The 42,857-nt window shown below is 58.6% G+C and carries 33 protein-coding genes; 17 read left to right on the forward strand and 16 right to left on the reverse strand.

What is annotated here, in order from left to right:
* Positions 1 to 369, reverse strand: a 369-nt coding sequence (gene elyC / locus ADK28_RS20495) for an envelope biogenesis factor ElyC (RefSeq protein WP_048796536.1), incomplete at its 3' end; no start/stop codon positions are given.
* 152 nt (positions 370 to 521) lie between these two features.
* Between elyC and cmoM the strand changes: the two genes are divergently transcribed.
* The 7 genes from cmoM to ADK28_RS20530 all read left to right on the forward strand — a co-directional run bounded on the left by cmoM (position 522) and on the right by ADK28_RS20530 (position 11,250).
* Positions 522 to 1,307 carry a tRNA uridine 5-oxyacetic acid(34) methyltransferase CmoM gene (cmoM, locus tag ADK28_RS20500; RefSeq protein WP_015377334.1) on the forward strand — a complete coding sequence of 262 codons (786 nt, stop codon included), beginning with the start codon at positions 522 to 524 and terminating at the stop codon, positions 1,305 to 1,307.
* Positions 1,304 to 2,626: a chromosome partition protein MukF gene (mukF, locus tag ADK28_RS20505; RefSeq protein ID WP_048796526.1), complete on the forward strand. Its 1,323-nt coding sequence runs from the start codon at positions 1,304 to 1,306 to the stop codon at positions 2,624 to 2,626. Before cmoM ends, mukF begins: the two co-directional genes overlap by 4 nt.
* A complete protein-coding gene (gene mukE / locus ADK28_RS20510; RefSeq protein WP_004928226.1) occupies positions 2,607 to 3,335 on the forward strand; it encodes a chromosome partition protein MukE in 729 nt (242 codons plus the stop codon). Before mukF ends, mukE begins: the two co-directional genes overlap by 20 nt.
* Positions 3,332 to 7,780, forward strand: coding sequence for a chromosome partition protein MukB (gene mukB / locus ADK28_RS20515; protein WP_016928310.1), 4,449 nt, complete (start codon positions 3,332 to 3,334; stop codon positions 7,778 to 7,780). Before mukE ends, mukB begins: the two co-directional genes overlap by 4 nt.
* Before the next feature lie 220 nt (positions 7,781 to 8,000).
* Positions 8,001 to 9,809, forward strand: a complete 1,809-nt coding sequence (gene ldtD, locus ADK28_RS20520; RefSeq protein WP_075202117.1) for a L,D-transpeptidase — start codon at positions 8,001 to 8,003, stop codon at positions 9,807 to 9,809.
* A 180-nt stretch (positions 9,810 to 9,989) separates the two neighbouring features.
* Positions 9,990 to 10,538, forward strand: a complete 549-nt coding sequence (locus ADK28_RS20525) for a YcbK family protein (protein WP_004928217.1) — start codon at positions 9,990 to 9,992, stop codon at positions 10,536 to 10,538.
* A gap of 64 nt (positions 10,539 to 10,602) precedes the next feature.
* The gene (locus ADK28_RS20530; protein ID WP_048796528.1) at positions 10,603 to 11,250 is read left to right on the forward strand and encodes an MBL fold metallo-hydrolase; all 648 of its coding nucleotides are present in this window, start codon (positions 10,603 to 10,605) and stop codon (positions 11,248 to 11,250) included.
* 77 nt (positions 11,251 to 11,327) lie between these two features.
* Here ADK28_RS20530 and ADK28_RS20535 read toward each other — a convergent pair whose 3' ends face one another.
* From ADK28_RS20535 to ADK28_RS20555, 5 genes are all read right to left on the reverse strand, one after another.
* Positions 11,328 to 12,518 (reverse strand): amino acid aminotransferase, encoded by a 1,191-nt coding sequence (locus ADK28_RS20535; protein ID WP_048796529.1) that lies wholly within the window; start codon positions 12,516 to 12,518, stop codon positions 11,328 to 11,330.
* Between the two features lie 245 nt (positions 12,519 to 12,763).
* Entirely contained in the window at positions 12,764 to 13,891 is a 1,128-nt protein-coding gene (gene ompC / locus ADK28_RS20540; protein ID WP_015377340.1) for a porin OmpC, read from the reverse strand.
* Between the two features lie 301 nt (positions 13,892 to 14,192).
* Positions 14,193 to 15,593, reverse strand: coding sequence for an asparagine--tRNA ligase (gene asnS, locus ADK28_RS20545; RefSeq protein WP_004928205.1), 1,401 nt, complete (start codon positions 15,591 to 15,593; stop codon positions 14,193 to 14,195).
* A gap of 215 nt (positions 15,594 to 15,808) precedes the next feature.
* Complete coding sequence (pncB, locus tag ADK28_RS20550) at positions 15,809 to 17,014, reverse strand: nicotinate phosphoribosyltransferase (protein WP_048796530.1); 1,206 nt, start codon at positions 17,012 to 17,014, stop codon at positions 15,809 to 15,811.
* A 255-nt stretch (positions 17,015 to 17,269) separates the two neighbouring features.
* The gene (locus ADK28_RS20555; protein WP_033640805.1) at positions 17,270 to 18,970 is read right to left on the reverse strand and encodes a GGDEF domain-containing protein; all 1,701 of its coding nucleotides are present in this window, start codon (positions 18,968 to 18,970) and stop codon (positions 17,270 to 17,272) included.
* 337 nt (positions 18,971 to 19,307) lie between these two features.
* Between ADK28_RS20555 and pepN the strand changes: the two genes are divergently transcribed.
* Positions 19,308 to 21,926, forward strand: a complete 2,619-nt coding sequence (pepN, locus tag ADK28_RS20560) for an aminopeptidase N (RefSeq protein ID WP_048796531.1) — start codon at positions 19,308 to 19,310, stop codon at positions 21,924 to 21,926.
* Positions 21,927 to 21,983: 57 nt separating this feature from the next.
* Here the strand turns inward: pepN and ssuB are convergent, their stop codons facing one another.
* From ssuB to ssuE, 5 genes are read right to left on the reverse strand one after another with little or no spacing between them, the layout of a single operon-like run.
* Complete coding sequence (gene ssuB / locus ADK28_RS20565; RefSeq protein WP_016928303.1) at positions 21,984 to 22,757, reverse strand: aliphatic sulfonates ABC transporter ATP-binding protein; 774 nt, start codon at positions 22,755 to 22,757, stop codon at positions 21,984 to 21,986.
* On the reverse strand, positions 22,754 to 23,548 hold the full coding sequence (ssuC, locus tag ADK28_RS20570; protein ID WP_033640803.1) for an aliphatic sulfonate ABC transporter permease SsuC: 795 nt from the start codon (positions 23,546 to 23,548) through the stop codon (positions 22,754 to 22,756). Before ssuC ends, ssuB begins: the two co-directional genes overlap by 4 nt.
* Before the next feature lie 11 nt (positions 23,549 to 23,559).
* The gene (gene ssuD, locus ADK28_RS20575) at positions 23,560 to 24,708 is read right to left on the reverse strand and encodes an FMNH2-dependent alkanesulfonate monooxygenase (protein WP_048796532.1); all 1,149 of its coding nucleotides are present in this window, start codon (positions 24,706 to 24,708) and stop codon (positions 23,560 to 23,562) included.
* A 19-nt stretch (positions 24,709 to 24,727) separates the two neighbouring features.
* Positions 24,728 to 25,693: a sulfonate ABC transporter substrate-binding protein gene (locus ADK28_RS20580; RefSeq protein WP_048796533.1), complete on the reverse strand. Its 966-nt coding sequence runs from the start codon at positions 25,691 to 25,693 to the stop codon at positions 24,728 to 24,730.
* A gap of 24 nt (positions 25,694 to 25,717) precedes the next feature.
* Complete coding sequence (gene ssuE, locus ADK28_RS20585) at positions 25,718 to 26,296, reverse strand: NADPH-dependent FMN reductase (protein ID WP_033640802.1); 579 nt, start codon at positions 26,294 to 26,296, stop codon at positions 25,718 to 25,720.
* A gap of 258 nt (positions 26,297 to 26,554) precedes the next feature.
* Between ssuE and pyrD the strand changes: the two genes are divergently transcribed.
* Both pyrD and ADK28_RS20595 read left to right on the forward strand, forming a co-directional pair.
* Positions 26,555 to 27,565 carry a quinone-dependent dihydroorotate dehydrogenase gene (pyrD, locus tag ADK28_RS20590; protein ID WP_019454516.1) on the forward strand — a complete coding sequence of 337 codons (1,011 nt, stop codon included), beginning with the start codon at positions 26,555 to 26,557 and terminating at the stop codon, positions 27,563 to 27,565.
* A gap of 176 nt (positions 27,566 to 27,741) precedes the next feature.
* Positions 27,742 to 28,290, forward strand: a complete 549-nt coding sequence (locus tag ADK28_RS20595) for a cell division protein ZapC (RefSeq protein WP_004928171.1) — start codon at positions 27,742 to 27,744, stop codon at positions 28,288 to 28,290.
* 6 nt (positions 28,291 to 28,296) lie between these two features.
* Here ADK28_RS20595 and ADK28_RS20600 read toward each other — a convergent pair whose 3' ends face one another.
* Complete coding sequence (locus tag ADK28_RS20600; RefSeq protein WP_048796534.1) at positions 28,297 to 29,400, reverse strand: YcbX family protein; 1,104 nt, start codon at positions 29,398 to 29,400, stop codon at positions 28,297 to 28,299.
* Positions 29,401 to 29,503: 103 nt separating this feature from the next.
* Between ADK28_RS20600 and rlmKL the strand changes: the two genes are divergently transcribed.
* From rlmKL to rmf, 6 genes are all read left to right on the forward strand, one after another.
* On the forward strand, positions 29,504 to 31,630 hold the full coding sequence (gene rlmKL / locus ADK28_RS20605; RefSeq protein ID WP_089185319.1) for a bifunctional 23S rRNA (guanine(2069)-N(7))-methyltransferase RlmK/23S rRNA (guanine(2445)-N(2))-methyltransferase RlmL: 2,127 nt from the start codon (positions 29,504 to 29,506) through the stop codon (positions 31,628 to 31,630).
* Positions 31,631 to 31,635: 5 nt separating this feature from the next.
* Positions 31,636 to 33,540, forward strand: a complete 1,905-nt coding sequence (locus ADK28_RS20610; protein ID WP_015377351.1) for an ABC transporter ATP-binding protein — start codon at positions 31,636 to 31,638, stop codon at positions 33,538 to 33,540.
* 76 nt (positions 33,541 to 33,616) lie between these two features.
* The gene (gene pqiA, locus ADK28_RS20615) at positions 33,617 to 34,930 is read left to right on the forward strand and encodes a membrane integrity-associated transporter subunit PqiA (RefSeq protein ID WP_373978911.1); all 1,314 of its coding nucleotides are present in this window, start codon (positions 33,617 to 33,619) and stop codon (positions 34,928 to 34,930) included.
* Positions 34,917 to 36,563, forward strand: coding sequence for an intermembrane transport protein PqiB (gene pqiB / locus ADK28_RS20620; protein WP_016928295.1), 1,647 nt, complete (start codon positions 34,917 to 34,919; stop codon positions 36,561 to 36,563). Before pqiA ends, pqiB begins: the two co-directional genes overlap by 14 nt.
* The gene (pqiC, locus tag ADK28_RS20625) at positions 36,560 to 37,120 is read left to right on the forward strand and encodes a membrane integrity-associated transporter subunit PqiC (RefSeq protein WP_016928294.1); all 561 of its coding nucleotides are present in this window, start codon (positions 36,560 to 36,562) and stop codon (positions 37,118 to 37,120) included. Before pqiB ends, pqiC begins: the two co-directional genes overlap by 4 nt.
* 270 nt (positions 37,121 to 37,390) lie before the next feature.
* Entirely contained in the window at positions 37,391 to 37,561 is a 171-nt protein-coding gene (gene rmf, locus ADK28_RS30440; protein WP_004928150.1) for a ribosome modulation factor, read from the forward strand.
* Between the two features lie 63 nt (positions 37,562 to 37,624).
* Here rmf and fabF read toward each other — a convergent pair whose 3' ends face one another.
* The 4 genes from fabF to ADK28_RS20645 all read right to left on the reverse strand — a co-directional run bounded on the left by fabF (position 37,625) and on the right by ADK28_RS20645 (position 42,078).
* A complete protein-coding gene (gene fabF, locus ADK28_RS20630) occupies positions 37,625 to 38,902 on the reverse strand; it encodes a beta-ketoacyl-ACP synthase II (protein ID WP_048796535.1) in 1,278 nt (425 codons plus the stop codon).
* Positions 38,899 to 39,426, reverse strand: a complete 528-nt coding sequence (locus tag ADK28_RS20635) for a winged helix-turn-helix transcriptional regulator (RefSeq protein WP_028127999.1) — start codon at positions 39,424 to 39,426, stop codon at positions 38,899 to 38,901. Before ADK28_RS20635 ends, fabF begins: the two co-directional genes overlap by 4 nt.
* A 316-nt stretch (positions 39,427 to 39,742) precedes the next feature.
* Positions 39,743 to 40,261, reverse strand: a complete 519-nt coding sequence (gene fabA, locus ADK28_RS20640) for a bifunctional 3-hydroxydecanoyl-ACP dehydratase/trans-2-decenoyl-ACP isomerase (protein ID WP_004928144.1) — start codon at positions 40,259 to 40,261, stop codon at positions 39,743 to 39,745.
* A gap of 68 nt (positions 40,262 to 40,329) precedes the next feature.
* Entirely contained in the window at positions 40,330 to 42,078 is a 1,749-nt protein-coding gene (locus tag ADK28_RS20645) for an AAA family ATPase (protein ID WP_033640797.1), read from the reverse strand.
* A 210-nt stretch (positions 42,079 to 42,288) separates the two neighbouring features.
* Between ADK28_RS20645 and matP the strand changes: the two genes are divergently transcribed.
* On the forward strand, positions 42,289 to 42,747 hold the full coding sequence (gene matP / locus ADK28_RS20650; RefSeq protein WP_033640796.1) for a macrodomain Ter protein MatP: 459 nt from the start codon (positions 42,289 to 42,291) through the stop codon (positions 42,745 to 42,747).
* Positions 42,748 to 42,857: the final 110 nt, after the last annotated feature.

Below are 42,857 nucleotides of genomic sequence, written 5' to 3' on the forward strand. Positions count from 1 at the left end.
CCTGGCGCCAGGATGTGCAAGGTAGAGCCGCACGCCTTCCGTGACGCGCGGCAGACTGTTGCCGAGCAGGTTTGAACTGGGCGCCCAATCGGGATTGTAGGTATAGCCCCCGCCCAACACGACGATGTAGCTGACCGGATCGTTACCGCGATAAGTCTGGTATTCGGCTTCGATCGGCCGCAGCAGCCGGTCGGCCACCGGTTGCAGGCTGAAAAGCAGTAAAAACAGCCAGCTCAGCGTGAAAATCGTCTTACCGCTTTTTTGCCAGCGGGTGAACCACAGCAGCAGCAGCGCCAGCCCCATCAGCAGCATCAACAGCGGCAGTGGCATCAGCAGGGCGCCAAAGAACTTTTTCAGGTTGAACAGCATCGAAAATCAGATCCTTTTGGGTGAAAAATCGGCATCCAGGTATAAACAGGCCGCAAGAAGATACATTCTAAGCCAGTCTGTGCCAAAATAGCAGGTTTGAATGGGCGTGCGCTTTGCCGCCGACAAGACTGAGATCAGCGGAGCCGTTGTCCATGCAGGATCGCAATTTTGACGATATTGCTGAAAAATTTGCGCGTAATATTTACGGCACCACGAAAGGAAAAATCCGCCAGGCGGTGGTTTGGCAGGATCTGACCGGGCTGCTGGCGCAGTTGCCGCAGCGGCCGCTGCGCATTCTTGACGCCGGGGGCGGTGAAGGCCATATGGCCTGCCAACTGGCAGAATTAGGACATCAGGTGTTGTTGTGCGATCTTTCTGGTGAGATGATCCAGCGCGCCGCGCAGCTGGCGGAGCAGAAAGGTGTGAGCCAGAACATGCAATTCGTACAAAGTTCTGCGCAGGATATCGCTCAACATTTGGAACAGCCGGTTGATCTGATATTGTTTCATGCAGTGCTTGAATGGATCGCCGAGCCCGAAGCGGCGCTGCAGGCGTTGTATGACTGCCTGACGCCGGGCGGCGCGCTGTCGCTGATGTTCTTCAACGCCAACGGCCTCTTGATGCGCAACGTGGTGTTGGGTAATTTCCAACTGGTGGATCCCGAGGTCAGACGGCGCCGCAAGCGTTCGCTGTCGCCGCAATATCCGCACGATCCGCTATTGGTCTACGGTTGGTTGGAACAGCTGGGCATGCGCATCGGCGGCAAAACCGGCGTGCGGGTGTTCCACGACTATCTGCAGAGCAGACAGCTGCAAACACAAAAATTTGAAGAGTTACTGGCGCTTGAACAGCACTATTGCCGGCAGGAGCCGTACGTGAGTTTGGGGCGCTATATTCACGTCATGGCGCATAAACCAAACCTGAAGGACGAACTATGAGTGAATTTTCCCAGACAGTACCCGAACTGGTCGCCTGGGCACGGAAAAATGATTTCTCTATTTCGCTCCCTACGGAGCGTCTCGCATTTCTGCTCGCCATCGCCACCCTGAACGGCGAACGACTGGATGGCGAGATGAGCGAAGGTGAGCTGGTTGATGCATTTCGCCATGTCAGCAAGGGTTTTGAACAGACGCATGAAACGGTGGCGATGCGCGCCAACAATGGGATTAACGACATGGTGCGCCAGCGCCTGTTGAACCGTTTTACCAGCGAGCTGGCGGACGGCAACGCGATTTACCGCCTGACGCCGCTGGGTATCGGCATTACCGATTACTATATTCGCCAACGCGAATTCTCCACGCTGCGTTTGTCGATGCAGCTGTCGATCGTGGCGCAGGAACTCAAACGCGCCGCCGATGCCGCCGACGAGGGCGGCGACGATTTCCATTGGCACCGCAACGTGTTCGCGCCGTTGAAATATTCGGTGGCGGAAATCTTCGACAGCATCGACATGACCCAACGCGTGATGGATGAGCAGCAGCAGAGCGTGAAGAACGACATCGCGGCGCTGCTGAGCAAGGATTGGCGGGCGGCGATCTCCAGCTGCGAGATGCTGTTGTCGGAAACCTCGGGCACCCTGCGCGAGCTGCAGGATACGCTGGATGCGGCGGGCGATAAGCTGCAGGCCAACCTGCTGCGCATCCAGGACGCAACCCTCGGCAACGTGGAGCTGGGTTTCGTCGACAAGCTGGTGTTCGATCTGCAAAGCAAGCTGGATCGCATCATCAGCTGGGGCCAGCAGGCGATCGACCTGTGGATCGGCTACGATCGCCACGTGCATAAATTTATCCGTACCGCTATCGATATGGACAAAAACCGCGTGTTCGCCCAGCGCCTGCGTCAGTCGGTGCAAACCTATTTCGACCACCCGTGGGCGTTGACCCATGCCAATGCCGATCGTCTGCTGGACATGCGCGACGAAGAACTGGCGCTGCGCAGCGAGGAAGTGACCGGGGAACTGCCGCCGGATCTGGAATTCGAAGAGTTCAGCGAGATTCGCGAACAGCTGGCGGCGATGATCGAAGAGGCGCTGAAGGTGTACCAGGAACAGCAGATGCCGCTCAACCTTGCGGCGGTGATGCGCGATTACCTGGCGCAATATCCGCGTGCGCGTCATTTCGACGTGGCACGTTTAGTGGTCGACCAGGCTGTGCGCCTCGGTGTGGCTGAAGCAGATTTCTCAGGGTTGCCGGCGGAATGGCAGGCAATCAATGATTACGGAGCCAAGGTCCAGGCCCATGTCATCGACAAATATTGAACAAGTAATGCCAGTCAAGCTGGCCAAGGCGCTGTCCAACTCGCTGTTTCCGGCGTTGGACAGCCAACTGCGCGCGGGTCGTCACATCGGTATCGATGAGCTGGACAACCACGCCTTTTTAATGGATTTCCAGGATGAGCTGGAAGAATTTTACAACCGTTACAGCGTCGAGCTGATTCGGGCGCCGGAAGGCTTCTTCTATTTGCGCCCGCGCTCCACCACGCTGATCCCGCGTTCGGTGCTGTCCGAGCTGGATATGATGGTGGGTAAGATCTTGTGCTACCTGTATCTCAGCCCCGAGCGCCTGGCGCACGAAGGCATTTTCAGTCATCAGGAGCTGTACGACGAGCTGCTGAGCCTGGCCGATGAGAACAAGCTGCTGAAGTTCGTCAACCAGCGCTCCACCGGTTCGGATCTCGATCGGCAGAAGCTGCACGAAAAGGTGCGCACTTCCCTGAACCGCCTGCGCCGCCTCGGCATGGTCTATTTCATGGGCAATGACAGCAGCAAGTTCCGCATTACCGAGGCGGTGTTCCGCTTCGGCGCCGACGTGCGCAGCGGCGACGATCCGCGTGAAGCGCAGCTGCGCATGATTCGCGACGGCGAGGCGATGCCGGTTGAAACCAGCCTGTCGCTGAACGATGAGAATGACGCTGAGGATCAGCAGGTTGATAACGCTCCTGACGGTGCAGAGGATGAACAGGAATGATTGAACGCGGTAAATTTCGCTCGTTGACGCTGGTTAACTGGAACGGCTTCTTCGCCCGCACCTTTGATCTGGATGAGCTGGTGACCACGCTGTCCGGCGGTAACGGGGCGGGGAAATCCACCACCATGGCGGCCTTCGTCACCGCACTGATCCCCGATCTGACGCTGCTGCACTTCCGTAACACCACCGAAGCGGGCGCCACCAGCGGCTCACGCGACAAAGGCCTGCACGGCAAGCTGCGCGCCGGCGTGTGTTACTCCACCCTTGACGTCGTCAACTCACGCCACCAGCGCGTGGTGGTTGGCGTGCGTCTGCAGCAGGTGGCGGGGCGCGATCGCAAGGTCGATATCAAACCGTTCACCATTCAGGGGTTGCCGACCGCGGTACAGCCGACTGAATTGCTGACCCAGACCGTGGGTGAGCGCCAGGCGCGCGTGCTGTCGCTGCAAGAGTTGAAAGAGCGCGTGGAAGAGATGGAGGGCGTGCAGTTCAAGCAGTTCAACTCCATCACCGATTACCACTCGCTGATGTTCGATCTGGGCGTGATCCCGAAACGCCTGCGTTCGTCCGCCGATCGCAGCAAGTTCTACCGTCTGATTGAGGCGTCGCTGTACGGCGGTATCTCCAGCGCCATCACCCGCTCGCTGCGCGATTACCTGCTGCCGGAAAACAGCGGCGTGCGCAAGGCGTTCCAGGACATGGAAGCGGCGCTGCGCGAAAACCGCATGACGCTGGAAGCGATCCGCGTCACCCAGTCGGATCGCGACCTGTTCAAGCATCTGATCTCCGAGGCCACCTCCTATGTGGCGGCGGACTATATGCGTCATGCCAACGAACGCCGAATCCATCTGGACGGCGCGCTGGCGCTGCGCAGCGATCTGTTGGGCAGCCGCAAGCAGCTGGCCGCCGAACAGTATCGCCATGTGGAAATGGCGCGCGAGCTGAGCGAACAGAGCGGCGCTGAATCCGATCTGGAAACCGATTACCAGGCCGCCAGCGACCACTTGAATCTGGTGCAGACGGCCATGCGTCAGCAGGAGAAGATCGAACGCTATGAAGCCGATCTGGAAGAGCTGACCTACCGTCTGGAAGAGCAGAACGAAGTGGTGGCCGAGGCGAGCGAGCAACAGGCCGAAAACGAAGCGCGCGCCGAAGCGGCCGAGCTGGAAGTGGATGAGCTGAAGAGCCAGTTGGCCGACTACCAGCAGGCGCTCGATGTGCAGCAGACCCGCGCCATTCAGTACCAGCAGGCGCTGCAGGCACTGGAGCGCGCGCGCGCGCTGTGCCAACTGCCGGACCTGACTGCCGATAATGCCGAACAGTGGTTGGATACCTTCCAGGCCCGCGAGCAGGAGGCGACCGAAGCGCTGCTGATGCTGGAACAGAAGCTGAGCGTGGCCGACGCCGCGCACGGCCAGTTCGAACAGGCCTATCAACTGGTGGGTAAAATCGCCGGTCAGGTCAGCCGCAGCGAAGCCTGGCAGTGCGCGCGCGAATTGCTGCGCGACTGGCCTTCGCAGCAGCACTTAGCCGAGCGCGTTCAGCCGCTGCGCCTGCGCCTGAGCGAACTGGAGCAGCGCTTGCGCTCGCAGCAGGACGCCGAGCGCCTGCTGCAAGAGTTTTGCAAACGCCATGGCCAAGAGTACCAGCCGGACGATCTCGACATGCTGCAGCAGGAGCTGGAAGAGCGCCTGGAAGCGCTGTCGCAGAACGTCAGCGAAGCCGGCGAACGCCGCATGGAGATGCGCCAGGAGCTGGAACAGATCCAGCAGCGCATCCGTGAGCTGACGGCGCGCGCCCCGGTGTGGCTGGCGGCGCAGGATGCCCTGAGCCAGCTTAGCGATCAGAGCGGGGAGCCGCTGGAAAACAGCCAGCAGGTGACCGAATACATGCAGCAACTGCTGGAGCGCGAGCGTGAAACTACCGTCGAGCGCGACGAAGTGGCGGCCCGCAAGCGCGAAGTGGAAGCGCAGATCGAGCGCCTCAGCCAGCCGGGCGGCGCGGAAGATCAACGCCTGGTCACCTTGGCCGAACGTTTCGGCGGCGTGCTGCTGTCGGAAATTTACGATGACGTCACCATTGATGACGCACCTTACTTCTCGGCGCTGTATGGCCCTTCGCGCCACGCCATCGTGGTGCCGGATCTGTCGCTGGTGCGCGAGATGCTGGAAGGGCTGGAAGATTGCCCGGAAGATCTTTACCTGATCGAAGGGGATCCGCAGTCGTTCGATGACAGCGTATTTGCCGTCGAAGAACAGGACAAAGCGGTGGTGGTGAAGATCGCCGATCGCCAGTGGCGTTATTCCCGCTACCCGGAAGTGCCGTTGTTCGGCCGTGCGGCGCGCGAAAACCGGCTGGAGGTGCTGCATGCCGAGCGTGAAACGCTGGCGGAGCGTTACGCCACGCTGTCGTTCGACGTGCAGAAAACTCAGCGCTCGCACCAGGCTTTCAGCCGCTTTATCGGCACCCATCTGGCGGTGGCGTTCGACGCCGATCCGGAAGCGGAGATCCGCGGCCTGAACGCCCGTCGTGGCGAGATCGAGCGTGCGCTGAACAATCACGAAGCGCAGAATCAGCAGCAGCGTCAGCAGTACGACCAGGCCAAAGAGGGCATTTCCGCGCTCAACCGCCTGATGCCGCTGGTGTCGTTGCTGAACGATGAAACGCTGCAGGATCGCGTCGACGAGATCCGCGAAGAGCTGGAAGAAGCGCAGGACGCCGCGCGCCACATTCAACAGCACGGGGTGTCACTGACCAAACTGGAGCCGCTGCTGTCGGTGCTGCAGAGCGATCCGCAGCAGCATGAACAGCTGCAGCAGGACTATGCGCAGGCGCAAAGCGTGCAGCGTCAGGCTAAACAGCAGGCGTTCGCGTTGACAGAAGTGGTGCAGCGTCGCGCGCACTTCAGCTATACCGACTCCGCCGGCATGCAGAATGCCAACAACGATCTCAACGACAAGCTGCGTCAGCGTCTGGAGCAGGCGGAAGCCGAACGCGCCCGCGCCCGTGAGCAGCTGCGTCAGTATCAAACCCAGTTCACCCAATACAGCCAGGTGCTGGCCTCGCTGAAAAGCTCGTATGACGCCAAGCGCGACATGTTGAAAGAGCTGAGCCAGGAGCTGGTGGATATCGGCGTGCAGGCCGACGCCAACGCTGAAGCGCGCGCGCGCGCGCGTCGCGACGAGCTGCATGCGGCGCTGAGCAACAACCGCGCTCGCCGCAATCAGTTGGAGAAACAGCTGACCTTCTGCGAAGCCGAAATGGACGGCCTGCAGAAGAAACTGCGGAAGCTGGAACGCGACTATCATCAGCTGCGCGAGCAGGTGGTGACCGCCAAGGCGGGGTGGTGCGCGGTGATGCGCCTGGTGAAAGACAACGGCGTGGAACGCCGCCTGCACCGCCGCGAGCTGGCGTATATGGATGGCGACGAGCTGCGCTCGATGTCGGATAAGGCGCTCGGCGCGCTGCGTCTGGCGGTGGCGGATAACGAACACCTGCGCGACGTGCTGCGCCTGTCGGAAGATCCGAAGCGGCCGGAGCGTAAGATTCAGTTCTATATCGCGGTGTACCAACACCTGCGCGAGCGTATCCGTCAGGACATCATCCGCACCGACGATCCGGTCGAGGCCATCGAGCAGATGGAAATCGAGCTGGGCCGTCTGACCGAAGAGCTGACCGCGCGCGAGCAGAAGCTGGCGATCAGTTCGAAAAGCGTGGCCAACATCATTCGCAAAACCATTCAGCGCGAACAGAACCGCATTCGCATGCTGAACCAGGGTCTGCAGGCCGTTGCCTTCGGCCAGGTGAAGAGCGTCCGTCTGAACGTCAATGTGCGCGAAGCGCATGCCACTCTGTTGGATGTGCTCTCCGAGCAGCAGGAACAGCATCAGGATCTGTTCAACAGCAACCGCCTGACCTTCTCCGAAGCGCTGGCCAAGCTGTATCAGCGCCTGAATCCGCAGATCGACATGGGGCAGCGCACGCCGCAGACCATCGGCGAGGAGTTGCTGGACTACCGCAACTACCTGGAAATGGAAGTTGAGGTGTACCGTGGTTCCGACGGCTGGCTGCGTGCGGAAAGCGGCGCGTTGTCTACCGGTGAAGCCATCGGTACCGGGATGTCAATCCTGGTGATGGTGGTGCAGAGCTGGGAAGAAGAATCCCGCCGCCTGCGCGGTAAAGATATCTCGCCGTGTCGCCTGCTGTTCCTCGATGAAGCGGCGCGTCTGGATGCCAAGTCGATCGCCACGCTGTTCGAACTGTGCGATCGTCTGGAGATGCAGCTGATCATCGCGGCGCCGGAAAACATCAGTCCGGAGAAGGGCACCACCTATAAACTGGTGCGTAAGGTGTTCCAGAACCACGAGCATGTGCACGTGGTGGGGCTGCGCGGTTTCGCCGGCGAGCCGCCGGCGCTGGGCACTGCGCCGGTTGAAACGCCATAACGCAGAAAAACGCCCTAAAAATCCGAAAATAGCCGCCGCAGGGTGGCTATTTTTTTGTGCGCGTGGATGATAGTCCTGCTTTTTTATCCGTTGAAAAGCGGTTAGTTTAATCAGATAAACAGTTATTCGACGCCCGTAGGGCGAAACGGCCTTTCTGTTTGTATACTGAAACTATATGCAATTTTTGACGTTTTTTTTGTGAGCATACAGGGGGCAAGGGATGTTGCTTAAAATGGGAAACTCTCTACGACGTTTGGCGCTGAGTGGCGCTATCGCCTGTAGTCTTGTGTCGTCGTTTTCCGCCTTGGCCACCGTAACGGCGTTACCGGTGGCAACAGCAGGCATGTCCGTTGCGCAGAGTCGTTCTGAACTGCTGGCCGCGTTGCCGCGCGGTATGGATCTGCACTACCTTTCCACGCTGGCGCCGCTGTATGCGGCGAATCATATGCAGCCGATGTGGCAGGATCGCGAGGCCGTTCAGCAGTTTCAACAGCAGCTGGCCGAACTGGCGATGTCCGGCGTGCAGCCGCAGTTCACCCAGTGGGTGAAGATGTTGACCGATCCGGCGCTCAGTGAAGCGGGCCGCGATGCGGTGCTGTCCGATGCGATGCTGGGTTATTTGCAGTTTGTATCCGCCATCGGCGCCAACGGCAACAACTGGCTGTACAGCAATATTCCCTACAATCTTGGTTTGCCGCCCACGGCGGTGATCAATCAATGGCAGCTGGCGGTGCGCCAGGCGCGAACCCTGAGCTACGTAAATTCGCTCGCGCCGCAGCATCCGCAATATGCCAAGATGCATCAGGCGCTGCGTGACATGCTGGCGGACAACCGCCCCTGGCCGCAGGTGGGCAGGGGCCCGAGCCTGCGCCCTGGCCAAATGAGCAACGATATCCCGGCGCTGCGTGAGATCCTGACGCGCACCGGCATGCTGGCCGCCTCGGCGCCGGAAGCGGAGCCGGAACCGGCGGTGGTTTCGGCGAAGAGCAATGAACCCGACGACGGCGGGCTGACGGTAGATGAAGAGAAAAGCCGCGTGACGGTGAGCCCATCGGCGGCGCCGGTGACGGACTTGACCGCGGAACAGACGCCGCCGCAGATCGGCAGCGTGGTGAGCGACAACCTCTATACCAACGAGCTGGTGGAGGGCGTCAAGCGTTTCCAGAAATGGCAGGGGTTGACGGCGGACGGCGTAATCGGCGTGCGCACCCGCGAGTGGCTCAACGTGTCACCGAAAACCCGCGCCGCGCTGTTGGCGCTGAATATCCAGCGCCTGCGCATTTTGCCGGGGCATGTCGGCACCGGCATTATGGTGAACATTCCCAACTACTCGCTGACCTACTATCAGAACGGCAACGAAGTGTTGTCCTCCCGCGTTATCGTCGGGCGGCCGAGCCGTAAGACGCCGCTGATGAGCAGCGCATTGAACAACGTGGTGGTCAACCCGCCTTGGAACGTGCCGACCACTCTGGTGCGTGAGGATATTGTGCCGAAGGCGATGCGCGACGGTAACTATTTCCAGAAACACGGCTATACCGTGCTGTCAGGCTGGAGCAACGATGCGGAAGTGATCAACCCGGCGATGATCGACTGGAGCATGGTTTCCGCGCGCAATTTCCCGTATCGCGTCCGTCAGGCGCCGGGGGCCACCAACTCGTTGGGGCGTTTCAAGTTCAATATGCCGAGCTCGGATGCCATCTACCTGCACGATACCCCGAACCACAGCCTGTTCCAGAAAGACATCCGCGCGCTCAGCTCCGGCTGCGTGCGGGTGAACAAGGCTTCCGATTTGGCGAATATGCTGCTGCAGGATGCCGGCTGGAACAATAGCCGCGTTTCCTCCACGCTGAAAGAAGGCAATACCACTTATGTGAATATTCGCCAGCGTATTCCCGTAAAACTGTATTATCTGACCGCCTGGGTTTCGGATGATGGCCAACCGCAATTCCGTACAGATATTTACAATTATGATAATACGGTGAGATCGGGCGCACAAATTTTGGCTCAGGCCAAAAAATTAATGCAGTAAATGCAGTAATTATAAATAAATAACGGTCAGAATGTTTGGCTATACCGCAGGCCCTCGTAGGCGGGGGCCTGTAAACCTAGGCGTATCGCGGGTTGACTCAGCATACGCAGGCGGTTATGGTTCGGACAGTGCGCTGCTTTGTGCATTTATTTTGACATTCTTGCCGGGTTTAACAGAGTCATGGACAAAATTGATCATCATCGCCGTAAATGGCTGGCGCTAGGTGGCGCCGCTATGGGCATAGCGCTGCTTCCAGGGCAGGCATTTGCCAGTCTTTCCACCGCTCGACCGCGTATTTTAGTGCTGAATAACCTGAATACCGGTGAATCTATTAAAGCCGAGTTCTTTGACGGCAAAGGCTACAATAAAGAAGAGTTGGTTCGGCTAAATCATCTGTTCCGCGATTATCGCGCCAACAAGGTTAAATCGATCGATCCCAGCTTGTTTGATCACCTCTATCGCCTGCAGGGGCTGCTGGGCACCAGCAAGCCGGTGCAGCTGATCTCCGGTTACCGCTCCGTAGATACCAACAACGAATTGCGCGCGCACAGCCGCGGCGTGGCCAAGCACAGCTACCATACCAAGGGCCAGGCGATGGATTTCCACATTGAAGGTATCCAATTGAGTAATATCCGTAAAGCGGCGTTAAAAATGCGCGCCGGTGGTGTAGGATATTACCCACGTAGCAACTTCGTGCACATCGATACCGGCCCGGTTCGGAGCTGGTAATCGCGGTGCCCTCAGTGAATAACGCTGCTCCTTGCAGAGGCGGCGTTATTGTCGTTGGAGCCTTATGAAATACCATCTTATTCCCGTTACCGCCTTTAGCCAGAACTGCAGCCTGATCTGGTGTGAAAACACGCAGCAGGCGGCGTTGGTTGATCCCGGCGGCGAAGCGGAAAAAATCAAAGCGGAAGTGGCGAAGCAGGGTGTGACAATCACGCAGATTTTGCTGACGCACGGCCATTTGGATCACGTCGGCGCGGCGGCGGAGCTGGCGGACCATTATCAGGTGCCGATTTACGGCCCGGATAAAGAGGACGCTTTTTGGCTGGATGGTTTGCCGGCGCAGAGCCGGATGTTCGGGCTGGAGGAGTGTGCGCCGCTGACCCCGACTCGTTGGCTGTCGGAAGGCGATGAGATGCAGGTGGGCGAAATGACGCTCAAGGTGCTGCACTGCCCCGGGCACACGCCAGGCCACATTGTCTTTATCAATGAGCAGGCGCGTTTGGCGCTGGTGGGCGACGTGCTGTTTAACGGCGGCGTGGGGCGCAGCGACTTCCCGCGCGGTGATCATCAGGCGTTGATCGCCTCTATTCGCACCAAGCTGCTGCCATTGGGCGACGATATGCGCTTTATTCCCGGCCACGGCCCGATGTCGACCTTTGGCCACGAGCGCCAGACCAACCCGTTCCTGCGCGAAGAGCCGGCGGTGTGGTAACGATTATTTCCCGGCCGAAATAATCAAGGGCGCATAGAGCGCCCTTTTTTTATGATTTATGACCTGCGTCGATGCTTTTAGAGCACGGCGACGATGGCTTCACACAGCGGCGCCATGTTGTCCGGGGTCATGCCGGCCACGTTCACCCGGCCCGAGTTCACGGCGTATACGCCGAACTCTTCACGCAGACGCAGCACCTGTTCTTTGGTCAGGCCGCTGAATGAGAACATGCCGTTCTGCTGGATGATGAAGCTGAAGTCCTGTTGTGCGCCTTTCTCCTGCAGGGTGTTCACGAACAGCTGACGCATGCGGTGAATGCGCTGGCGCATGTCGGTCAGCTCCTGCTCCCACATCGCGCGCAGGGCGTCGTTGCCCAGAATGGTGGCGACAACGGCCGCGCCGTGTGACGGCGGGTTGGAGTAGTTGGCGCGAATGGCCGCCTTCACTTGGCTGAAGGCGCGATCGGCGGTTTCGGCATCGGCCGCTACAATGGTGCAAGCGCCGACGCGCTCATTGTACAGGCCGAAGTTTTTCGAGTAGGAGCTGGCGACGATCAGCTCTTGATGTTTGGCGGCGAAAATACGCAGACCCTGCGCATCCTCTTCCAGACCGTTGGCGAAGCCCTGATAGGCGAAGTCGAACAGCGGCAGCCAGCCATTGGCGACGGAAAGCTCAGCCAGTTGTGCCCACTGTTCCGCCGTTGGATCGATACCGGTCGGGTTATGACAGCAGCCGTGGAACAACACGACATCCCCGGCCTGAGTCTGTTTCAGGCTGTTCAGCAGGCCGTCAAAATCCAGCGCGTGGTTGGCAGCGTCGTAGTAGGCGTACTCCAGCACTTCCAGGCCAACGGCGCTAAAGACGTTCTTGTGGTTCGGCCAGCTTGGGTTGCTGATCCAGATGCGCTTGGCGCTGGTCTGGTTGGCGATAAAGTCTGCCGCCACGCGCAGGCCGCCGGTGCCGCCTGGCGTCTGCGCGGTGCGCGCGCGACGATTGGTGACGATCGGGCTCTCTTTACCGAACAGCAGCTCTTGCGTGCAGCTGGCAAACGCCGGGATGCCTTCAATGCCGAGATAGTTTTTGGTGGTCTCGTTTTCCAGCAGATACTGTTCAGCTTTTTTTACGCTGGTCAGCACCGGGGTTTTGCCGGTTTCGTCTTTATAAACGCCAATGCCTAAATTGATTTTATTCGGGCGGGCGTCGGCGCGGAAAATGTCGGTCAGGCCCAGGATCGGGTCGGCGGGTGCGGCGGTGATTTTTTCAAACATGTCAGGTGCTTCCAAATCTCGGAGTTAAGCAGACAGAAGCATCAGGGTAGCGCCAGTTATCGGCTTTGCCAACCGTTTGCGATAAAAACACCGCGATCTTGTGAACGGGAAGGATTCGACAGAAAAAATGAGGGGGAAGGGGAAATCTGCAGGATAAAACGTTACCGGAAGACACAAATAAAAACAGGGCCGAAGCCCTGTTTTTTTAACTTAGCCGACGGTGAACCGCCGTTAAGCGAGACAACTTAGAACTGGTATACCAGACCAACAGCTACGATATCGTCGGTAGCGGTGCCGGTTGCTTTGGTGAACTCGTTGTCATCCAGCAGGTTGATTTTGTAATCAACGTAGGTGGACATGTTCTTGTTGAAGTAGTAAGTGGTACCAACAGAAACATATTTAACCAGATCCTGGTCAGAACCCACGCCAGGAACGTTCAGGTTTTTACCTTTAGATTGCAGGTAAGACACTTCTGGACGCAGACCGAAGTCGAACTGGTACTGAGCAGTCACTTCGAAGTTCTGAGTTTTGCTCGCGAAGCCGCCGCACTTGTCATCGGTAGCTGCACAGCCTGCACCGAAGTTACCGCCGCCGAACGGAGTCATGTTACGGGTTTCTGCGTACATCGCCGCCAGGTAAACGTTGTTGGCGTCGTATTTCGCACCTACGGTCCATGCGTCAGCCTTGTCGCCACGCTCGTTGGAACGCAGTTTCTGGTCGTCGGTACGGTTAGAAGACGCGTATGCAGCGCCGAAGCTTACGCCTTCGCCGATGTCATAAGTAGAGGAGATGCCCCAGCCGTCGCCGTTTTGTTTCTTGACGTTACGGCCGTCGTTCTGGTTTTTGCCCTGGTACTGAACGGCGAAGTTCAGACCGTCAACCAGACCGAAGAAGTTGTTGTTACGATAGGTCGCAACGCCGTTGGTACGGCCGGTCATGAAGTTGTCGGTGTAGGTGTAAGTATCGCCACCGAACTCTGGCAGCATATCGGTCCAGCCTTCCACGTCGTACAGTACGCCGTAGTTACGGCCGTAGTCGAAGGAGCCGTAGTCAGCGAATTTCAGACCCGCGAAGCCCAGACGGGTTTTGGTGCCTTCGGTGCCCTGAGATTCGGAGTGGTTAGCCTGGACGTTGTATTCCCACTGGCCGTAACCGGTCAGTTGGTCAGTAATCTGAGTTTCACCTTTGAAGCCGAAACGAACATAGGTCTGATCGCCGTCGTTACCTTTGTCGTCGGAGAAGTAGTGCAGACCGTCAACTTTGCCGTACAGATCCAGCTTGTTGCCGTCTTTGTTGTAGATTTCAGCTGCGTTTGCTGCACCAGCAGCCAACAGAGCCGGGATAACCACTGCAAGAATGTTGCGCTTCATCATTATTACCCTCATTGGTGTTATTCGGACACCTTTGCCACTGCCGCCAATAATTCCTTGGGAACTATTGTTGATAGATTGGTGTCGTCCTGTGTCTGAACGCAGTGTTCCATTCACAGGCGGGTTAATCTAGGACGAAAATGATACCAATGTCGCAATGAGGTTGCAAAAGGAAAGTATGTGTAACCAAATGTAATTTTTCGGGAACTTTGTGACGTGCGTCAATATTAAAAAATGCGAAAGGCCAGCGAGGCTGGCCTTTGTTTTGTAACGAAATCGTTTAAAAAACGTGTGATCGTATGAATTAGAAGCTTGCGTTACGTGGCGTGCGTGGGAACGGGATCACATCGCGCACGTTTTGCACGCCGGTGACATAGGCGATTAAACGTTCAAAGCCCAGGCCGAAACCGGAATGCGGCACGGTGCCGTAACGACGCAGATCGCGATACCACCAGTAGTCTTCCTTATTCAGGCCCATCTCTTCCAGACGCTGATCGAGCACGTCGAGGCGTTCTTCACGCTGAGAACCACCGATGATTTCACCGATGCCCGGCGCCAGCACGTCCATGGCCGCGACGGTTTTGCCGTCTTCGTTCATGCGCATGTAGAACGCCTTGATGTCTTTCGGGTAGTTTTTCACCACCACCGGCGCCTGGAAGTGTTTCTCCGCCAGATAACGCTCATGTTCGGAAGAGAGATCGATACCCCAGGAGACCGGGTTTTCGAAGGTTTGGCCCGAGGCCAGCAGGATCTCAATGGCGTCGGTGTAGTCCACCTGGGCGAAATCGGAAGAAACGAAACGCTCCAGACGAGCGATAGCGTCTTTATCCACGCGCTCGGCGAAGAATTTCAGATCGTCGGCGCGTTCATCCAGCACCGCCTGGAACACATACTTCAGCATGCTTTCGGCCAGGCCGGCAACGTCGTCCAGCGTCGCGAAGGCCACTTCCGGCTCGATCATCCAGAATTCCGCCAGGTGGCGGCTGGTGTTGGAGTTTTCGGCGCGGAAGGTTGGGCCGAAGGTGTAAACCTTCGACAGCGCGCAGGCGTAGGTTTCGCCGTTCAGCTGGCCGGAAACGGTAAGGAAGGCTTCCTTACCGAAGAAGTCTTCGCTGAAGTCGACAGCGCCCTTGTCGGTGCGCGGCAGGTTTTCCAGGTCCAGCGTGGACACGCGGAACATCTCGCCGGCGCCTTCGGTGTCGGAGGCGGTGATCAGCGGGGTGGACACCCAGAAATATCCATTTTCATGGAAGAAGCGGTGGATCGCCTGCGCCAGCGTATGACGCACACGCGCCACGGCGCCGATCAGGTTGGTGCGCGGGCGCAGGTGAGCCACTTCGCGCAGGTATTCGATGCTGTGACGTTTGGCCGCCATCGGGTAAGTGTCCGGATCGTCGACCCAGCCGACCACTTTGATCGCGGTGGCCTGCAGTTCGAAGCTCTGGCCTTCGCCCGGTGAAGCGACGACCTTGCCGGTAACTTCGACCGAACAGCCGGTGGTCAGGTGCAGCACTTCATCTTGATAATTCGGCAGAGAATTATTAACGACGGCCTGTAACGGATCAAAGCAGGAACCGTCATAGACGGCCAGGAAGGAGATACCAGCTTTTGAATCTCTCCGGGTACGTACCCAGCCGCGTACGGTGACTTCACTGTCAACCGCAGCACGACCTTGCAGTACGTCGACTACAGGCACTACGCTCATAGATTTCTCTCTTTAATAATTTGGTTTAGAAATAGCTTACAACCCAAGAATATGGGGGTAATGGCTATGTTACTTGCCGCGGTGCAGAGCACAAGCAGAAATCATCGGATTGGCGCAACATTTATCGCGGCTGACTGAAAAGAGGGCGTTCGGGATAAAAACAAAAAAGCCGGCGCGAGAACCGGGCCGGCTTTCTCTCTTTATATAAAGAAGGCTCAGCTGGCTTTCTTCACCAGCGGCAGATCGAAGGCCTTGCGCAGAGCCCTGACGAACGCCTGGTCCTGGCAGATGGTCTTGCCGGGGCTGTCGGAGAGCTTGGCTACCGGCTTGCCTTTGCACTCGACCAGCTTGATCACGATATTTAACGGCTTAACGCCGGGAATATCGCAGGTCAGGCGCGTGCCGATGCCGAAGCCGAGATTAATGCGCTGGTAGAAATGGCGATAGAGCGCCAGCGCTTTTTCCAGATCCAGGTTGTCCGAGAACACCAGCGTTTTGCTCAGTGGGTCGATGCCCAGTTTCTGATAGTGGGCAATGGCCTTTTCACCCCACTCGACGGGATCGCCCGAATCGTGGCGAAGCCCCTGATAACGCTCGGCGAACTGCGGGCCGAAGTCGCGCAGGAAGGCATCCATGGTGATGCAGTCGGTGAGCGCTATGCCAAGCTGGTCCGGATATTCATCCAGCCAGGCCTGCAATGCGGCGCNCTGGCTGTTGGCCAGCACCGGGCTTATCTGCTGATGCGCCTGGAACCACTCATGCGCCTGCGTGCCGACCGGCGCCAGACCCAGCTGGTGCGCCAGATCGTAATTGCTGGTGCCCGACAGGTACGGGAATTCGGCCTGCAATGTGCTGACGATGGCCTGTTGCACGCCCTGAGAGAAACGGCGGCGGGTGCCGAAGTCCATCAACTTGAAGCGTGAAAGATCCAGATCGCCCGCCAACGTCTTGAACTGCGCCAGCTTGGTTTGCAGATGCGCCACCGCCTGTTCCGGCGTCGCCAGCGGCGAGCGCCGGCGGTGCACCACTTCGCTGATCACCGCCAGCAACGGCACTTCCCACATGATCACTTCACGCCAGGGGCCGGCGATGCGGATGTGCAGCTTGCCGTCGCGGTTGTCGATGGTGACCTGCTGCGGATCGTAGCGGAACGTTCGCAGCCAGTTCAGGTAATCTTGACGGAAGAAGGGCAGGCCCGAAAGATAAGCGAATTCGGCGTCGGTTAGCGCCAGCCGGCTCATCAGCGCCACCTGCGCGCGGATCTCGTCGGCATATTCGCCCAGCAGTTCGTCGCCGCGGCAGCGGAATTCCGCCGCCACGCTGATCGCGGGATAGCGATGGAACACTGCTTGCTGCATATGAAGCTTATAAGCATCGGTATCAAGCAGTGATGTCAAAATCGGGGAAGCGTATTGAGTCATAGCGCGTTACAGCATCCTCGTCAGGCGCGTGTCCAAATCCGGATAATCATAAAAGTGGGGGTGGAGTATACCCGGATTATCCTGTTATTGAAGCTGCATCACACCATAAATCACCGAAGCGGGTCGAGGATTAAACGTGCCTTTATGGCGGCTGGATAGCGGCGGGGAGGAAAAAAAGCCAGATATGCCTGTAAGGTGAATGACTTAGCCTAATTAGTCATAAAAATTATAATGTTAATTATTTTAAACAACGAATCAGATAAAGCCGGCCTGGGTATGCACGCTGACCCGATCCTTGCCGTTCTTTTTGCAAAAATAGAGCGCTTCGTCCGCCTGTTTGATCGCCGCCTGCAGCGCGGCGAACGCGCTGACCGGCGCGATGCCGCAGCTGGTGGTGAAACGCACTTGCCGTCCGTCGGCCAGATTTAGCGTCAGGCGATGAGTACGTGCGCGCAATTGCTCCATGATGTCCCGCGCGTTGTCCAACGAACAGTTGCCCAGCAGCACCGCGAACTCTTCGCCGCCATAGCGGCAGAAGATGTCGCTGGCGCGGAACGCGCGTTGCAGCAAGTGGCCGAATGCCACCAGCGCCCGGTCACCCACGTCGTGGCCGTAGCTGTCGTTGAGTTGTTTGAAATTGTCGATGTCGATCAGGCAAAAGGCCTGCGGGTAGCTGGCGTTGCCCAGCAGTTGACATTCAAGGAAGAATTTACGGCGGTTGTAGATATTGGTGAGCGGATCGAGGAAGGAAGAGGCCTCGAGCTCTTTAATCAGCAGTTGTTTCTCGCTCTCCAGCGAGACCTTGTCCAGCTGGTATTGCCTGAGCTGCTGAATGGCGTCGCTGATGGCGATCAATTCCTGGCTGTAGAAGGCGTCGTTGCGATCGATATTCATCTCGCCGCGCGACAGCCGCACGATATTGTTGTGGGTCTTGGTCAACCAGCGGTTGATGCTGGTGCAGAACACCAACGCCGGCAAAATGAACAGCAAAACCACCAGGCCGGCGAGTGCGATCATGCCGTAAATGGTCGTCTGGCTGTCGTAAATCTTGTGGCGCGAGGCGAGGGTTTCCAATTCGAAACTGCGTTGATACAGCGCCTGCGAAAGCCCGCTCACATCGTCGACATAGCGAGAAATAAGCGCTGTGGGGTAGGGCTTATGGGTATCGATAGCGGTATACAGCCCATTGGTAATCTGCTGGAGGCGCTCAGCGGACACCTGGGCGAGCAACGCATTGACGATGTTGGTGATTTGTCCATCGTCGTAGTTGATCTTCATGAAGATCAATCGGGTGCTCAGCGCGTTCAGCACGCCGGTCAGCTGAATGGACTTCAGATAGGCGTCTTTGCGAACGAGCTGGCTGACGTTGACGTCGATAATCTGATCGCTCAATTCCGTCAATGACATATTTAGCCGGTTATTGAGACGGATGGCCTCGAGAAACATAAAGGAGTCGGTATCCACCATCCGGGTATCGTAGGTGTAACGGTAATAACTCTTGCTGGTTTGCGAGATGTAATAGGCGCTGTTGATGTTGAACAGATTGGCGTTGGTGTTATTGACCTGCGAAAGCTGCAGGTTGTCATTATCCAGCAGCTGCTCCATCAACGCGATCATCGACAGCGCGGCGATTTTTTGCCGCACCCCGAGCTGTCTGGCGACCTCATCGTCCAGATGTTCGCGGATCCGGGTGATTCTCTCGCGTGCCACCCGATCGGCGGCTAAACATTGCGCACGGGTGATTTGCGGATCGATCAGGCTCAATCGTTTGAGGCGATGAGCCAGCAACGCAGCCTGAAAGGCTTCGGAAATTTCTTTGGCGCGATCGATTTTGTACAGGTTCAACTGGTTGTCGCGGTAGTCGGTATGGGCTTCGAGCAGCTCATCGACGATGAACAGAGAGAAGGAAGTCATCAGGCACAGGGTAAAAAAATAGATTGCGTATTTAATTTTCATAGTGCGAGTCATCCCTGAGCCTGATGCCGCAATTATACCACCATGCCGCCTGTGTCGCCTCAACTATGCCGGCGCGCCGCGATGGCGGCTTTTTAGCATTAAATGCTGATTTTTATTTAGCCATTGGTCACCCGCACTGCCGCCTGCCGGCCGATTTATGATTTGCCTCTGATTTCTCTCTCTTGGTCGCCCTGCGGCTCTGGGCTTTTCGGTCAGCTGTGATACAGTTTATTCACAATTCAGGCTCACCGCGCGCCGCAGGGGAACATACCGGCTGCGGTACGAAGGAGAATCGCAGCCTGGCACCTATAACTCACTGAGACGTTTAAGGGTTTTTATGACACAACAGCCACAGGCAAAATACCGCCACGATTATCGCGCGCCCGATTACACCACGACCGATATCGATTTGGACTTCAGTTTGGATGCGGAAACCACGCGCGTGACCGCCGTCAGTAAAATCAAACGTCAGGGGGCGGCCGGTGCACCGCTGGTGCTGGATGGCGAAGATTTGACGCTGGTGAGCATTCAGGTGGACGGCCAACCGTGGAGCGCCTACCGTCAGCAGGATAACCAGCTGATCATCGAAGAGTTGCCGGCACAATTCACTCTTACCATTGTCAACGATATTCATCCGGCGAAGAACACCGCGCTGGAAGGGCTGTACCTGTCCGGCGATGCGCTGTGCACGCAATGCGAAGCCGAAGGCTTCCACCACATTACCTATTACCAGGATCGCCCGGACGTGCTGGCGCGCTTTACTACCCGCATCGTGGCCGACAAGGCGCGCTATCCGTTCCTGCTGTCAAACGGCAACCGCATTGGCCAGGGCGAATTGGCCGATGGCCGCCACTGGGTGCAATGGCAGGATCCGTTCCCGAAACCTTGCTACCTGTTCGCGCTGGTGGCGGGGGACTTCGACGTGCTGCGCGACAGCTTCACCACCCGCTCCGGCCGTAAGGTCGCACTGGAGCTGTTCGTCGATCGCGGCAACCTGGATCGCGCCGACTGGGCGATGACTTCGCTGAAGAACTCGATGAAGTGGGACGAGACCCGCTTCGGCCTGGAATACGATCTCGACATTTATATGATCGTGGCGGTCGATTTCTTCAATATGGGCGCGATGGAGAACAAAGGGTTAAATATCTTTAACTCCAAATATGTGCTGGCGAAGGCGGAAACCGCCACCGACAAGGATTACCTGAACATCGAAGCGGTGATTGGCCACGAATACTTCCACAACTGGACCGGTAACCGCGTGACCTGCCGAGACTGGTTCCAGCTCAGCCTGAAAGAGGGGCTGACGGTGTTCCGCGATCAGGAATTCAGTTCCGATCTGGGATCGCGTTCAGTCAACCGCATCGACAATGTGCGCGTGATGCGCGGCGCGCAATTTGCCGAAGACGCCAGCCCGATGGCGCACGCTATCCGCCCGGACAAAGTCATCGAGATGAACAACTTCTACACCCTCACGGTGTATGAAAAGGGTTCCGAAGTGATCCGCATGATGCATACCCTGTTGGGGGAGGAGAACTTCCAGAAAGGGATGCAGCTCTATTTCGAACGCCACGACGGCAGCGCCGCTACCTGCGACGATTTCGTTCAGGCGATGGAGGATGCGTCTAACGTCGATCTGTCGCGCTTCCGCCGTTGGTATAGCCAGTCCGGCACGCCGCTGTTGACGGTGCGCGACGAGTACGACGCGGAAACCCAACAGTATCGCCTGCATGTCAGCCAGAAGACCGCGCCGACCGCCGATCAGCCGGAGAAGTTGCCGCTGCATATTCCGCTGGATATCGAACTGTACGACAGCGAAGGCAATGTCATTCCATTGCAAAAAGGCGGCCTGCCGGTCAACAACGTGCTGAACGTCACCGAAGCGGAGCAAACTTTCGTGTTCGACGGCGTGGCGCACAAGCCGGTGCCGTCGCTGCTGCGCGAATTCTCCGCGCCGGTGAAGCTGGACTATCCGTACAGCGATCAGCAACTGACCTTCCTGATGCAGCACGCACGCAATGAATTTGCGCGTTGGGATGCGGCACAGAGCCTGCTGGCGACCTATATCAAGCTGAACGTGGCGCGGCACCAGCAGAAGCAGCCGCTGTCGCTGCCGCTGCACGTGGCTGATGCGTTCCGCGCGGTGCTGCTGGACGAAAAACTGGATCCGGCGCTGGCGGCGCAGATCCTGACGCTGCCGTCGGAGAACGAAATCGCCGAGCTGTTCGCCACTATCGATCCGGAAGCGATCGCCGCGGTGCACGAAGCGATCGTACGCTGTCTGGCGCGGGAGTTGGCCGATGAGTGGCTGGCGGTGTATCACGCCAACAAGACCGACGGCTACCGCGTGGAGCATGCCGAGATCGCCAAGCGCGCCTTGCGTAATGTGTGCCTGGGCTATCTGGCGTTCGGCGAAGATGTGGCGCTGGCGGACCAGCTGGTGAGCGAACAGTATCGCCAGGCGGACAACATGACCGACTCGCTGGCGGCGCTGTCTGCTGCGGTCGCGGCCCAGCTGCCGTGCCGCGATGCGCTGCTGGCGGCGTTCGACGAGCGCTGGCATCAGGATGGCCTGGTGATGGACAAGTGGTTCGTGCTGCAGGGCAGCAGCCCGGCGGCAGATGTGTTGAGCAAGGTGCGCGCACTGTTGCATCACCGTTCGTTCAGCCTGAGCAACCCGAACCGTACCCGTTCGCTGATCGGCGGCTTCGCTTCCGGCAACCCGGCGGCGTTCCATGCCGCGGACGGCAGCGGCTATCAGTTCCTGGCGGAGATCCTCAGCGATCTCAACCAGCGCAACCCGCAGATCGCCGCGCGCCTGATTGAACCGCTGATTCGCCTGAAGCGTTACGACGCGGGCCGTCAGGCGCTGATGCGCAAGGCGTTGGAACAGCTGAAAGGGTTGGAAAACCTGTCCGGCGATCTGTATGAGAAGATCAGCAAGGCGCTCGACGCCTGATCTTTTCGCGCTGAATAGATAAGGGGGACGGCCTGCGCCGTCCCTTTTTTTATCCGTTCAGTTCACCGCCCGGCGGGTACTGTCCGCTGCGGCCGGCGGCGATAACACCCGTTCCAGCACTTCGGCCTCCAGTTCCGCCAGCCTGGCCGAGCCTTTGCGGCGCGGCCGCGGCAGATCGATGGCCAGATCCAGCCCGATATGCCCCTCTTCGATCAGGATCACCCGATCCGCCAGCGCGATGGCTTCGCTGACGTCATGTGTGACCAGCAGTACGGTAAAACCGTGTTGTTGCCACAGCGTTTCTATCAGCCCTTGCATCTCGATGCGCGTCAGGGCATCCAGCGCTCCGAGCGGTTCGTCCAGCAGCAGCAGGCGGGGACGGTGGATCAGCGCGCGCGCCAGGGCGACCCGCTGTTTTTGTCCACCGGACAGCGCCGCCGGCCAATCGTGGGCGCGATCCGCCAAACCGACCGCGTCCAGCGCCTGCAGCGCCGCGTCGCGCCACTGGCCGCGCAGCCCCAGACCTACGTTGTCGATCACCGTTTTCCACGGCAACAGGCGCGCATCCTGAAACATCAACCGGGTATCCTCTTTAGCGGCGGCAAGCGGCGCGTTGCCGCTGAGCAGCGCGCCACTGCTGGCCTGTTCCAGGCCGGCCAACAGGCGCAGCAGGGTGCTCTTGCCGCAGCCGCTGCGGCCGACCACCGCCACGAACTGCCCGGCGGAAATGCGCAGCTGAATATTGTCCAGCACCGTGCGGTTGCCGTAACGTTTGCCGATGGACTCCAGCGTCACCGGCGTGCCTTGCGCAAGGCGAGCGGGAAGGGTCATAGCGCTTCTCCCTGTTTCAGTTGATAGGCCGGATGCCAGCGCAACCAGACGCGCTCCAACAGCTGCGCGCCCACGTCCGCCAGCTTGCCGAGCAGGGCGTACAGCACGATCGCCACCACCACCACGTCGGTTTGCAGAAATTCACGCGCGTTCATCGCCAGGTAGCCGATGCCCGAATTGGCCGAGATGGTTTCGGCGACGATCAGCGTCAGCCACATGAAGCCGAGAGCGAAACGCACGCCGACCATAATCGACGGCAGCGCGCCCGGCAGCACCACCTGTGTAAACAGGCGGAAACCGCTCAGGCCGTAGCTGCGGGCCATCTCCAACAGGCCGCGATCGATGTTTTTGATGCCGTGATAGGTGTTGAGATAAATCGGAAACAGCGTACCGAGCGCCACCAGAAAGATCTTGGCGGATTCATCGATGCCGAACCACAGGATCACCAACGGGATCAGCGCCAGATGCGGCACGTTGCGGATCATTTGCACCGAGCTGTCCAGCAGGCGTTCACCCCAGCGCGACAGCCCGGTAATAAAGCCGAGTATCAGTCCGATGCTGCCGCCGATGCCAAAGCCGATCAACGCGCGCTGGCTGCTGATGCTCAGGTGCTGCCACAGTTCGCCGCTTTGGCTCAGGCGCCAGAAGGCGGCCAGCACCGCACTCGGCGCCGGCAAAATGCGGTTGGACAGCCAGCCGGTTTCGACGGCGATCTGCCAGATGATCACCAGCGCCAACGGCAGCGCCCAGGGAGCCAGCCGATACAGGATGCGTTGTACGTTATTTGCCATCGGGGCGCTCCTCAGCTCTGCGATACTTTTTGCGGAACATAGATGTTAGCCACCACTTCGCCCTGCGGGCGCACCGGTTGAAGGCGAGCGGGCGTTTCCTCCTGCGCCAGATCGAGGTGCGGGAACAGCAGTTCGCCGACGCGGTAGGCCTCTTCCAGATGCGGATAGCCGGAGAGAATAAAGGTGTCGATGCCCAGATCGGCATATTCCTGCATGCGCGCCGCGACCGTCGGGCCATCGCCCACCAGCGCGGTGCCGGCGCCGCCGCGCACCAGGCCGATGCCGGCCCACAGGTTCGGGCTGATCTCCAGGTTATCCTTTTTGCCGCCGTGCAGCGCCGCCATGCGCCGTTGGCCGACGGAGTCGAAGCGCGCAAAGGCCTGCTGCGCGTTGGCGATGGTTTCCTCATCGAGGTGCGCGATCAGCCGATCGGCGGCGCGCCAGGCCTCTTCGGTGGTTTCCCTCACGATGACGTGCAGACGGATGCCGAAACGCACCTGGCGGCCCTTCGCCGCCGCTTTGGCGCGTACTTCCTCGATCTTCTCTTTGACCTGCGCCGGCGGCTCTCCCCAGGTGAGGTACATTTCTACCTGTTCAGCGGCCAGATCCTGCGCGGCGGCGGAGGATCCGCCGAAATAGAGCGGCGGGCGCGGCTGCTGCACCGGCGGGAACAGCAGCTTGGCACCTTTCACCTGAATATGCTTGCCGTGGAAATCGACGGTTTCCCCTTCCAGCACCCGGCGCCAGATATGAGTGAACTCGGTCGAGGCCTCGTAACGCTCTTCATGACTGAGATGTAACCCCTCCGCCGCCAGCTCTTCCGGATCGCCGCCGGTGACCAGATTGAACAGCGCGCGCCCGTTGGACAGGCGATCCAGCGTCGCCGCCTGACGCGCCGCCAGCGTAGGGGAGATGATGCCCGGCCGCAACGCGACCAAAAATTTCAGCCGCTGGGTGACCGGGATCAGCGAGGCGGCCACCAGCCAGGAGTCTTCGCAAGAGCGACCGGTGGGGATCAGCACGCCGCCGAATCCCAGCCGATCCGCCGCCTGGGCGATCTGCTGCAAGTAACCGTGATCGACGCTGCGAGCGCCCTGCGTGCTGCCAAGATAGTGGCCGTCGCCATGGGTGGGTAAAAACCAGAAAACGTTCAGGCTCATCGTCAATGTTCCCCCGTATTTATTGTGCGCTTGGGCGCCAGATGCGTTGCGAGATGTCGACCTTCACCGGCACCAACCGGTTGGCGTAAAACAGGTCGGCGGTTTGCTGCTGCGCGGCGATCGTATGCGCATCGAGCGGTGTGATGGCGGTCGGAGGGCGGTGATCCAGATAGCTGGCGATCACCGGTTCCGGCAGCCCCATGGCGTTGGCCAGCAGGGTCACGCTTTGCGCCCGGTCGCTGCGGGTGAGCGCATCGGCCTGGGTCAGCACCGTCAAGACCTGGCTGATAAAGGCGCCATTAGCTTCGACATAGGGGCGCGCCGCCAGATAGAAGGAACCGGTCTGATTCAGATCGGTGCCGTCGCCGAGCACCCGCACGCCGCCCTGCAGCAGCGCGGCGGAATAATAAGGATCCCAGATCGCCCAGGCATCGACGTTGCCCTGCTGGAATGCAGCGCGCGCATCAGCGGGCGTTAAATAGGCAGGCTGGATATCCGTAAATTTCAGTCCGGCTTTTTGCAGCGATCGCAGCAGCAGGTTATGTGAGCTGGATCCTTTCTGGAACGCGACCTTATGGCCTTTCAGATTGGCGACGGTTTTGATCGGGCTGTTTTCCGGCACCAGGATCACTTCCGCCTTCGGTTTGGGCGGCTCAACGCCGACATACAGCAGATCCGCCCCGGCGGCCTGCGCGAAGATCGGCGGAATATCGCCGGTGCTGCCCAGATCGATGCTGCCGACGTTCAAGGCCTCCAGCATCTGCGGGCCGGCGGGAAACTCGATCCAACTGATGCGGGTGGCGGGGAAACGTTCCTCCAGCAGCCGGTGGCTCTTCGCCAGCACCAGACTGACCGATCCTTTTTGGTAGCCGATGCGGAATTGCGCCGGATCCTGAGCGACGGCGGCGTTGGCCCAAACCAGCGACAGCAGGCCGGTGAAGGCGGCGGCGCTCAGCCAACGCCGCAAAGCGATGCGTTGTTTCATTCAGGCTCTCCTTTTCCAGGCGTTTCAGGCGGTTTGACGCGCCGCCAGTGGCGAGGCGACGCGCAGCGCAGGCGGTTTGCGGCGGCCAAGCGCCAGATAGAAACTGGCCAGTGCCTCTTCCAGCCGGGCGGCCACGGCGTCGGTGAGCGTGGCGCCTTCGTCGGTCAACTGGATCTGGCTGTCGTCGGCGAACACGCCGTGCAGCACCTCTTGCGCTTTCAGCGCCGCCAGCACCGGTTTCAACGCATAGTCCACCGCCAGCATGTGGCCGACAGACCCCCCGGTCGCCAGCGGCAACACCACCTTATGATCCAGAGCGCGTTCCGGCAGCAGATCCAGCAGGGTTTTCAGCGCGCCGGAGAACGACGCTTTATAAACCGGCGTGGAAATCAGCAGGCCGTCGGCCTGCGCCAGCTGCTCGGCAAACGCCTTGATCGCCGGACTGTTGAAGTTGGCGTACAGCAGATCTTCGGCGTCAAAGTCGTGCAGGGTATAGGCCGTCACTTCCACCCCTTGCTGCCGCAGCCAGTTCTGACTCAGCGAGAGCAGCGCGGCGGAACGTGATGGGATGCGTGGGCTACCGGCCAGTGATATAACGCGCATTGCCACTCCTTATAACTAAAAGTTAGGTTTAATTAGAAAATCAATGGGAAGTGTTTTAAACCTACCAGCAACCGGGCGCGTTTTTTAAATCTCATTTTTTGATTTGGATATGCGCAAAAGCGGATTGGCAGCGATTTGGCGGCGAAGAGGGAAAACGATTGCGTAAAAACGGCTTTTTTTGCCTTTAATCAATTCCAATTAGGCGGGGGATACCGGATAATACGCCCCCGGTTTGCAACCGGGAAATCAGGAGAGTCCATGTACTACCCCCTCATCAGGAAAGCGTTGTTCCAGCTCGATCCGGAGCGCGCGCACGAAGTGACCTTTCGTCAGCTCAGCCGTATTACCGGCACCCCATTAGCGTTTCTTGTCCGTCAGTCCGTGCCGACCAAACCGGTCAGCTGCATGGGGCTGTCGTTTAAAAACCCGCTGGGATTGGCCGCCGGTCTGGATAAAAACGGCGAATGCATCGATGCGTTCGGCGCGATGGGCTTCGGCCATGTGGAAGTTGGCACCGTGACGCCGCGTCCGCAACCGGGCAATGACAAGCCGCGCTTGTTCCGCGTGGTTGAGGCGGAAGGCCTGATTAACCGCATGGGGTTCAATAACCATGGCGTGGACAATCTGGTTGAAAACGTTAAGAAATCCCATTTCGGCGGCATTCTTGGGATCAATATCGGCAAGAATAAAGACACGCCGGTCGAGCAGGGAAAAGACGATTATTTGATCTGCATGGATAAAGTTTATCCGTATGCCGGATATATCGCGATTAACATCTCTTCACCGAATACGCCGGGGTTACGATCCTTACAGTATGGCGAAGCGCTGGACGATCTTTTGGCTGCGATTAAAAATAAGCAGCAGGAATTACATGCGCGTCATCACAAATATGTGCCGGTGGCGGTAAAGATCGCGCCGGATCTTTCAGAAGAAGAATTGATCCAAATTGCCGATAGCCTGGTGCGGCATAATATCGATGGCGTGATCGCCACCAATACCACGTTGGATCGAAAATTGATCCAGGGGTTGAATTATTGCGAACAAGCGGGCGGGTTAAGCGGGCGTCCGTTGCAATCACGCAGCACCGAAGTGATCCGTCGTCTCTCCACCGAACTGCAGGGGCGCCTGCCGATTATCGGCGTAGGCGGCATCGATTCGCTGACGGCGGCGCGCGAAAAAATGGAGGCCGGCGCGAGCCTGCTGCAAATTTATTCCGGATTTATCTATCACGGCCCGCGTTTGATTAAAGATATCGTTACCCATATCTAATATTTTTCCTCTCATTTTATTCCGGGGGTTTATTTCTGCCCCCGGCTCGTCTATATTTTGTTCGTTAGCATAAATATCGTTCGCGGAATTATCCGATGTTTAAGCTATTTTATCGGTGATAAAATCGCCTTTTAGGGTGAGTGCGGCGTTGGCATAGGCAGCGAGAAGGATACGAAATGAAGATAAAACCTGACGATAATTGGCGTTGGTATTTTGATGCCGAACACGATCGGCTAATGCTGGATTTAGCTAATGGTATGATCTTTCGTTCACGTTTCCCGGCCAAAATGTTAACGCCGGACGCCTTTGATGAATGCGCTTTTTGCGTGGATGACGCCGCCCTTTATTTCACCTATGAAGAACAGTGCAAGCAGGTCAAGCTGAGCCATGAACAGCGCGCCGAGCTGGTGTTGAATGCGCTGGTCGCCTATCGCTTCCTGAAACCGCTGATGCCAAAGAGCTGGCATTTCTCGCAGCAGCATTACCCGCTGCAGCCGAAAAACGGCGAGCTGGCGGCGGTGAAAGTGATGGAGAGCGGCGCGGAAGCGCGCTTGCTGGTGGTGGAGGCCGGGGATAACGCCAGCCTGTGCCTGCTGGCGCAAAATCAGCTGACGGTCGCCGGCCGTACCATGGTATTGGGCGACGCCATCAAGGTGATGCACGATCGGCTGAAACCCTGCGCGCAGGATGAAAGCGCCGCCCCGGCTTACGACAGGGCGGTATAAGGCGGATTACGCCAGGGTCAAATCACTTTTCGGGATGCAGCTGCAGCACAGGATGGTGCCGTTGTCGCCCAGCGCGCTTTTCTTCAGGGGCGCGACTTCACCGCTCAGCAACGTAATGCGGCAACTGCCGCAAATCCCGGCGCGGCACGAGTAAGGCACGCGGATGCCTTGCTGCTCCAGCTGTTCGAGCAAAATCTGCTGGTTGTTGCCGGTAAACACCTTTCCTTCATATTCGATCGTGACGCTGTGCGCGCTGTCTTGCGGCGCTTGCACGCTCTCCACCACTTTGCCTGCGCCATAAGGGCGCGGCGGCTTGGTCGACAGCACTTCCACCGTATCGCCCACGCGGATGATGCCGCTGTTGCGCGCGATCATATTCTGGCCGAAATCGATATCGCCGTTGTCGGCGGAGCGGAATTTTTGCAGCGTGCTGAGCGGTTCGCCGCTCGGGTGCTTGCGGCCACGCTCGGTGCTGACGGTGGTGAGCACGCAGCGGCTGCAGGGTTTCACCAGATCGAACATGACGTCGCCGACGCGGATCACCTGCCAGCCGTCTTCAGCCCAGGCGGTAGCGCCGCTCACCACCAGATTGGGGCGGAACTGTTCCAGCTTGATGCTGCCGGGGCAACGCTGCTGCAGATCGTTGGACGAAGCCTGGTTAATCAGCAGATAAGGGTAGCCGTCGGCAAACGTCAGCGGGATTTCAGGGTGCTTCTTGACCCGGCGGGTCAGCTCCGGCCCCAGCCAGCGCAGCTGCACGTCGCGCTGGAAATAGCCGCTCAGCCAACGGTTGATCTCATCTGGCGCAGTCAGCGCGGTGAAATGGTTGCCCCATACCTCGGTCGGCTGCGGCGCGGCGGCGAAGTCGCTGAAGCGAATGGCGGCGCTTTCGCCGTCCGGCGCGGTCAGGAACAGCCCGTCCGGCAGCAGCGCCGGCGTGAACAGCACCATCTGCGGATATTGGCGCGCGGTAATAAAGGTGCCGTCCGGCTCGGTGATCATAAAGTTGCGGTCGAAGGCCAGACCGCTGCTGCCGACCTGGGCGTAAGAAAGCTGCAGGCCGCGCAGTGATTTAACCGGATGGACGTAGAGTTTGGAAAGCGTGATCACCCTTATCTCCGTGCGATGATTAAATAGAAGGGAGCAACTTTATGACAAGCGGTGCGGATTAGCTATAATGCGCAACAATTTTCTTTTTGGTGATAAGTACGATATGAACTCTCTGTTTGCCAGCACGGCGCGTGGATTGGAAGAACTGTTAAAAAGCGAGCTGGAAGCGCTTGGCGCTCACGACTGCAAAGTGGTGCAGGGCGGGGTACATTTTCAGGGTGACGATCGTCTTCTGTACCAAAGCTTGCTGTGGAGCCGCCTGGCTTCGCGCATTCTGTTGCCGCTGAACGAATTCCGCGTGCACAGCGATCTGGATCTGTACCTCGGGGTGCAGGCGATCGACTGGCCGAGCATTTTTGGCGTGGATAAAACCTTTGCCGTGCATTTCAGCGGCGTGAACGAAGAGATCCGCAACAGCCAATATGGCGCGCTGAAGGTGAAAGACGCCATCGTCGACAGCTTCACCCGCAAACTCGACCAACGCCCGACGGTCGCCAAACAGCAGCCGGACATTCGCGTTAACGTCTTCCTGCAGCGCGATATGGCCAGCGTGGCGCTCGATCTGAGCGGCGAAGGTCTGCATCAGCGCGGCTACCGCGATCTCACCGGCCAGGCGCCGCTGAAGGAAAACCTGGCGGCCGCCATCGTGCTGCGTTCCGGCTGGCAGCCGGGCACGCCGATGCTTGATCCGATGTGCGGCTCCGGCACGCTGTTGATCGAAGCGGCGATGATCGCTGCCGATCGCGCGCCGGGCCTGCACCGTCAACACTGGGGCTTCAGCGCCTGGAATGGCCACAACGCCGAACTGTGGCGTGAAGTCACCACCGAAGCGCAGGTGCGTGCGCGCCGTGGCCTGCAGGAAACCGCCTCTCGCTTCTTCGGTTCCGATATCGATCGCCGGGTGATTGAAATGGCGCGCGGCAACGCCCGCCGCGCCGGCGTCGCCGAGCTGATCACCTTCAACGTCGGCGACGTCGCGCGCTTGACCAACCCGCTGCCGGAAGGCCCGCACGGCACGGTGATCAGCAACCCGCCGTACGGCGAACGCCTGGAAAGCGAACCGGCGCTGATCGCGCTGCACAACATGCTGGGCCGCGTGATGAAAAGCGCCTTCGGCGGTTGGCAACTGTCGCTGTTCAGCGCCTCGCCGGAGCTGTTGAGCTGCCTGCAGCTGCGCGCCGAGCGCCAGTTCAAGGCGAAGAACGGCCCGCTGGAGTGCGTGCAGAAAAATTATCAGCTGGCGGCAAGCCCGGCCGGTAGCGCCACCGGCGGCGTGCAGGTGGCGGAAGATTTCGCCAACCGTCTGCGCAAGAATTTGAAGAAGCTCGACAAGTGGGCGAAACAGCAGGGCATTGAATGCTACCGCCTGTACGATGCCGATCTGCCAGAATACAACGTTGCGGTGGATCGCTACGGCAGCAAGGTGGTGGTGCAGGAATATGCGCCGCCGAAAACCGTCGATGCGCAGAAAGCACGTCAGCGTCTGTTCGATGTGATCAACGCGACGCTGGCGGTGCTGGAGCTGCCGTCGAATCAACTGATCCTGAAAACCCGCGAGCGGCAGAAGGGCAAAAACCAGTACGAGAAGCTGGCGCAGAAGGGCGAGTTCCTGCTGGTGGAAGAGTATAACGCCAAACTGTGGGTCAACCTGACCGACTATCTTGATACCGGTCTGTTCCTCGATCACCGCATCGCGCGCCGTATGCTGGGCGAGATGAGCGGCGGCAAGGATTTCCTCAACCTGTTCGCTTACACCGGCACCGCCAGCGTGCACGCCGGGCTGGGCGGCGCGCGCAGCACCACCACGGTGGACATGTCGCGTACTTACCTGGAATGGGCGGAGAAGAACCTGCGCGCCAACGGCCTGACCGGCCGTCAGCATCGGCTGATCCAGGCCGATTGCCTGTCTTGGCTGAGCAACGCCAATGAACAGTTCGACGTGATCTTCATCGATCCGCCGACGTTCTCCAACTCCAAGCGGATGGAGAACACCTTTGACGTGCAGCGCGATCATCTGGCGCTGATGAAAGATTTGAAACGGTTGCTGCGCCGCAACGGAACCATCATGTTCTCGAACAACAAGCGCGGTTTCCAAATGGATATGGCAGGGCTGAGCGCGTTGGGTCTGGAGGCGAAAGAGATCACCGCCAAGACGCTGTCGCAGGATTTTGCCCGTAACCGTCAGATCCACAACTGCTGGCTGGTGACTCACGCCGGCGAAGGAAAATAATTACTATGTCGTTAATCAGCATGTCCGGCGCCTGGCTCTCTTTCAGCGATGCGCCACTGTTAGACAACACCGAAATTCATATTGAAGACAACGAGCGCGTGTGTCTGGTCGGGCGCAACGGCGCCGGCAAATCCACGCTGCTGAAGATCCTCGGCAAAGAGATCCCGCTGGACGATGGCCGGGTGATCTACGAACAGGATCTGATCGTGGCGCGTCTGCAACAGGATCCGCCGCGCAATATCGGCGGCAGCGTGTTCGACTTCGTGGCGGAAGGCGTTGCGGAGCAGGCGGAACACCTGAAGGCCTATCACGCGATCTCTCACCTGGTGGAAAGCGATCCAAGCGAGAAAAACCTGGCGCGCATGGCGCAAATCATGGAGATCCTCGATCACCAGGGGCTGTGGCAGCTCGACAGCCGCATCAGCGAAGTGCTGCTGCAGCTGGGGCTGAACGGCGACGCCGAGCTTTCCTCACTGTCCGGCGGCTGGCTGCGTAAAGCGGCGCTGGGCCGCGCGCTGGTGAGCTCGCCGCGCGTGCTGCTGCTCGACGAACCGACCAACCACCTGGATATCGAAACTATCGACTGGCTGGAAGGTTTCCTGAAAGAGTTCGACGGCAGCATCGTCTTCATCTCGCACGACCGTTCGTTTATCCGCAACATGGCGACGCGCATCGTCGATCTGGATCGCGGCAAGCTGGTTTCCTGGCCGGGCAACTACGATCTGTATCTGCAGAGCAAAGAAGAAGCGCTGCGGGTGGAAGAGCTGCAAAACGCCGAGTTCGACCGCAAGCTGGCGCAGGAAGAGGTCTGGATCCGTCAGGGCATCAAGGCGCGCCGCACCCGCAATGAGGGCCGCGTGCGCGCGCTGAAGGCGCTGCGCGTCGAGCGCTCGCAGCGCCGCGAAGTGATGGGCACCGCCAAGATGCAAGTGGAAGAGGCGACCCGCTCCGGCAAAATCGTATTCGAGCTGGAAGACGTCAATTATCAGGTTGGCGAAAAAGTGCTGGTGCGCGGTTTCTCCGCCCAGGTGCAGCGCGGCGACAAGATTGCGCTGGTGGGGCCGAACGGCTGCGGCAAAACCACGCTGCTGAAACTGATGCTCGGTCAGCTGAAAGCCGACAGCGGCCGCGTGCACTGCGGCACCAAGCTGGAAGTGGCCTATTTCGACCAGCACCGCGCCGATCTCGATCCGGAACGCACGGTGATGGACAATCTGGCGGAAGGCAAGCAGGAAGTGATGGTCAACGGCCGTCCTCGCCACGTATTGGGCTATCTGCAGGACTTCCTGTTCCATCCGAAACGCGCGATGACGCCGGTGAAGGCGCTGTCGGGCGGTGAGCGTAACCGCCTGCTGTTGGCTAAGCTGTTTCTTAAACCGAGCAATCTGCTGATCCTCGATGAACCAACCAACGATCTCGACGTCGAAACGCTGGAGTTGCTGGAAGAGCTGATCGACGGCTACCAGGGCACCGTACTGCTGGTCAGCCACGATCGTCAGTTCGTCGACAACTCGGTGACCGAGTGCTGGATCTTCGAAGGCAACGGCGTGATCAATGCCTTCGTCGGCGGTTACTACGATGCGCATCACCAGCGCGCGACGGCGAAACCGATTCGTCAGGCGGCGCCGAGCGCGAGCAAACCGGCGGCGGAGAAAAAGGCCGAACAGCCGAAGAAAACGGCGGCCAAGCTGAGTTACAACCTGCTGCGTGAGCTGGAACAGTTGCCGCAGCGGCTCGAACAGCTGGAAGCGGAAATCGAAGCGCTGCAGGCGCAGATGAGTGACGCGGATTTCTTCACGCGGCCGCACAGCGAAACGCAAGAAGTGCTGACGGCGCTGGCTGATGCCGAGCAAGCGCTGGAACAGGCTTTCGCCCGTTGGGAAGAGCTGGAAGCGATGAAAAACGGCTGACCGTTGCGATGCCGCCCGCGCGCTGCTGCGGGCGGCATCGACGTGCCGGTGAGCAACGTTATTTAGGAGGAATATGGTGTGTTCCCACAACAATCATCAGCAGCATAGTCATTCCGCACCCTCGGCGGCGCAACAGGATAACCTGATGCTGTGTCCGCAGTGCGACATGCTGGTGGCGCTGCCGCCGCTGGCCTATGGCAGCAAAGCGGTATGCCCGCGCTGCAAAACCACGCTCAGCGCCCGCTGGGACGAGCCGCGCAAGCGGCCGATCGGTTACGCGCTCAGCGCCTTGTTCATGCTGGTGCTGGCCAACATTTTCCCGTTTATCAACATGCGCGTCGCCGGCCTCGGCAACGAAATCCGGCTGATCCAAATCCCGGAAGTCATGGTGGCGGAAGACTACGCCAGCATGGCCACCTTGTTTATGGTGTTCGTGCAGCTGATCCCGGCGTTTTGCATGGTGGCGATCATCCTGCTGTGCGCCAGAGTGCATTTGCCGCTGGGCCTCAAAGAATGGATGGCCCGGGTGCTGTTCCAGTTCAAGACCTGGTGCATGGTGGAGATTTTCCTCGCCGGGGTGCTGGTCAGCTTCGTCAAGCTGATGGCCTACGGCGATATCGGCATCGGCAGCAGCTTCGTGCCTTACTGCCTGTTCTGCCTGCTGCAGGTGCGCGCCTTCCAGTGCGTGGATCGGCGCTGGTTGTGGCAGGATATCGAACCGGCGCCGCGACTTAATCGCCCGCTGACGGTGGGGCGCACCGGCATGCGCCAGGGCGTGCGCTCTTGCGCGTGCTGCACGGCGATCTTGCCGGCCGATCAGGTGCGCTGTCCGCGCTGCCACACCAAGGGCTACGTGCGGCGTCGTCACAGCCTGCAGTGGACGCTGGCGCTGCTGGTGACCTCTGTCATGCTGTATATTCCGGCCAACCTGATGCCGATCATGGTGACCGAGGCGTTGGGCAACAAGATGAACTCCACCATCATGGCGGGGGTGATCCTGCTGTGGGGGGACGGCTCTTATCCGGTGGCGATGGTGATTTTCATCGCCAGTATCATGGTGCCGTCGCTGAAAATGTTGGCGATCGGCTGGCTGTGCTGGGATGCAAACGGCAGGAAGAAACCGCGCGCCGACAGCGAGCGTATGCATCTGATTTATGAAGTGGTCGAATTCGTTGGCCGTTGGTCAATGATCGACGTGTTTGTGATCGCCGTGTTGTCGGCGCTGGTGCGAATGGGGCAGTTGATGAGCATTTATCCCGCGACGGGCGCCGTGCTGTTCGCGCTGGTGGTGATCCTCACCATGTTCGCCGCCATGACATTTGATCCCCGGCTGACCTGGGATCGCGCAAGTGAAACAATCAACAAGGAGCCGCAAGGTGACGGAAAATAATCATAGCGTCGCGGACGTCGAGAAGATCAAACGCTGGTCGCCGGTGTGGATCATTCCCATCGTGACCGCGCTGATCGGCGCCTGGATCCTGTTTTACCACTTCAGCCATCAGGGGCCGGTGGTGACGCTGGTGACCTCGACGGCGGAAGGGCTGGAAGCGGGTAAAACCAAAATCAAAAGCCGCAGCGTTGACGTCGGCGTGGTGGAAACCGTCACGTTGAGCGATGACCTGAGCAAGGTGATGGTGCAGGCTCGCCTCAATTCCGGCATGGAAAAATTGCTGCGCCAGGATTCCGCTTTCTGGGTGGTGAAGCCGCAGATCGGCCGTGAAGGCGTCTCCGGGCTGGGCACGTTGCTCTCCGGCGCCTATATCGAACTGCAGCCGGGCAACAAAGGCAAAGACGGCAAAGACAACTATCAGCTGCTCGATGCGCCGCCGCTGGCCTCCCCGGATGCCAAAGGGTTGCGCATCGTGCTGGACAGCGAGAAGTCAGGCCAGCTCAACGCCGGCGATCCGGTGCTGTTCCGCGGTTATCGCGTCGGGTCGGTGGAAACCAGCTACTTCGATCCTAAAGAACGCGCTATGCGCTATCAGCTGTTCATCACCGCGCCTTACGATCAGTTGGTCACCACCAACGTGCGTTTCTGGAAAGACAGCGGCGTGGCGTTTGACATGTCGGCGCAGGGCATGCGGGTGGAGATGGGCTCGTTGACCACGCTGTTCAGCGGCGGGGTCAGTTTTGACGTGCCGGACGGCTGGGATCGTGGCGAACAGGCGAAAGAGAAGGCGGAGTACCAGCTGTTCGACAACCAGCGCAGCACGCAGGATTCACTGTATACCGTGCATAAGGATTACCTGCTGTTCTTCTCCGACTCGGTACGCGGCCTGCAGCCGGGCGCGCCGGTCGAGTTCCGCGGCATCCGTCTGGGTACGGTGGCGCAGGTGCCGTTCTATAAAGACGGCATGGCGCAGCGTCTGGATAACGATTACCGCATTCCGGTGCTGATCCGCATCGAGCCGGATCGCTTCCAGAAACAGCTGGGCGGCAACTTCGATATTGAAGGGCACCTGAAAGATGCGGAGTCTCGCGGCATGCGCGCCTCGATGAAGTCCGCCAACCTGCTGACCGGTTCGCTGTACATCGATCTTGACTTCTATCCGCAGGAAAAACCGTGGAAAGGGCCGCGCGAGCTGTTCGGTTATCCGCTGATGCCGACCACCAGCGGCGGTCTGGCGCAGATCCAGCAGAAACTGATGCAGACGTTGGATAAGATTAATTCGATGCCGATCAATCCGATGATCAACGAAGCGACCAAGACGCTGGCAGAAAGTCAGAAAACCATGAAGTCGACGCAGCAGACCATGAAGTCGCTGAACGACATCATCGCCAGCAAAGAGATGCAGGCGCTGCCGCAGGACATGCAGAAAACGCTGCTGGAGCTGAACCGCAGCATGAAAGGGCTCCAGCCTGGTTCACCGGCTTACAACAAGATGGTGGGCGACATGCAGCGCCTCGATCAGGTATTGCGTGAGCTGCAACCGGTGCTGCGCACCCTGAATGAGAAGAGCAACGCGCTGGTGTTTGAAGCCGCCGGCAGCACTGACCCTCAGCCGAAGAAGGCCACGAAATGATGAAATGGATCCCGGTAGCCCTGGCGCTGTTACTCAGCGCCTGCAGCAGTTCGCCACAGAAGACTTACTATCAGTTGCCGGCGCTGGGTGCGCCTGCTGCAGCCAGCAGCAGCGGCGCTTCCACGCGCCAGCTGTGGCTGGAACACGTGAGCGTGGCGGATTATCTGGCGCAGAACGGCGTGGTGTATCAGACCAACGACGTACAGTATGTGATAGCCCAGAACAACCTGTGGGCCAGCCCGCTCGACCAGCAGCTGCAGCAAACGCTGGTCACCAACCTGAGCAGCGCGCTGCCGGGCTGGGTGGTCTCTTCGCAGCCGATGAGCAGCGATCAGGATGTACTGAACGTGACCATCAGCGGCTTCCACGGCCGTTTTGACGGCAAGGCGATCATTCGCGGCGAGTGGGTGCTGAATCGCCAGGGGCGCTTGATCAAACGGCCTTTCAGCCTGGAATTGAAACAGGGTGAAGACGGCTATGATGCCCTGGTGCGCACCCTGGCGCAGGGATGGCAGCAGGAAGCTCAGGCTATCGCAGCACAGATGGGCGGCATTTAGTCATAATTTGGTCTAAAATCGTCTAATCCCTGTCGGTGTGAAAATCCGTTTTTTCTCGCTGGCAGGGATTTATATTTTATTTCAAACAGTTAAACCCTTTCCCGGCAGATCAGCCACTTAGCATTTTCCTCGGGCGTAGCTCACAAATATGACATTGGCGTGAATTTTGCGCATTGATCTTCTCTTCTTTTAGCGCTATTGATTACTCGTGGCTGCGCAAAAAGCAGCCATTGTTTTCTTTCCACCAGACCAAAATGAGGGAAACGAGGCATGAAGAGACAGAAACGCGATCGTCTGGAAAGGGCGCATTCGAGAGGGTATCAGGCAGGTATTTTAGGGCGTTCCAGGGAACATTGTCCCTACCAATCATCGGTGGACGCCCGGTCTCAATGGCTGGGAGGTTGGCGAGAAGCCATGGAAGACAGGGCTGTGACCGCTTAAGCGGCTCCCTGTCAAATAAAAGGAATAACCTCCGCCCTTGGCGGAGGTTTTTGTTTGTGCCGTTTATTCGTCCTGCCAGCGTTTCAGTAGAATACTCGCATTCACGCCGCCAAAGCCGAAGCCGTTCGATAAGGCGTAGGTTATGCTCATCGATTCAGCCCGTTTCGCGACCAGGTGCAAACCTGCCGCCGCCGGATCGGGATTGTCCAGATTCAGCGTCGCCGGGGCGATCTGGTCGCGCAGAGCCAAGGCGGTAAAGATGGTTTCCAGCCCGCCGGCGGCGCCGAGCAGGTGCCCGGTGGCGGATTTTGTCGAGGTTACCGCGACGCTCCCTGTCGTGCCAAACAGGTGTTTGATGGCATTGATTTCACCCAGATCGCCCACGGGCGTTGAGGTCGCGTGCGCGTTTAAATGCTGAACCTCTTCTGGGGTGACGTTCGCCTGCTTCAACGCGGTTTTCATCGCCCGATAAGCACCGTTGCCGTCTTCGGCACCGGAGGTCATGTGGTAGGCGTCGGCGCTGGTGCCATAACCGACGATTTCTGCGAGCGGTGTGGCGCCGCGCGCCCGCGCGTGTTCCAGCGTTTCAATCACCAGCATGCCGGCGCCTTCCCCCATGACAAATCCGTCTCGCGCGCTGTCAAAAGGCCGAGAAGCCTGCCTTGCCAACTCGGCCGGTGCGGTAGACATAGCGCGCGCGGCGGCGAATCCGCCCAGGCTGACGGTGTCGATAGCGGCTTCGGTACCGCCGCACAGCGCGATATCGGCCTCATCATTGCGGATCAGACGCACGGCGTCGCCAATGGCTTGCACGCCGGCCGCACAGGCGGTGACCGGTGCGCCAATCGGGCCTTTGAAGTGATGCTTGATGGAAACATGGCCGGCCGCCAGATTGACCAGGAAAGAGGGGATGGTGAAGGGCGACAGGCGCTTGGCGCCGCGGTTGTCGGTGGTGCGTACCGCCTGGGCAATCGCCGGAAAGCCGCCAATGCCCGAGGCGATGACGGTGGCGGTGCGCTCTTGTTTTTCCTCCGTATCGGCTATCCAGCCGGCCTGACGAACGGCTTCATCCGCCGCCGCCATGGCAAACAGGATAAAGCGATCCATTTTCTTTTGGTCTTTGGGGGCGACGGAAGCGTCGGGGTTGAAGCCCGCTTCAGCATCCTGCGCCAGCGCCGGAACCTGACCTCCGACCTTGATCGGTAAATCTGCAACGATCTCGTCAGGTAAAGCCCGAATGCCGGACTCTCCTTTTAACAAACGTTGCCAGATGGTCTCCACGCCGCACCCTAACGGTGAAACGGCACCCATGCCGGTAATAACGATACGACGATTGCTCATGACGACTCCTTGGTAAGTTCGGATAAATCGGCGAGGCGCCGTTGCCGCATCAGTGCGGCGCGTTGATGTATGCCTTCATTTGCCGCAGGCCCTGGCGCCAGCGTAATAAACTGCGGCGGCACCGGTTGTTGGCTATCGATATTGACCAACTGGACCTGGATCGGCCGATCGGTGCGGCTGTCGACTAACAAGGCGCTAATGTCACCGTCGATCAAATGGCGATTGCCCCATTCTGAGAGAGCTGCCAGCACGGGGAGAAAATCGTTGCCGCGTTCGGTGAGCAGATACTGATAGCGGACCGGCCGCGTTTGATAACGTTGCTTATGCAGAATGCCGTGGGCCACCAAATCCTTCAGGCGTCGGGCCAGGAGAGTCGGTGACATCCCCAGGCTTTGTTGGAATTCGTCGAATTTGGACAACCCCTGAAAGGCATCACGCAGGATCAGGATGCTCCACCATTCTCCGACACGATCTAATGAACGTGCGACGGGGCAAGGTGCATCGCTAAAGCGGGTTTTTTGCATATCGGCCCTTTGTCGGTACATTTATTGTAGTTACGTGGATGGTTATACTAGGTGATTTTAAGGGGCAAGAAAATAACCGGACGCAAAAACCGCTATCGTGTCGATAGCTGGCTGTGGGGAGGGGGCGCTCAACCGGCCTGTGGCTTTGTCCGTTTCGGTAGAGACATGCGGGATAAACCGGTTCGGTAGCGGGCGATTAAAGGAGGTGGGTAGTCTTTAAACGGTAAGAGAAAGAAATGCCATCACGCTGGGCGTGATGGCATGCATGCGAAGAGCATTAGCAAAGAAGACGATGGCCGCCCTCTTGTCTGCGTGATTAGAACGCTGTGGTATCCTTGAACAGACCCACTTTCAGATCGGTGGCGGTATAGATCACTTCACCGTCAACCAGCACTTCGCCATCGGCGACGCCCATGATCAGCTTACGGGTGATGACGCGTTTGAAGTTAATACGGTAGGTCACTTTTTTCGCGGTTGGCAGCACCTGGCCGGTAAACTTGACTTCACCAACGCCCAGCGCGCGGCCTTTGCCTTCGCCACCCAGCCAACCGAGGTAGAAACCGACCAACTGCCACATCGCATCCAGGCCCAGACAGCCTGGCATGACCGGATCGCCGATAAAGTGGCAACCGAAGAACCATAGGTCCGGATTAATATCCAGCTCCGCTTCCACATAACCTTTGTTGTGAGTCCCGCCGTCTTCGGTCATCTTGACCACGCGGTCCATCATCAACATGTTACCTGCCGGCAACGGTGGGCCACCGGCGCCGAACAGCTCGCCACGGCCGGATGCTTCGAGGTCTTCTTTCGTATAGGAATCGCGTTTATCTACCATGTTCTCAGTAAGCCTTATTTTAATGAAGGACGCAGGTTAGCTAACACGTGTACGCTGAACAAGTCCGATCAGCCGTGGTTGAACCAGTTGAGCCAGCGCAGCGGCCACGGACGACGGCGTTCCTGCAGGCTCACCTGCGCAATCCGTTCCTGAATGGCCGCCAACAAATTCGGCTGTTGTTCGTCAGAGTAGAGGCAACCTGTGAGCAAAGGCAAGGCTTCCGCCGCGCTCTCTACCGCCCACAGATGGAATTGCCCTTCGCGTACCGCGTCGACGATGTCCTGGCGCAGGCACAGGTGGCGCACGTTGGTCGCGGGCAATACGACGCCCTGTTTGCCCGTCAGACCGCGGCGTACACAAACCTCGAAGAAACCTTCGATCTTTTCGTTAACGCCACCTATCGGCTGTACGTTGCCGAATTGGTCGACAGAGCCGGTGACGGCGATCTGCTGGGTGATCGGTTGCTGTGACAGGGCGCTGATCAATGCGCACAGCTCAGCCAGCGAGGCGCTGTCACCGTCCACTTCACCATAAGATTGCTCAAAGACGATGGAAGCGGAGAAGGGCAGTTGCTGATCAAGATCCAGTTCGGCGATCAGGAACGCCTGCATGATCATCATGCCTTTAGCATGCAGGTTGCCGCCCAGTTCGGCTTTGCGCTCGACGTCGGTGAACTCGCCGTCTCCGAGATGCACAACGCAACTGATGCGCGACGGTTCGCCAAAGCTGCGTGGATGACCGGGATAATCCAGGACTGACAGACCGTTGATCTGTCCGACCACTTCACCCTCGGTCTCAATCAGGATCTGACCCAACTCAATCTCATCCTGCATACGCTCGGCCAGATAGCTTTCACGCCATTCTCGGGCATTTAACGCCGCCTCGAACGCTTTGGCCGTAATGCGATCTTCTTCGGCATACAGTGCGGCTTCGGATAGCTGCTGGCCAATCCAAACCGGCGAGAGTGGCAGTATGCCCTGATCGCCACTGTAACGCACAGCCTGGACGATCAGCGGCGGCCAGGCGTCGGTCGCCAGCATCGGCAACTGCTGGTCGGCAATCACGCCGTTGACGTAACCGCACCACTGCGCCATATCATCAACTTCAGTCAGCTGCAGATCGTCTTCGAATTCACCGTAGATCGCTTGTTCGCTCAGTTCCGGCTCGATATCGTGAAAATCGGCCAGGCCGTGACGGTCGCCGACTACAATCAGCCGCAGATCCAGCGGCATCGGTGGAATGGCTACCGGCAGCGGGCGGGTTTCGTCTGGCGATACCCAGTGGAACTGACGCTGGCCGATCATCTGTTTCAGCCGCAGCCACAGCAACGGCTGAGCAAGCAGCGCCCGCGCCGACAGAATCAGAATGCCGCCGTTGGCCTGGTGCACCAGACCCGGTTGCAGGGTAATGTCGCCATTGTGGATCCGTACGCAGCCAAACAGCTGTTCCGGCTCAATCCACTCCTGGAACAGACAAGCGCCGCCGGCGGCAAAAGGTTCATCGCCACGGCTGGCAGGCTCGACGCTGACCTTGCCATCCTGAATGACATAGTGGCTGCCGCGGCATGCCGTATTTTTCGGCAGCAGTGGTTTGACGGCGTGAGCGATCAGTTCCAGATACTCACGCGTTTCTTGCGCTTTCAACAGCATGAAACGCGGTGGCGATTGGGGGTGGCAAAATAGCGTCAGGGCATTTTCCAGCCGAGGCTGAATGGCGGAAAAGGGCACGGGTGCCAACTGAGCGGCGGTATCAAATATCGCCTGATAAGGCGTTACGTCCGGCAATAAAGATTGCCATTCAAGTCGGTTATTGGTCAAAGTGTTAGATGCAATCGTTAAAAAGGGAAAGGGCGATTATACAAGAATAACGGCGGCTTGATACATGCGGAGTGCCAGTTGGCATCAGGGAGTTTGACATCGCGCGGTGACTGTGCAAAAAACAGTCTAAAAGACGGTTTAATTGCCGGGGAAATTCGGCGCAAAGCTGTTATGCTTATTTGAAGTTACGCGGTCACTGAAGAGCTCAAGATGAAATATCAGCAACTGGAAAATCTGGAGAGCGGTTGGAAATGGAAGTACCTGGTGAAGAAGCACCGGGAAGGGGAACTCATTACCCGCTACATTGAAAACAGCGCTGCTCAGGAGGCGGTTAACGAGCTGCTGAAGCTGGAAAATGAGCCGGTCAAGGTACTTGCATGGATTGCCGCTCATATGAATCCGGAACTGGATAACCGGATGAAACAAACGATCCGCGCCCGCCGCAAACGTCATTTTAACGCAGAACATCAGCATACGCGTAAAAAATCTATCGATCTGGAGTTTTTGGTTTGGCAACGATTGGCTGCCCTGGCGCGCCGCCGTGGCGTTACGCTGTCGGAAACCGTCGTGCAGCTTATCGAAGACGCTGAACGCAAAGAAAAGTATGCGAACCAGATGTCGTCGTTGAAAGAAGACTTGAAGGCGATTCTGGGCAAAGATTCCAAGTAAGCGCGTGAGAACGCCTCTATGGCGCCAGGCATTGAATGTTCTGGCAACAAGAGGACGAAAAAAAACCCCGCATTGGCGGGGTTTTTTATTAGGCGAGTAAACTTAGCCCT

Source organism: Serratia sp. 506_PEND (assembly GCF_001076875.1).
Lineage (GTDB): Bacteria > Pseudomonadota > Gammaproteobacteria > Enterobacterales > Enterobacteriaceae > Serratia > Serratia marcescens.

Bases quoted from the DNA above. Each gene is read 5' to 3' on its own strand.
- ssuC (WP_033640803.1), bottom strand. From the start codon at position 23,548: ATGGCAAATAACGTACAACGCATCCTGTATCGGCTGGCTCCCTGGGCG.
- ompC (WP_015377340.1), bottom strand. From the start codon at position 13,891: ATGATGAAGCGCAACATTCTTGCAGTGGTTATCCCGGCTCTGTTGGCT.
- fabA (WP_004928144.1), bottom strand. From the start codon at position 40,261: ATGGTAGATAAACGCGATTCCTATACGAAAGAAGACCTCGAAGCATCC.
- asnS (WP_004928205.1), bottom strand. From the start codon at position 15,593: ATGAGCGTAGTGCCTGTAGTCGACGTACTGCAAGGTCGTGCTGCGGTT.
- pyrD (WP_019454516.1), top strand. From the start codon at position 26,555: ATGTACTACCCCCTCATCAGGAAAGCGTTGTTCCAGCTCGATCCGGAG.
- rmf (WP_004928150.1), top strand. From the start codon at position 37,391: ATGAAGAGACAGAAACGCGATCGTCTGGAAAGGGCGCATTCGAGAGGG.
- ADK28_RS20610 (WP_015377351.1), top strand. From the start codon at position 31,636: ATGTCGTTAATCAGCATGTCCGGCGCCTGGCTCTCTTTCAGCGATGCG.
- mukE (WP_004928226.1), top strand. From the start codon at position 2,607: ATGTCATCGACAAATATTGAACAAGTAATGCCAGTCAAGCTGGCCAAG.
- cmoM (WP_015377334.1), top strand. From the start codon at position 522: ATGCAGGATCGCAATTTTGACGATATTGCTGAAAAATTTGCGCGTAAT.
- ssuD (WP_048796532.1), bottom strand. From the start codon at position 24,708: ATGAGCCTGAACGTTTTCTGGTTTTTACCCACCCATGGCGACGGCCAC.
- ADK28_RS20530 (WP_048796528.1), top strand. From the start codon at position 10,603: ATGAAATACCATCTTATTCCCGTTACCGCCTTTAGCCAGAACTGCAGC.
- ssuE (WP_033640802.1), bottom strand. From the start codon at position 26,296: ATGCGCGTTATATCACTGGCCGGTAGCCCACGCATCCCATCACGTTCC.
- ldtD (WP_075202117.1), top strand. From the start codon at position 8,001: ATGTTGCTTAAAATGGGAAACTCTCTACGACGTTTGGCGCTGAGTGGC.
- matP (WP_033640796.1), top strand. From the start codon at position 42,289: ATGAAATATCAGCAACTGGAAAATCTGGAGAGCGGTTGGAAATGGAAG.
- ADK28_RS20635 (WP_028127999.1), bottom strand. From the start codon at position 39,426: ATGCAAAAAACCCGCTTTAGCGATGCACCTTGCCCCGTCGCACGTTCA.
- mukB (WP_016928310.1), top strand. From the start codon at position 3,332: ATGATTGAACGCGGTAAATTTCGCTCGTTGACGCTGGTTAACTGGAAC.
- pepN (WP_048796531.1), top strand. From the start codon at position 19,308: ATGACACAACAGCCACAGGCAAAATACCGCCACGATTATCGCGCGCCC.
- ADK28_RS20525 (WP_004928217.1), top strand. From the start codon at position 9,990: ATGGACAAAATTGATCATCATCGCCGTAAATGGCTGGCGCTAGGTGGC.
- ADK28_RS20595 (WP_004928171.1), top strand. From the start codon at position 27,742: ATGAAGATAAAACCTGACGATAATTGGCGTTGGTATTTTGATGCCGAA.
- fabF (WP_048796535.1), bottom strand. From the start codon at position 38,902: ATGAGCAATCGTCGTATCGTTATTACCGGCATGGGTGCCGTTTCACCG.
- ADK28_RS20555 (WP_033640805.1), bottom strand. From the start codon at position 18,970: ATGAAAATTAAATACGCAATCTATTTTTTTACCCTGTGCCTGATGACT.
- pqiC (WP_016928294.1), top strand. From the start codon at position 36,560: ATGATGAAATGGATCCCGGTAGCCCTGGCGCTGTTACTCAGCGCCTGC.
- rlmKL (WP_089185319.1), top strand. From the start codon at position 29,504: ATGAACTCTCTGTTTGCCAGCACGGCGCGTGGATTGGAAGAACTGTTA.
- ADK28_RS20580 (WP_048796533.1), bottom strand. From the start codon at position 25,693: ATGAAACAACGCATCGCTTTGCGGCGTTGGCTGAGCGCCGCCGCCTTC.
- mukF (WP_048796526.1), top strand. From the start codon at position 1,304: ATGAGTGAATTTTCCCAGACAGTACCCGAACTGGTCGCCTGGGCACGG.
- ssuB (WP_016928303.1), bottom strand. From the start codon at position 22,757: ATGACCCTTCCCGCTCGCCTTGCGCAAGGCACGCCGGTGACGCTGGAG.
- ADK28_RS20535 (WP_048796529.1), bottom strand. From the start codon at position 12,518: ATGTTTGAAAAAATCACCGCCGCACCCGCCGACCCGATCCTGGGCCTG.